This is a genomic window from Paraburkholderia sp. 2C, from assembly GCF_054589215.1.
In genome coordinates, this window is sequence record NZ_BAAILL010000015.1 from 47,636 (window position 1) to 103,547 (window position 55,912).

General features: G+C 63.4%; 56 protein-coding genes and 1 tRNA gene (1 of these 57 only partly in view). 40 read left to right on the forward strand and 17 right to left on the reverse strand.

Going from position 1 to position 55,912, the window contains the following annotated elements:
• The 7 genes from ACYPXD_RS03495 to ACYPXD_RS03525 all read left to right on the forward strand — a co-directional run.
• Positions 1-247, forward strand: a 247-nt coding sequence (locus tag ACYPXD_RS03495; RefSeq protein ID WP_459707500.1) for a winged helix-turn-helix domain-containing protein, incomplete at its 5' end; no start/stop codon positions are given.
• A 148-nt stretch (positions 248-395) separates the two neighbouring features.
• On the forward strand, positions 396-716 hold the full coding sequence (gene sugE, locus ACYPXD_RS03500) for a quaternary ammonium compound efflux SMR transporter SugE (RefSeq protein WP_459707503.1): 321 nt from the start codon (positions 396-398) through the stop codon (positions 714-716).
• Between the two features lie 346 nt (positions 717-1,062).
• Positions 1,063-1,674, forward strand: a complete 612-nt coding sequence (locus tag ACYPXD_RS03505) for a DUF4126 domain-containing protein (RefSeq protein WP_459707505.1) — start codon at positions 1,063-1,065, stop codon at positions 1,672-1,674.
• 107 nt (positions 1,675-1,781) lie between these two features.
• Positions 1,782-4,271, forward strand: coding sequence for an ABC transporter permease (locus ACYPXD_RS03510; RefSeq protein WP_459707644.1), 2,490 nt, complete (start codon positions 1,782-1,784; stop codon positions 4,269-4,271).
• A 45-nt stretch (positions 4,272-4,316) separates the two neighbouring features.
• Positions 4,317-4,727 (forward strand): group II truncated hemoglobin, encoded by a 411-nt coding sequence (locus ACYPXD_RS03515; protein ID WP_459707507.1) that lies wholly within the window; start codon positions 4,317-4,319, stop codon positions 4,725-4,727.
• Positions 4,728-4,810: 83 nt separating this feature from the next.
• Positions 4,811-5,542: an alanyl-tRNA editing protein gene (locus ACYPXD_RS03520; RefSeq protein WP_459707509.1), complete on the forward strand. Its 732-nt coding sequence runs from the start codon at positions 4,811-4,813 to the stop codon at positions 5,540-5,542.
• Positions 5,539-6,177 (forward strand): DUF924 family protein, encoded by a 639-nt coding sequence (locus ACYPXD_RS03525; RefSeq protein ID WP_459707512.1) that lies wholly within the window; start codon positions 5,539-5,541, stop codon positions 6,175-6,177. The genes ACYPXD_RS03520 and ACYPXD_RS03525 overlap by 4 nt, the downstream gene beginning before the upstream one ends.
• Positions 6,178-6,245: 68 nt before the next feature.
• Here the strand turns inward: ACYPXD_RS03525 and ACYPXD_RS03530 are convergent, their stop codons facing one another.
• From ACYPXD_RS03530 to ACYPXD_RS03575, 10 genes are all read right to left on the reverse strand, one after another.
• A complete protein-coding gene (locus tag ACYPXD_RS03530; RefSeq protein ID WP_459707514.1) occupies positions 6,246-6,992 on the reverse strand; it encodes an SDR family oxidoreductase in 747 nt (248 codons plus the stop codon).
• Between the two features lie 69 nt (positions 6,993-7,061).
• A complete protein-coding gene (locus tag ACYPXD_RS03535; RefSeq protein ID WP_459707517.1) occupies positions 7,062-7,646 on the reverse strand; it encodes an LOG family protein in 585 nt (194 codons plus the stop codon).
• 39 nt (positions 7,647-7,685) lie between these two features.
• Positions 7,686-8,492, reverse strand: a complete 807-nt coding sequence (locus ACYPXD_RS03540; protein ID WP_459707519.1) for a TetR/AcrR family transcriptional regulator — start codon at positions 8,490-8,492, stop codon at positions 7,686-7,688.
• Positions 8,493-8,756: 264 nt separating this feature from the next.
• Positions 8,757-9,542 (reverse strand): diacylglycerol kinase, encoded by a 786-nt coding sequence (locus ACYPXD_RS03545; RefSeq protein ID WP_459707522.1) that lies wholly within the window; start codon positions 9,540-9,542, stop codon positions 8,757-8,759.
• Between the two features lie 34 nt (positions 9,543-9,576).
• Positions 9,577-10,611 carry a glycosyltransferase family 4 protein gene (locus ACYPXD_RS03550; protein ID WP_459707525.1) on the reverse strand — a complete coding sequence of 345 codons (1,035 nt, stop codon included), beginning with the start codon at positions 10,609-10,611 and terminating at the stop codon, positions 9,577-9,579.
• Between the two features lie 140 nt (positions 10,612-10,751).
• Positions 10,752-11,693, reverse strand: coding sequence for a UDP-2,3-diacylglucosamine diphosphatase (locus ACYPXD_RS03555; RefSeq protein ID WP_459707527.1), 942 nt, complete (start codon positions 11,691-11,693; stop codon positions 10,752-10,754).
• 230 nt (positions 11,694-11,923) lie between these two features.
• A complete protein-coding gene (locus ACYPXD_RS03560) occupies positions 11,924-12,439 on the reverse strand; it encodes an RDD family protein (RefSeq protein ID WP_459707530.1) in 516 nt (171 codons plus the stop codon).
• A 338-nt stretch (positions 12,440-12,777) separates the two neighbouring features.
• The gene (locus ACYPXD_RS03565; RefSeq protein ID WP_459707532.1) at positions 12,778-13,599 is read right to left on the reverse strand and encodes a DUF3106 domain-containing protein; all 822 of its coding nucleotides are present in this window, start codon (positions 13,597-13,599) and stop codon (positions 12,778-12,780) included.
• 18 nt (positions 13,600-13,617) lie between these two features.
• The gene (locus ACYPXD_RS03570) at positions 13,618-14,043 is read right to left on the reverse strand and encodes a DUF3619 family protein (RefSeq protein ID WP_459707535.1); all 426 of its coding nucleotides are present in this window, start codon (positions 14,041-14,043) and stop codon (positions 13,618-13,620) included.
• Positions 14,040-14,603, reverse strand: coding sequence for an RNA polymerase sigma factor (locus tag ACYPXD_RS03575; RefSeq protein ID WP_459707538.1), 564 nt, complete (start codon positions 14,601-14,603; stop codon positions 14,040-14,042). Before ACYPXD_RS03575 ends, ACYPXD_RS03570 begins: the two co-directional genes overlap by 4 nt.
• A gap of 464 nt (positions 14,604-15,067) precedes the next feature.
• Between ACYPXD_RS03575 and ACYPXD_RS03580 the strand changes: the two genes are divergently transcribed.
• From ACYPXD_RS03580 to ACYPXD_RS03605, 6 genes are all read left to right on the forward strand, one after another.
• Positions 15,068-16,831, forward strand: a complete 1,764-nt coding sequence (locus ACYPXD_RS03580; RefSeq protein ID WP_459707646.1) for an acetolactate synthase 3 catalytic subunit — start codon at positions 15,068-15,070, stop codon at positions 16,829-16,831.
• Between the two features lie 125 nt (positions 16,832-16,956).
• The gene (ilvN, locus tag ACYPXD_RS03585; protein ID WP_075157614.1) at positions 16,957-17,448 is read left to right on the forward strand and encodes an acetolactate synthase small subunit; all 492 of its coding nucleotides are present in this window, start codon (positions 16,957-16,959) and stop codon (positions 17,446-17,448) included.
• 96 nt (positions 17,449-17,544) lie between these two features.
• The gene (ilvC, locus tag ACYPXD_RS03590) at positions 17,545-18,561 is read left to right on the forward strand and encodes a ketol-acid reductoisomerase (protein WP_459707541.1); all 1,017 of its coding nucleotides are present in this window, start codon (positions 17,545-17,547) and stop codon (positions 18,559-18,561) included.
• 185 nt (positions 18,562-18,746) lie between these two features.
• Positions 18,747-19,385: a phosphatidylserine decarboxylase gene (locus tag ACYPXD_RS03595; protein WP_459707544.1), complete on the forward strand. Its 639-nt coding sequence runs from the start codon at positions 18,747-18,749 to the stop codon at positions 19,383-19,385.
• 20 nt (positions 19,386-19,405) lie between these two features.
• Positions 19,406-20,287, forward strand: coding sequence for a CDP-diacylglycerol--serine O-phosphatidyltransferase (gene pssA / locus ACYPXD_RS03600; protein ID WP_459707546.1), 882 nt, complete (start codon positions 19,406-19,408; stop codon positions 20,285-20,287).
• 367 nt (positions 20,288-20,654) lie between these two features.
• Positions 20,655-22,199: a 2-isopropylmalate synthase gene (locus ACYPXD_RS03605; RefSeq protein ID WP_459707548.1), complete on the forward strand. Its 1,545-nt coding sequence runs from the start codon at positions 20,655-20,657 to the stop codon at positions 22,197-22,199.
• Between the two features lie 128 nt (positions 22,200-22,327).
• Here ACYPXD_RS03605 and ACYPXD_RS03610 read toward each other — a convergent pair whose 3' ends face one another.
• A complete protein-coding gene (locus tag ACYPXD_RS03610; protein ID WP_459707550.1) occupies positions 22,328-22,873 on the reverse strand; it encodes a hypothetical protein in 546 nt (181 codons plus the stop codon).
• 342 nt (positions 22,874-23,215) lie between these two features.
• Between ACYPXD_RS03610 and rpsO the strand changes: the two genes are divergently transcribed.
• The 26 genes from rpsO to ACYPXD_RS03740 all read left to right on the forward strand — a co-directional run bounded on the left by rpsO (position 23,216) and on the right by ACYPXD_RS03740 (position 48,713).
• The gene (rpsO, locus tag ACYPXD_RS03615; protein WP_075157608.1) at positions 23,216-23,485 is read left to right on the forward strand and encodes a 30S ribosomal protein S15; all 270 of its coding nucleotides are present in this window, start codon (positions 23,216-23,218) and stop codon (positions 23,483-23,485) included.
• 317 nt (positions 23,486-23,802) lie between these two features.
• Entirely contained in the window at positions 23,803-25,947 is a 2,145-nt protein-coding gene (pnp, locus tag ACYPXD_RS03620; protein WP_459707554.1) for a polyribonucleotide nucleotidyltransferase, read from the forward strand.
• A 130-nt stretch (positions 25,948-26,077) separates the two neighbouring features.
• On the forward strand, positions 26,078-27,094 hold the full coding sequence (locus tag ACYPXD_RS03625; protein ID WP_459707556.1) for an NAD(P)H-quinone oxidoreductase: 1,017 nt from the start codon (positions 26,078-26,080) through the stop codon (positions 27,092-27,094).
• A gap of 247 nt (positions 27,095-27,341) precedes the next feature.
• Entirely contained in the window at positions 27,342-28,124 is a 783-nt protein-coding gene (gene tpiA, locus ACYPXD_RS03630; RefSeq protein WP_459707558.1) for a triose-phosphate isomerase, read from the forward strand.
• 63 nt (positions 28,125-28,187) lie between these two features.
• Positions 28,188-28,613, forward strand: a complete 426-nt coding sequence (secG, locus tag ACYPXD_RS03635) for a preprotein translocase subunit SecG (RefSeq protein WP_459707560.1) — start codon at positions 28,188-28,190, stop codon at positions 28,611-28,613.
• Positions 28,614-28,725: 112 nt separating this feature from the next.
• Positions 28,726-28,810 (forward strand) — tRNA-Leu (locus ACYPXD_RS03640).
• A 178-nt stretch (positions 28,811-28,988) separates the two neighbouring features.
• Complete coding sequence (locus tag ACYPXD_RS03645) at positions 28,989-29,348, forward strand: NADH-quinone oxidoreductase subunit A (protein ID WP_075157603.1); 360 nt, start codon at positions 28,989-28,991, stop codon at positions 29,346-29,348.
• Between the two features lie 61 nt (positions 29,349-29,409).
• Positions 29,410-29,889, forward strand: a complete 480-nt coding sequence (locus tag ACYPXD_RS03650) for a NuoB/complex I 20 kDa subunit family protein (RefSeq protein ID WP_006052903.1) — start codon at positions 29,410-29,412, stop codon at positions 29,887-29,889.
• A gap of 21 nt (positions 29,890-29,910) precedes the next feature.
• Complete coding sequence (locus ACYPXD_RS03655) at positions 29,911-30,513, forward strand: NADH-quinone oxidoreductase subunit C (protein WP_459707565.1); 603 nt, start codon at positions 29,911-29,913, stop codon at positions 30,511-30,513.
• Positions 30,514-30,522: 9 nt separating this feature from the next.
• A complete protein-coding gene (locus ACYPXD_RS03660; RefSeq protein WP_459707567.1) occupies positions 30,523-31,776 on the forward strand; it encodes an NADH-quinone oxidoreductase subunit D in 1,254 nt (417 codons plus the stop codon).
• Positions 31,777-31,922: 146 nt separating this feature from the next.
• Positions 31,923-32,408, forward strand: a complete 486-nt coding sequence (gene nuoE, locus ACYPXD_RS03665; RefSeq protein WP_459707569.1) for an NADH-quinone oxidoreductase subunit NuoE — start codon at positions 31,923-31,925, stop codon at positions 32,406-32,408.
• Positions 32,405-33,733 (forward strand): NADH-quinone oxidoreductase subunit NuoF, encoded by a 1,329-nt coding sequence (gene nuoF, locus ACYPXD_RS03670; protein WP_459707571.1) that lies wholly within the window; start codon positions 32,405-32,407, stop codon positions 33,731-33,733. The genes nuoE and nuoF overlap by 4 nt, the downstream gene beginning before the upstream one ends.
• Positions 33,734-33,842: 109 nt before the next feature.
• Positions 33,843-36,185 carry an NADH-quinone oxidoreductase subunit NuoG gene (gene nuoG, locus ACYPXD_RS03675; protein WP_459707574.1) on the forward strand — a complete coding sequence of 781 codons (2,343 nt, stop codon included), beginning with the start codon at positions 33,843-33,845 and terminating at the stop codon, positions 36,183-36,185.
• Entirely contained in the window at positions 36,186-37,250 is a 1,065-nt protein-coding gene (gene nuoH, locus ACYPXD_RS03680) for an NADH-quinone oxidoreductase subunit NuoH (RefSeq protein WP_459707576.1), read from the forward strand.
• Positions 37,251-37,265: 15 nt separating this feature from the next.
• Positions 37,266-37,754: an NADH-quinone oxidoreductase subunit NuoI gene (gene nuoI / locus ACYPXD_RS03685; RefSeq protein WP_459707578.1), complete on the forward strand. Its 489-nt coding sequence runs from the start codon at positions 37,266-37,268 to the stop codon at positions 37,752-37,754.
• A gap of 197 nt (positions 37,755-37,951) precedes the next feature.
• Complete coding sequence (locus ACYPXD_RS03690; RefSeq protein WP_459707580.1) at positions 37,952-38,674, forward strand: NADH-quinone oxidoreductase subunit J; 723 nt, start codon at positions 37,952-37,954, stop codon at positions 38,672-38,674.
• Positions 38,675-38,694: 20 nt separating this feature from the next.
• Complete coding sequence (gene nuoK / locus ACYPXD_RS03695; RefSeq protein WP_013339863.1) at positions 38,695-39,000, forward strand: NADH-quinone oxidoreductase subunit NuoK; 306 nt, start codon at positions 38,695-38,697, stop codon at positions 38,998-39,000.
• Positions 39,001-39,031: 31 nt separating this feature from the next.
• Positions 39,032-41,098, forward strand: a complete 2,067-nt coding sequence (gene nuoL / locus ACYPXD_RS03700) for an NADH-quinone oxidoreductase subunit L (RefSeq protein WP_459707583.1) — start codon at positions 39,032-39,034, stop codon at positions 41,096-41,098.
• An 18-nt stretch (positions 41,099-41,116) separates the two neighbouring features.
• The gene (locus ACYPXD_RS03705; protein ID WP_459707585.1) at positions 41,117-42,607 is read left to right on the forward strand and encodes an NADH-quinone oxidoreductase subunit M; all 1,491 of its coding nucleotides are present in this window, start codon (positions 41,117-41,119) and stop codon (positions 42,605-42,607) included.
• Positions 42,608-42,632: 25 nt separating this feature from the next.
• Positions 42,633-44,105, forward strand: coding sequence for an NADH-quinone oxidoreductase subunit NuoN (gene nuoN, locus ACYPXD_RS03710; RefSeq protein ID WP_459707587.1), 1,473 nt, complete (start codon positions 42,633-42,635; stop codon positions 44,103-44,105).
• Positions 44,106-44,108: 3 nt separating this feature from the next.
• Positions 44,109-44,405 carry a DUF2818 family protein gene (locus tag ACYPXD_RS03715; protein WP_459707590.1) on the forward strand — a complete coding sequence of 99 codons (297 nt, stop codon included), beginning with the start codon at positions 44,109-44,111 and terminating at the stop codon, positions 44,403-44,405.
• A gap of 39 nt (positions 44,406-44,444) precedes the next feature.
• Positions 44,445-45,059 carry an NUDIX domain-containing protein gene (locus tag ACYPXD_RS03720; RefSeq protein ID WP_459707592.1) on the forward strand — a complete coding sequence of 205 codons (615 nt, stop codon included), beginning with the start codon at positions 44,445-44,447 and terminating at the stop codon, positions 45,057-45,059.
• 255 nt (positions 45,060-45,314) lie between these two features.
• The gene (locus tag ACYPXD_RS03725; RefSeq protein ID WP_459707594.1) at positions 45,315-45,755 is read left to right on the forward strand and encodes a DUF1178 family protein; all 441 of its coding nucleotides are present in this window, start codon (positions 45,315-45,317) and stop codon (positions 45,753-45,755) included.
• A gap of 64 nt (positions 45,756-45,819) precedes the next feature.
• Positions 45,820-47,016: an acyl-CoA dehydrogenase family protein gene (locus ACYPXD_RS03730; RefSeq protein ID WP_459707597.1), complete on the forward strand. Its 1,197-nt coding sequence runs from the start codon at positions 45,820-45,822 to the stop codon at positions 47,014-47,016.
• Between the two features lie 10 nt (positions 47,017-47,026).
• Positions 47,027-48,214: an acyl-CoA dehydrogenase family protein gene (locus ACYPXD_RS03735; RefSeq protein ID WP_459707599.1), complete on the forward strand. Its 1,188-nt coding sequence runs from the start codon at positions 47,027-47,029 to the stop codon at positions 48,212-48,214.
• 40 nt (positions 48,215-48,254) lie between these two features.
• On the forward strand, positions 48,255-48,713 hold the full coding sequence (locus ACYPXD_RS03740; protein WP_459707602.1) for a MaoC family dehydratase: 459 nt from the start codon (positions 48,255-48,257) through the stop codon (positions 48,711-48,713).
• Positions 48,714-48,734: 21 nt separating this feature from the next.
• Here the strand turns inward: ACYPXD_RS03740 and ACYPXD_RS03745 are convergent, their stop codons facing one another.
• The 5 genes from ACYPXD_RS03745 to ACYPXD_RS03765 form a co-directional block, all read right to left on the reverse strand.
• Complete coding sequence (locus ACYPXD_RS03745; RefSeq protein WP_459707605.1) at positions 48,735-49,985, reverse strand: acyl-CoA dehydrogenase family protein; 1,251 nt, start codon at positions 49,983-49,985, stop codon at positions 48,735-48,737.
• Positions 49,986-50,031: 46 nt separating this feature from the next.
• Positions 50,032-51,138: a phosphotransferase gene (locus tag ACYPXD_RS03750; protein WP_459707608.1), complete on the reverse strand. Its 1,107-nt coding sequence runs from the start codon at positions 51,136-51,138 to the stop codon at positions 50,032-50,034.
• Positions 51,139-51,281: 143 nt separating this feature from the next.
• Positions 51,282-52,001 (reverse strand): histidine phosphatase family protein, encoded by a 720-nt coding sequence (locus ACYPXD_RS03755; RefSeq protein ID WP_459707611.1) that lies wholly within the window; start codon positions 51,999-52,001, stop codon positions 51,282-51,284.
• Positions 52,002-52,027: 26 nt separating this feature from the next.
• A complete protein-coding gene (locus ACYPXD_RS03760; protein WP_459707613.1) occupies positions 52,028-52,816 on the reverse strand; it encodes an oxepin-CoA hydrolase, alternative type in 789 nt (262 codons plus the stop codon).
• Positions 52,813-54,339: a 3-hydroxyacyl-CoA dehydrogenase gene (locus ACYPXD_RS03765; RefSeq protein ID WP_459707648.1), complete on the reverse strand. Its 1,527-nt coding sequence runs from the start codon at positions 54,337-54,339 to the stop codon at positions 52,813-52,815. Before ACYPXD_RS03765 ends, ACYPXD_RS03760 begins: the two co-directional genes overlap by 4 nt.
• 265 nt (positions 54,340-54,604) lie before the next feature.
• Here ACYPXD_RS03765 and ACYPXD_RS03770 point away from each other — a divergent pair, with 265 nt between their 5' ends.
• Positions 54,605-55,255 (forward strand): glutathione S-transferase family protein, encoded by a 651-nt coding sequence (locus ACYPXD_RS03770; RefSeq protein ID WP_459707616.1) that lies wholly within the window; start codon positions 54,605-54,607, stop codon positions 55,253-55,255.
• A 24-nt stretch (positions 55,256-55,279) separates the two neighbouring features.
• Here ACYPXD_RS03770 and ACYPXD_RS03775 read toward each other — a convergent pair whose 3' ends face one another.
• Positions 55,280-55,912, reverse strand: the 3' portion of a protein-coding gene (locus ACYPXD_RS03775; RefSeq protein ID WP_459707618.1) for a pyridoxal phosphate-dependent aminotransferase. 540 nt of this gene lie beyond the right edge of the window; only the last 633 of its 1,173 coding nucleotides appear in the window; its start codon lies beyond the right edge, outside the window; its stop codon occupies positions 55,280-55,282.

The window sequence follows — 55,912 nt, forward strand, 5'->3', positions numbered from 1 at the left end:
CGGCGAGCTCGTGCACCTGACCCCGATCGAGTACCGGCTGCTCGCGACGCTCGTGCGGCATGCCGGGCGGGTGCTCACGCACCGCCAGCTGCTGCGCGACGTCTGGGGGCCGTCGCATGTCGAGAGCCATCACTATCTGCGCATTTACATGGCGCATCTGCGGCAAAAGCTCGAGCGCGATCCGGCGCAGCCCGAACATATCGTCACGGAGACCGGCGTTGGCTACCGGCTGGTCGGGGTCGCTTAAGCAACGCGCGGGCGGACCCACTATATCGATTCGCCAATGCAAATCCGTTTCATCAGTTGCCGTTTGATATAATTGCGAAGTCGTAAGGACGGCCTTGCGCGCTCGGAATCAACGGGGACGGCCCCATCCAACCTGTGGGAGCGTCCTTATGTCCTGGTTTCTTCTGTTTATTGCCGGCCTGCTCGAAGTCGCCTGGGCGGCGGGCCTTAAATCTTCTGATGGTTTTACGCGGCTGTGGCCGTCGGTGTGGACCGTCGTCACCGCGCTCGGCAGCTTCGTGCTGCTCGCGCTCGCCATGCGGCAACTGCCGCTCGGCACCGCGTATGCCGTCTGGACCGGCATCGGCGCGGTCGGTGCGTTTGTGTTCGGCATCGTCATGATGGGTGAGGCCGTGACGCTGCCGCGTATTGCCAGCGCGCTTCTGATCGTCGTCGGATTGATCGGGCTCAAGCTGTCGTCGGGGCACTGAGTGGCACCCGGAATGGGCGCCAAGGGCTGACCGAGCGCCCGGTCAGCGCGCCTCGCGGGCGACTCGGTTGCCCTCGCAACCAATCTGTTTCGGCCTTCCTGGCACCCGAAATTCCTTAAATCCGCCGCGCATAGTCCGCTTTTCGCCACAGCACTTGTGCCTTTCAATCGGCGGATTCCGAAATGACGTGGCTATAATGAACCCAATTCCAACCTGAACTCGTACCGCGCGGCGTGGCGCCGCGCGGACTCGGCGGCAACGGCTGGGCGGGGCGCACGGGCGTGCCTCGCGTCAGAGGCCGCGAGGAGTACGAGGCGTGCACCGTGCGCGTCTCTGGAGGCGCGCCATGCTTGAACCCCTTTCGCTTGCAGCGGGCCTGTCATGGGGCAGCGGGCTGCGCCTCTATCTGACCGTGCTGATCGCGGGCCTGCTCGCGCGCTTCGGTGTGATCCATCTTCCCGACACGCTCTCCGCGCTCAGTTCGTCATGGGTGATCGGCGTTGCCGCGGCGCTGACGATCGCGGAATTCCTCGCCGACAAGATTCCCGCATTCGATTCGCTGTGGGATGCGATACACACGTTCATCCGTATTCCGGCCGGCGCCGTGCTCGCGGCCGGCGCGCTCGGCCATGCCGATCCGGCACTGTTGACCGTTGCCGCGCTTGCCGGCGGCACGCTCGCCGGCACCGCGCACCTGACGAAGGCCGGCACGCGCGCGCTGATCAACCTGTCGCCTGAGCCGGTGTCGAACGTCGTCACGTCGACGGCCGAGGAAGGCATGGTGTTCGGCGGCCTGCTGCTCGCGCTGTTCGCGCCGGTTATCTTTCTTGTGCTGCTGGTGGGCTTCCTCGTCGTCGTGAGCTGGGTGCTGCCGCGGCTGTGGCGCGGTGTGCAGGGCGGGTTCCGCGGCATGGCGACGCATATGGTGACGCGTCTTGCGCGGAGCCGGCACGATTGAGCGCGCCGGCCCGTGAAGCCAGCCACCCCGTAGCGACGCCCGGGCGCTCGCTGCCGGTGCCGCGCCGGCGCGTCGCGACGGGCGACCTGCTGCGGCAGGCGGCGCTGATGACGGCGCGCGACTGGCGCGCCGGCGAGCTGACCATGCTGCTGCTCGCACTGGTGCTCGCGGTGGCCGCGTTGACGAGCGTCGGCTTTCTCGCCGACCGGCTGCACCAGGGGCTCGAGCGCGACGCACGCCGGATGATTGGCGCCGACTTTATCGTGCGTGCCGACCATCCGGTCAATCCGCAATTCGCCGCACAGGCGAAGTCGCTCGGTCTCGAGACCGCGACCACGGCGATTTTCCCGAGCATGATCAACTCGACGGCCGCGAAACCGCTGTCGCGGCTGGCCGCGATCAAGGCGGTGTCGCCCGGCTATCCGCTGCGCGGCGCGCTGCGCATCGCGCCGCGGCCGGGTGCGCCGGACGAGCCGGCCCGCTCGATTCCGCCGCCCGGCACCGTCTGGGTCGACGAGCAACTGCTCGATGCGCTGAAGGTGCACGTCGGCGATACCGTGAAAGTCGGCGGACGCGACTTCAGGATCGGCGCGCTGATCACGAAGGAGCTCGATCGCGGCTTCGCCTTCGTCAATTTCTCGCCACGGCTCATGATGAACGACGCCGACGTGCCGTCGACGGGGCTCGTCACCTACGGCAGCCGCGTCACATACCGGCTGCTTGTGGCAGGCAGCGACCAGACGGTCGAGACCTATGCGAAATGGGCTCACGAACGCGTCGACGGCGGCAAGATGCGCGGCGTCGCGCTCGAATCGCTGCAGGACGGTCAGCCGCAGGTGCGCCAGACGCTCGATCGCGCGCGCCACTTTCTCACGCTCGTGTCGCTGCTGACCGCGCTGCTCGCGGCGGTCGCGATCGCCATGGCCGCGCATCGCTATATGCGCCGTCATCTCGACAGCTGCGCGGCGATGCGCTGCCTCGGCGTCAGTCAGCGCACGCTGCGCGCGCTGTTCGTCATCGAATTCGCCGGGCTCGGCATGATCGGCGGGCTGGTTGGCGTCGCGCTCGGTTTTGTCGGGCACTTCGTGCTGCTGCGCTGGCTCGGCGGTCTGATCGGCGTGGCGCTGCCGTATCCGGGCGCATGGCCGGCGTTCGAGGGCATTGCGGCGGGACTGGTGTTGCTGCTCGGCTTCGCGCTGCCGCCGCTGTTGCCGCTGACGCGCGTGCCGCCGGTGCGCGTGCTGCGCCGGGAATGGGGCGAAGCGGGCCGCACCGCATGGGCCGCGTATGCGTTGGGCGTCGCGCTGTTCGCGGGGTTGCTCGTGCTCGCGGCCGGCGAGCTGAAGCTCGGCGGGATCGTCGCGGGCGGCTTCGCGGGCGGGCTGCTGGCCTTTATCTGCCTCGCGCGCGCGGCGCTATGGGGCGCGGCGCGCATCGTGCGCAGCGAGCGTTTCGCCGTCGGCGTCGGCTGGCGCTACGCGCTCGCGTCGCTCGAGCGGCGCGCAAATGCGAGCGCGCTGCAGATCACCGCGCTCGCGATCGGCCTGATGTGCCTGTTGCTGATCGCGATGACGCGCGACGACCTCGTTGCGGGCTGGCGCAAATCGACGCCGCCCGACGCGCCGAACGAATTCATCATCGATATCCAGCCCGATCAGCGCGAGCCGGTCACGCAGTACCTCGCGAAGCACGGTTTCGCCCATGTCGACCTGTCGCCGATGGTGCGCGGCCGGCTCACCGCGATCAACGGCAAACCGGTGAACCCCGACGCGTACAAGGGCGACGATGCGCGGCGCCTCGTCGATCGCGAGTTCAACCTGTCGTACACGACGCAACTGCCCGACGACAACCGTATCGAGGCCGGTCAGTGGTACGGCAACACCGATAAACCGGAAATCTCGATCGAGCAGGGTCTGGCGAAGCTGATCGACGTGAAGCCGGGCGATACGCTGCGTTTCGACGTGACGGGCCTGTCGGTCGAGGCGCCGGTGACGAGCACCCGCAAGCTCGACTGGGGCTCGTTCAAGGTGAACTTCTTCGTGCTGATGCCGCCGGCCGCGCTGAAGGATTTCCCGGCGACGTTCATCACGAGCTTTCATGTGCCGCCCGAGCAGCGTTCGGCGATCGACGGCCTCATTGCGCTCTACCCGAACCTGACCGCGATCGACACCGGGCCGATTCTGGCGCAGGTGCAGGCGGTGATGGAGCAGGTCATCGACGCGGTGCAGTTCCTGTTCCTGTTTACGCTCGTGGCGGGCGTGCTGGTACTGTACGCGGCGCTGGCGGGCACGCGCGACGAGCGCATGCGAGAATCGGCGCTGCTGCGCGCGCTCGGCGCGTCGCACCGGCAGGTGCGCGCGGTGCAGATCGCCGAATTTGTCGCGGTGGGTGCGCTATCGGGTCTGATGGCGGCCATCGGCGCACAGGTGGTCGGCTCGCTGCTCGCCACGCGCGTGTTCGACTTCTATCTCGAGTTCGACCCGTGGCTGTTGCCGGCCGGCATCGCGGCCGGCATTGCATGCGCGGGCCTGGGCGGGTGGCTGAGCCTGCGGCACGTGCTGATGCGTCCGGCGCTGCAGTCGCTGCGCGATGCGTGAAACGCGGCGCACTTCTTCGTTTGCAATGAACTGCTTTTTCCTCGTATGACCGACTCCAATGACACGACGCTCGCGCAACCGACCGCGTTCGAACTCGTAGGCGGCGAAGCGCGCGTGCGCGAACTCGTCGACCGCTTTTACGACCTGATGGACCTTGAGCCCGATTTCGCGGGCATCCGCGCGCTGCATCCGCCGACGCTCGACGGCTCGCGCGACAAGTTTTTCTGGTTCCTGTGCGGCTGGCTCGGCGGCCCGAGCCACTATGAAGACCGCTTCGGCCATCCGCGGCTGCGCGCGCGGCATCTGCCGTTCGCGATCGCGTCGAGCGAGCGCGATCAGTGGCTGCGCTGCATGGCGTGGGCGATGCAGGACGTGGGCTTATCCGAAGCGCTGCGCGAACGGCTGCTGCATTCGTTCTTCGATACGGCGGACTGGATGCGTAACCGGCCGGGTTGAACGCGCGCGTTTGTGCCGCCTGCGCGTGCTTTGGGCACCGAACGTCCGCGCAAACCGAATAACGATATCAAGGAGATCTCCCCATGACGACGCGCGCCCTTTTTCGCGAAGACGCGTATCTGAGCGCTTGCGACGCGACCATCACCGTCGTCGACGAGCACGGCATTCATCTCGACCAGACCGTGTTCTATCCGCTCGGCGGCGGCCAGGCCGGCGACGCCGGCGCGCTCGTGCTCGCGGATGGCACGCGCATCGATATCGCCGACACGCGCAAGGCGAAGTTCGAAGGCGCGACGCCCGACGATGCGGTGCACGTGCCGGCGCCGGGCCAAGAAGGGCTGCTTGCCCGTCTGGCCGCCGGCGAGCGCGTGCGCGCCGAAATCGATTGGGCGCGCCGCTACCGGCATATGCGGCTCCATACCGCGAGCCATCTGATGTGCGCGGTGCTGCCGTATGCGGTCGACGGCTGCAGCATCACGACCGACTACGCACGCCTCGACTTCGCGACGGTCGAGCCGATCGAGCGCGAGCATGTCGAAGCGCGGCTCGCCGAACTTGTCGGCGGCGCGCACGGCGTCGCGACCGAATGGATCACCGACGACGAAATGGCCGCGCGGCCCGAACTCGTGCGCACGATGAGCGTGAAGCCACCGGTGGGGCTCGGACGCGTGCGTCTGCTGCGCATCGAAGGCGTCGATCTGCAGCCGTGCGGCGGCACGCACGTGCGCAATACGCAGGAGATCGGCGCACTACGCATCGCGAAGCTCGAGAAGAAAAGCGCGCGCACGCGCCGGCTGGTGCTGGAACTCGTGTGAGCGAGCGCTCGAACCGGGCCGACGCGTACGCGCCGGAAGCCGACTATGCGGCGCTGGACACGCGCTCGCGCGAGGTGCTCGACTGCTGGTTCGGCGTGCCCGGTTCAAGCGAATACGGTACGGATCGCAAGTGCTGGTTCAAACGCAGCGCCGCGTTCGACGCGACGCTGCGCGTACGCTTCGGGCCACTGATCGACGCGGCGCTCGCGCACGAGCTCGATGCATGGCTGGTTACGCCGCTAGGGTCGCTTGCGCTCGTCATCGTGCTCGATCAGTTCACGCGTAATTGCTATCGGCATTCGGCGCGCATGGTCGACGGCGATGCGCAGGCCATCGGTATTGCGCGGCGCATGGTCGAAGAGGGCCGCGATGTCGTGCTGCCGACGGTCTACCATCGCGCGTTTGCGTATATTCCATTCGAGCACGACGAAACGATGGAAGGCCAGCGCGAAAGCGTGCGGCTTTACGAAGCACTCGCAGCGCACGGGCTCGACCCGTCGTACGCGCGTTCAGCGATGCGGCATGCGAAGGTCATCGAGCGCTTCGGGCGCTTTCCGCATCGCAATGCGGTGCTGGGCCGCCCATCGACGGAAGAAGAAATCGCGTTTCTGCGCGAGCGGGGCTCGCGCTTCTGAGCGGTCGAGCGGCCAAGCGGCCGAGCCGCTGAACACCTGGCTGACGGCCGCTTTACCGGCCTCGACCCTCACCGTCCCCCTGTCACATCGATCACCGCGCCTGTCACGTACGAAGACGCATCGCTCAATAGCCATACGATTGTTTCCGCCACTTCCTCGGCGCTGCCCGCCCGGCCCAGCGGCGTTTGCGCGCCCAGCACCGCGGCGCGGTCCGGGCGGCCGCCGCTTGCGTGAATCTCGGTGTCGATAAGGCCGGGGCGCACCGCGTTGACGCGCACGCCGTGCGGGCCGACTTCCTTGGAGAGGCCGATGGTCAGCGTATCGATCGCGGCCTTCGAGCCCGCGTAGTCGACATACTCGTTCGGCGATCCGAGCCGCGCCGCCGCGGACGACAGATTGACGATCGCGCCCCCGTCGCCGCCGCGGTCCTTTGCCATGCGCCGCACCGCCTCGCGCGCGCAGAGATAGGCGCCGTACACGTTGATGTCGAAGATGCGCTTCATGCGCGCGGCGTCCATCTCGGCGAGCGGCATGCCGGGTGCGACGATGCCCGCGTTATTGACGAAGCCGTCCAGCCGCCCGAACACGCGCATGCATTCGTCGAATATCGCGATCACGGCGGATTCGTCGGCGACGTTGCCGGGCAGCAGATGCGCGCGTCCGCCCGCGCTGTCGACCAGCGCGGCGGTTTCGCGTGCGGCCGCTTCGTTGCTCGAATAGTTGATGCCGACGGACCAGCCGAGCGCGGCGGCGAGCCGCGCGGTCGCGCGGCCGATGCCGCGGCTCGCTCCCGTGATCAGAACGACTTTCGTCATGATTGCCTCATCGGTTGGCGGAAGAGAAGCAGGAGGAAGAACCGCGCGCGCATGCGCACGAAGTGCGCGTTAAACCTTGTCGCGGTGCTGCGACCACTTGTAATCCACGAGCGGCCGATAGCGTTGCAGCCTGCCGATCAGCCCGACGGGATCGCTATCGATCTGCAGCGTCTCGAAGTAGGTCCGCTGCATGAAACCTTCGCGCACCGTGTGCTCGAGCATCGCGATCAGCGGGTCGTAGAAGCGCGCGATATTGAGCACGCCGACGGGCTTGCGGTGATAGCCGAGCTGCGCCCACGTATAGACCTCGAACAGCTCTTCGAGCGTACCGGCGCCGCCTGGCAATGCGACGAACGCGTCGGAGAGATCCGCCATCATCTTCTTGCGCTCGTGCATATCGGACACGACATGCAGTTCGGTGAGGCCGTGGTGGCCGATTTCCTTGTCGACGAGCAGTTCCGGAATGACGCCGACCGCGCGGCCGCCGGCTGCCATGACCGAGTCGGCGATCATGCCCATCAGGCCGACCTTGCCGCCGCCATATACGAGCGCGAGATTCGCGTCGACGAGGGCGCGGCCGAACGCGCGTGCTGCTTCCGCATAAACAGGGTTGGCTCCATTCGAGGAGCCGCAATAGACACAGACTGCTTTCATCAGGTGGACTTCCTGCTTGGTGATGTGTGCGCGATGCGCTTAAGGTTTGACCGTGCTGCGTTCGGTCGCGACCTCCGTGGCTGACCTGGCAGTTGCTTTGGCAGATCCGTTGCAAGAAGCGCTGACGGAAGTAGCCGCCGCAGTTGCCAGTGCCGTCTCGCGCGGCGGCAGATAGTCGTAGAACTCGCGCTTCGGCAGCTTACCCGACACGAGATCGTCGAACAGCTGACGCGAGCGGCCGCGCAGATACGGCGCCATCACCGACACGATCTGCACGCTGACCTGATGCAGATCCGCGCGAATCGATTCCGGGTCGTTGTATTTGCGCGGATTCATCACGAACTGATACGAGAGCCAGTAGGTGCCGATCACACCGATGTTGGTCGTGATGACGCGCAGTTCGTCGGGCGTCGCGACCATCTCGCCATCTTCGACGAGCTGCTCGCAGAACTGGCTCGCAAAGCGCACCTTGTGACTGATGATCTGCTTGAAGTGCATTTCAAGCATGCGGTTGCGCGCGAGCAGATCGTTGAGGTCGCGATAGAGAAAGCGGTAGCGCCACGTGAATTCAACCATGTACTGCAGATACGACCACATCTCGTCGATCGTCACACGATGGTCGTCGGGCAGGCGCAAGCGCTTTTCGATCTCCTGCTCGAACTGGCCGAAGATGCTGTTGATGATGTCGTCTTTGTTGCGGAAGTGGTAGTACAGATTGCCGGGGCTGATTTCCATCTCTTCGGCGATCGTCGTGGTCGTGACGTTCGGCTCGCCGATTTCGTTGAAGAGCTTCAACGACAGTTCGAGGATCCGCTCGCGTGTGCGGCGGGGAGGTTTGGCTTCCATGTCGTCGTGCCCTCTGTGAATGGCCGGGCCGATACGAAAAGCCGCATGCGACTGCGGCGCGTCCGCCCGGTGTAATCGTATTGCTCAGCGCGAGCTGAGATTATTTGAGGATTATAAACCGACCGTTCGAATTCCCGACCGGGCGGTCAGGGTTTTACCCGAGACGAACGTGGTGGCGACGCGACGCGTCCGGCGATGCATCGCGCGTTCGGAGAAAGCAGGAGCGCGTGGTTCTGAAGCGCAGCGGCCGCGCAGTGGCCGCCTTCAATGAAACAGCATGCCGACCCACCGCACGATGAGCGGGCCGACGATCAGCGCCCACGTCATCACACACATGAAGAGCGCGACCATCACGGCTGCGCTGCCGAGGTCTTTCGCGCGCCGCGACAGTTCGTGACGCTCGAGCGAGATGCGGTCGATCGCGGCCTCGACGCTCGAATTGAGCAGCTCGACGATCAGCACGAGCAGCACCGAACCGAGCAGCAGCACACGCGACACGGGATCGACCGGCACCACGAGACCGCACGGCAGGAGAATCGCCGCGAGCGTCAGCTCCTGACGGAACGCGCTTTCCTCGCGAATCGCGACGCGAAAGCCGGCAAGCGAATTTTTCATCGCATGCCATGCGCGCGTCACGCCGCGATTGCCCTTGTACGGATTGAAAGGCAAGGGCGCGAGCGGATCGTCCGGACCGAGCGGTTCGTGTGCATCGGCGGGATCGCGGCGCGTGGACGACTCGGAATGCATTGCTGGCTTCCTCGGCGTGGTCGGGTGCCCAGCATAGCGCATGCTCGCCGGGTCGGCCGCTGGGGTAGGCCTGATGCTCGCGGTATCGTCGAACCTGCGTGCGGCGGTTCCGTTCTGCGACGGTTCGCGATGCGCGGTGCCGTGGTCGCTCCTGTCGCCCCCGTCGCGAGGGTTGGGCCCGCCGCTCTCCTTGCCGCCGTGTTCGTGGATGTCGGCGAATGGATCGTCGCCGGCGCTATACGCTTCGTCATCATGCTGCGCGCGTTGCGCGGCGCGCAGCATCTCCGGGTGTCTGGCTCGCATGGAAGGTAACCGGTTGGCTCGTGTGAGCCGCGTGTTACGCGGCGGCGCTTTCTTCGCGCGGATAGGCGTTGCGCGGCAGCGGTTTCAGATGCGCGGCGAATTGCTCGGACGCCGCCGCCCACGAGAAACGCTCGGCCCAGGCGCGCGCGTGGTTGCGGTCGATCTTCAGCGCATCGAGGCACGCTTCGCGCAAGTCTTCGTTCATCGCGCCCGCGCCGCCGTCGCCGAGCACGTCGATCGGGCCCGTCACCGGGTAGGCGGCGACCGGCGTGCCGCAGGCGAGCGCTTCGAGCAGTACGAGACCGAACGTGTCGGTGCGGCTCGGGAACACGAATACGTCGGCGGCCGCGTAGACCTTCGCGAGTTCGGGCTGCGACAGCACGCCGAGATAATTCACTTCCGGATAGCGCGACTTCAGTTCGGCGAGCGCCGGTCCTTCACCGGCGACCCACTTCGAGCCCGGCAGATCGATCTTCAGGAAAGCCTCGACGTTCTTCTCGACGGCGACGCGGCCCACGTACAGAAATATCGGCCGCGCCGTATTGAGCACCTTCGAGTCCATCTGATGGAAGATGTCGAGATCGACGCCGCGTGTCCACAGCACGACATTCGTGAAGCCGAATTTTTCGAGGTCCGTCTTCACGACCGGCGTCGGCGCCATCACCGCGAGCGATGCCTTGTGGAACCAGTGCAGGAAGCGATAGGTCCACGCGAGCGGAATGCCGAAGCGCGCCTGCACGTACTCGGGAAAGCGCGTGTGATAAGCAGTGGTGAACGGCAGCTTGTGCCTGATCGCATAAGCGCGCGCGGCGAGGCCGAGCGGGCCTTCGGTCGCGATATGCAGCGCGTCGGGCGCGAATTCGTCGATGCGCCGGTGCAGATGGCGCTTCGGAAACAGCGACAGGCGAATCTCAGGATAGGTCGGGCACGGAATCGTCTTGAACTCCAGCGGCGTCAGCATGTCGATGCGATGGCCGAGCGCGGTCAGTTCGCGCGTCGTGTTCTTCAGCGTACGGACGACGCCATTGACCTGCGGCTCCCATGCATCGGTGACGATCATGATCTTCATCGGTGTGGCCCTTGTCGAAAGAAGTGGGACAGACGGGGAAACGAGGGAGCATGGCTCTCGCGCTGTCTGCCCGTCGTGTGTATCTGGCAGACACGGGGCAAACTCGGGCAAGCGCGGCGCGAGAGCCATGCTTCCGCGCACTACGCGGTCGCGCGGGCCTTCTGCGCGGACACCGGCGGTGCGCGCATCACGGTCCAGTAGACCACCTTCAGTTCACCTTCATAGGTCTCGACGAGCGCGGAGAGACTTTCGACCCAGTCGCCGTCGTTGCAATACAGCACGCCGTCGATTTCGCGAATCTCGGCCTTGTGAATATGGCCGCAGACCACGCCGTCGCAGCCGCGGCGGCGCGCTTCGTCGGTCATCACGCGCTCGAACGACGAGATGAAGTTCACGGCGTTTTTCACCTGATGCTTCAGATACTGCGACAGCGACCAGTACTGGAAGCCGAGCCTGCTGCGGATGCGGTTGAACCAGCGGTTCAGCACGAGAATCAGCGTGTACAGCGTGTCGCCGAGGTAGGCGAGCCATTTCGCATGCTGGATCACGCCGTCGAACAGGTCGCCGTGCACGATCCACAGGCGCTGACCCGCAAGCGTCGTATGGAACGCTTCGCCGCGCACGTGGATGTCGCCGAATGCGAGATCGCAGAACTGGCGCGCGGCTTCGTCGTGGTTGCCGGGCACGTAGACGACCTGCGTGCCTTTACGCGCCTTGCGCAGGATTTTCTGCACCACGTCGTTATGCGCCTGCGGCCAGTACCAGCCCTTTTTCAACTGCCACCCGTCGATGATGTCGCCGACGAGGTACAGGTACTCCGACTCGTTATGCCGGAGGAAATCGAGTAGGTAGGATGCCTGACAACCGTTCGATCCAAGGTGAATATCCGAGAGCCAGATGGTCCGGTAGCGATGCACTTCGTCGGGACTGTCGTCGTGCGGCGAGTCGCTGGTGGAGGGAGGGGCGGGTATCGGAGACAGCGGAATCGAGGCGGCGGAGGGGGCGTTGGGTCCGAAGCCGACAGGGTCGACGCTCGGGCCAGTCTGGCGGAACAGGGAAGTCGCGGACGTTTTTGGGTCCATGGCTCACGCGTCGAGTTGCAGTACCCGCATTCCACAATTGCCGGATGACGGAGCCGTGACATTCACGAGAATTTCTTTTTACGCAGGGCGGTGTGTGGTGCGCGCGAGACAGGTGAGGCGCTCACCGTTGCGGTCACACCGTTGCAATGTATCGAGTGTCGCGAAAGCCCCACGTCGGTGCGCGCGCCGCCGCCCGGCGGAACGCGGTGAGCGGGAGCCGTCGTCAGCGCTCAGCGCGTGACCGCAACGATGCGCGTGCCGGCCAGCCGGTCGTGCGGGAACTGCCGATCGGTAAAGAGGCGCGCGCTGGCGGCCCAGGCGACAAACCAGAGGCCGGTGATGGCAAGCGTATGCGGCACCGTGAGGCCGAAGAGCGGATGCAGCGCGAGCGGCGGCAAAAACCAGAGCCACGCGAGCACATAGCGCGCAAGCGCGCGAGACCACGACAGCGGCGCGCCGTCTTTCGCGCGCACGACGCGCAGCCGCCATGTTTTCATCGGCAGCGTCTGTCCGCCGTGCGTCCAGCACCAGACGAAATACACGCCGACCACAATGCCGATCCACGCCGCCAGCCAGTCGCGATGTTCGAGCCCGCTGCGCTGCTGTGTGAGCGTGCTGAACAGGTAGCCCGCGATGAACACGATGCCGAACAGGATCACGCCTTCGTAGACGAGCGTCGCGAGCCGGCGGCGGATGCTGGGTGCGGATGCGGGCGACAGTGGCGACGCTTCGGCGTCCGCTTTCACTGGCGACGCCGTGGTCGTCCGCGTCTGCGGACCGGCCGTCGGCGCTGTCGGCGGCAAGTCGGCCGAAGTGAGGGCAGGGTGCGGAGCGGAAGCGGATGGTTTCATCGAATCGAGTCGAGTCGTCGCGCGCGAGAGAAGGGTCGCGGCCGGCGGCAGACGCCACGTCACCGCGCAAGCGGCCAGCGGCGGCGGTCGAAGACAACGGCCAGCACCAGCCGCGAGCATCACGGAAAAGCCGTGCAGCGTGAATCAGGGAAAGACCCAGAGAGGGAAAGATACCTGAAGGCGTTCGCTCCGGTGCGCGCGAGACGCGCGTTCGATGTACGATCGCCGGCCGCTTACGACCCGTGAAACGCAGCCGGTGCGTCGGCCGGCGAAACAGGCGTCGGTGTGGCGGGCACGAAGCTCGCGGCGGACGGAATCGCAGGCATGCCCGGCTGCGACGCGGCGACGGCCGCCGATGCCAGCGCGGCCGGCGCGCCGCTATTGCCCGGCCCGCCCGACACACCCGAAGCGCCGGGCGACGGTTTGCCGGCCGCGCCGCTCGCCGGGCGTTCCTTGCCGTTGACGAGCCGGTTGATGTCCTTGAGTTCGCTCTTGCCCGAAGGCGGTGCGCTGACGACGGTCGGCCGCCGCTTGTGCTCGCTGGCCGCGAGCCGTTCCTTCTGCTCTTCCGGCAGCAGCTGATATGCCTTCCACGCGTTCTGGCGCGTCTCGCGCGAGAGTCCCTTCGAGATCTGATAGTTTTCGCGCGCGATGCGGCGCTGCTCGGGCGTCATCTTGACCCATTCGGCCATCTGTTCATGCAGGCGCTTTTGCGCCTCGGCCGACATCTTTGGATAGCGCGCCGCAATCTTCAGCCATTTGCGCTTGCGCTCGTCGCTAAAGGAGTCCCACTGCGCGGCGAACGGCGCGAGCGCAATGCGCTCGGCGTTCGTGAGCCGCGCCCATGCGAGCGGGCTGTTGTTCTGCAAGCCGGGAATCTCGACCGCAAGCGCCGGCGCGACGGGCTTCGATGCGGCCGGCGTCGCGCTGGCGGGCGTACCGGCCGCGGTATGCGCGGGCGTCGGCGGATGAAAGCGCGGATAGGTGGCGGCGAACGCAACCACCGCGGCGATCACACATCCCGAGACAACGGCAAGGCCGCGCTTGTAATTCACCCGTCGACTCTCCCCGTCCTACCGCGCATGCGACAGATACGCGTTGAAACCGTGATCGAGGTAGGCGGAAAGCGGAAGATCGTCGCTCAGCATCGCGGCGTCGATATCGGCGAGTTCCGCGGTGCGTTGCTGATCTTCCCAGTACGCGATCGCCACAAGGCTCACGACGAGCGCGGCGATCGGCCAGGCGAGCGCGAAGCGGCGCAATTTCGAGCCGCGGCGCGGCGCCGGGCCGGTGGCGAGCGTCACGCCGGCCGGACCCGGCACGAGCACCGGCACGAAAGCCGGCGCGCGCACGGCCTCCGGCTTCTTGCGGGCGAGCGCGGTGCGGCGCGCCGCGGCGAGCCGGTCGACGGTGGCGGGTGGGATGCGCGCGGCGCTTTCGTCGAGCGCGCGGCGCACCTGCCACGCGAACTCGATTTCTTTATCGTGAGCGAGGCTCATAGCGTGATTCCTTTGGCCTTGAGCGCCTGAGCCAGCGTATGAGTGGCTCGCGAACAGTGGGTCTTCACACTGCCCTCGGAGCAGCCCATCGCGGCGGCAGTCTCGGCGACATCCATATCTTCCCAGTAACGCATCAGAAACGCCTCCCGTTGACGTGCCGGCAACCGTTGGATTTCGTCGTCGATCAACTGCAGAATCTGCTCGCGCGCGAGGCGCTCCTCGCCGCTTTCCGCGCCGGGTGAGCCTTCCTGCGCATCGATGGTCTCGAGCGGGTCGAATTCGTCGTCGTCCGGGCCGGCGAGCGACGAAAAGAGGCTGACCCACGTATTGCGTACCTTCTGACGACGGAAATAGTCGTGCGTCGCATTCTGGAGAATACGCTGAAACAAAAGCGGAAGCTCAGCCGGGGGACGGTCGCCGTATTTTTCGGCGAGCTTGATCATGGCGTCCTGCACGATGTCGAGTGCAGCGTCGTCGTCCCGCACGGCGTAAACCGTCTGCTTGAACGCGCGCCTTTCGACGCCCGCCAGAAAATCGGCGAGTTCTTTGTCTGATGCCATCCGTGCTGAGTGGGCGAAGCGGGCGTGTGCGCTGGAAACGGTGAGAAAAAGCGGCCGGGAAACCCTGCGGGCGGCGGCCGAAAAATGTCGTAAAACTCGCGGATGCTAACAAAAATCGGCGACGGCCGGGAGAAATCGGGCAAATGGATCGCAAACGTTTGGGAAAACGCGCGGCAAACGGTCCGTAAAAATGGTCAGGAAAACGCAGGGAAAACGCAAGCGAAGCAGGGGTGAAATCACGGGGATGAACGTAATGCCTGATGCATCCCCCGCACGGAAATATTTTCTTGACCGAAGCGCTGCTTAACGATATTGTCGCTGGTTCGCAATATAACGTGACTAGTCTCATTTGAGGCGGGCCCAAGAAGTCCGCCGGTCAAACTGGACGCGCCGCTTGAACCCGAGCCACAAGCCCGGCAGAGAGCACCCGATCAATTTTTTGCCGAAAATTCGAAAGGTGAATGATGAATATGCCCAGCGCGGAATTCTCCACGTCGGATACCACTCCCCATCCCGAAGCTGACTCGATCGGCGCCACCGTGCTCATGCGCGCGCTGGCCGACGAAAATGTCGAGTTTGTCTGGGGCTATCCTGGCGGCTCGGTACTCTACATCTACGACGAGCTTTACAAGCAGGACAAGTTTCAGCACGTGCTCGTGCGTCACGAGCAGGCCGCGGTCCATGCGGCCGACGCGTATGCGCGCTCGACCGGCAACGTCGGCGTCTGCCTCGTGACCTCGGGCCCCGGCGTCACCAACGCGGTGACCGGCATCGCCACCGCGTACATGGATTCGATCCCGATGGTGATCATCACCGGCCAGGTGCCCACCGCGGCAATCGGCCAGGATGCGTTCCAGGAGTGCGATACGGTCGGCATCACGCGGCCCTGCGTGAAGCACAACTTCCTCGTGAAGGACGTGCGCGATCTCGCCGCCACCGTCAAGAAAGCGTTCTTTATCGCGCGGACCGGCCGGCCCGGTCCGGTGCTGATCGATATTCCGAAAGACGTGTCGAAAGCGCCGTGCCACTACGAGCCGATCAAGACCGTCGCGTTGCGCTCGTATAACCCGGTCACCAAAGGCCATTCCGGCCAGATCCGCAAGGCGGTGTCGCTGCTGTTGTCGGCGAAGCGCCCGTACATCTATACCGGCGGCGGCATCATCCTCGCCGACGCGGCGCGCGAGCTGAACCAGTTCGTCGATCTGCTCGGCTACCCGGTCACGAATACGCTGATGGGTCTCGGCGGCTACCGCGCGAGCGACAAAAAATTCCTCGGCATGCTCGGCATGCACGGTACGTACGAAGCGAACATGGCGATGCAGCATTGCGACGTGCTGATCGCGATCGGCGCGCGCTTCGACGACCGCGTGATCGGCGATCCGGAGCACTTCGCGTCGCGGCCGCGCAAGATCGTTCATATCGATATCGATCCGTCCTCCATCAGCAAGCGCGTGAAGGTCGACATTCCGATCGTCGGCGATGTGAAGGAAGTGCTGAAGGAGCTGATCGAGCAGCTGCAATCAGCCGATCATGGCCCGGATACCGAAGCGCTTGCCGCGTGGTGGAAGGACATCGAAGACTGGCGCTCGAAGGACTGCCTCAAGTACGACCGCAAGAGCGAAATCATCAAGCCGCAATATGTGGTCGAGAAGCTCTGGGAGCTGACCGACGGCAACGCGTTCGTCTGCTCGGACGTCGGCCAGCACCAGATGTGGGCCGCGCAGTTCTACCGCTTCAACAAGCCGCGCCGCTGGATCAACTCGGGCGGCCTCGGCACGATGGGCTTCGGCCTGCCGGCCGCGATGGGCGTGAAGATCGCGCATCCGGACGACGAGGTGGTGTGTATCACGGGCGAAGGCTCGATCCAGATGTGTATCCAGGAACTGTCGACGTGCAAGCAGTACGACACGCCGGTCAAGATCATTTCGCTCAATAACCGCTATCTGGGCATGGTGCGCCAGTGGCAGCAGATCGAATACAGCAAGCGCTATTCGCATTCGTACATGGATGCGCTGCCCGATTTCGTGAAGCTCGCCGAAGCGTATGGCCATGTCGGCATGCGCATCGAGAAAACGTCGGACGTGGAAGGCGCGTTGAAGGAAGCGCTGCGCCTGAAGGACCGCACGGTATTTCTCGACTTCCAGACCGATCCGACCGAAAACGTCTGGCCGATGGTACAGGCCGGCAAGGGCATCACCGAGATGCTGCTCGGTTCGGAAGATCTATAACGGCGCCGGCTGATTGTCACTGAGCGTCGGCTTCGCCGTGCGCGCCTTCACGAAAGGCGCAACGCAGGCGAAGCGGCGCGGCCGGTGCGGATAAATCGATATTTGGCTATCTGGAAGAAGCGATCATGAGACACATCATTTCCGTGCTGCTCGAAAACGAACCGGGCGCGTTATCGCGCGTCGTCGGGCTCTTTTCAGCGCGCGGCTACAACATCGAAACCTTGACGGTGGCGCCGACCGAAGACCGTTCGCTGTCGCGCATGACCATCGTTTCCATTGGCTCGGACGACGTGATCGAGCAGATCACGAAGCATCTGAACCGCCTGATCGAGGTGGTGAAAGTGGTCGACCTGACCGAGGGCGCCCACATCGAGCGCGAGCTGATGCTGATCAAGGTACGCGCGGTCGGCAAGGAGCGTGAAGAGATGAAGCGGATGTCGGATATTTTCCGCGGCCGCATCATCGACGTCACCGAAAAGACTTACACGATCGAACTGACGGGCGCGAGCGACAAGCTCGACGCGTTTATCGAAGGAATCGATGCAACGGCGATTCTCGAAACGGTCCGCACGGGCGGTTCGGGCATCGGACGCGGCGAGCGTATTCTGAAGGTTTGACGACGCCATCGATCAGGGCCGGGCGCGCCATCCGCGAGTTCGGCCAGCCAGCAAAACGCAACATTTGAATTTACCGTTTATCGCCAAGGAACAGACATGAAAGTTTTCTACGACAAGGACGCCGACCTCTCCCTCATCAAAGGCAAGCAGGTCACGATCATTGGCTATGGCTCGCAGGGCCATGCGCACGCTTTGAACCTGAAGGAAAGCGGCGTGAAGGTGACCGTCGGTCTGCGCAAGGGCGGCGCTTCGTGGAGCAAGGCTGAGAACGCGGGCCTGACCGTGAAGGAAGTGGCCGAGGCGGTGAAGGGCGCCGACGTCGTCATGATGCTGCTGCCCGACGAGCAGATCGCCGAGGTGTACAAGAGCGAAGTGCACGCCAATGCGAAGCAGGGCGCGGCGCTCGCGTTCGCGCACGGTTTCAACGTGCACTACGGCCAGGTGATTCCGCGTGCGGACCTCGACGTGATCATGATCGCGCCGAAAGCGCCGGGTCACACGGTGCGCAGCACGTACTCGCAAGGCGGCGGCGTGCCGCATCTGATCGCGGTTGCGCAGGATAAATCGGGCGCGGCGCGCGATATCGCGCTGTCGTACGCGGCGGCGAACGGCGGCGGCCGTGCCGGCATCATCGAAACGAACTTCCGCGAAGAAACCGAAACCGACCTGTTCGGCGAACAGGCCGTGCTGTGCGGTGGTACGGTCGATCTGATCAAGGCCGGTTTCGAGACGCTGGTCGAAGCGGGCTACGCGCCGGAAATGGCCTATTTCGAGTGCCTGCATGAACTGAAGCTGATCGTCGACCTGATCTACGAAGGCGGCATCGCGAACATGAACTACTCGATCTCGAACAACGCCGAGTACGGCGAGTACGTGACGGGCCCGCGCATCATCACGGAAGAGACGAAGAAGGTGATGAAGGAAGTGCTGAAGGACATCCAGACGGGCGAGTACGCGAAGAGCTTCATCATCGAAAACCGCGCCGGTGCGCCGACGCTGCAATCGCGCCGCCGTCTGACGGCCGATCACCAGATCGAGCAGGTCGGTGCGAAGCTGCGCGCGATGATGCCGTGGATCGCCAGGAACAAGCTCGTCGACCAGTCGAAGAACTAAGCGGGCTGCGGGGATGACTCCCCGCGGGTTTTCCCTCGGGTTCGCCCGGGAGGTGTCCCGGGTTGGTGCCGCCCGCCACGTTCGGCGCCGTGACCGTGCTGCGCCGTACCCCAAAGCCGTCCAGCGTGCTGAACCCTGGGCGGCTTTTGCTATCCTACGGTTTTACAAAAACACTGAAGCCATCCATGAATTACCCTCACCCGATCATCGCACGCGAAGGCTGGCCGTTTATTGGAATTGCCGTCGTCGTCGCGCTGTTGGTCCATGCCTTCCTCGGGTTCGGCATTGCGTGGCTGTTCTGGCTGCTCGTCATCTTCGTCGTTCAATTCTTCCGCGATCCGGCAAGACCCATTCCGGCGCAGCCCAACGCGGTGCTGTGCCCCGCCGACGGACGCATCGTCGCCGTCGAGACCGCGCATGACCCGTATGCGAAGCGCGAGGCGCTGAAGATCAGCGTGTTCATGAATGTGTTCAACGTGCACTCGCAACGCTCGCCGGTCGACGGGGCGATTTCGAAGGTCGAATACTTTCCGGGCTCGTATCTGAATGCGGCCGTCGATAAAGCGTCGCTCGAAAACGAGCGCAATGCGATCGTCATCGAAACGGCGAGCGGCGCGACGGTGACATCGGTGCAGATCGCCGGGCTGATCGCGCGGCGCATTCTTTGCTACGTCCGTGCGGGAGAGCCGCTTACGCGAGGTCAGCGCTACGGCTTTATCCGCTTCGGTTCGCGCGTCGACGTCTATCTGCCGATGGGCAGCCGTCCGCGTGTGACGATTGGCGAGAAGGTGTCCGCCTCGTCGACCATTCTGGCCGAACTATAAAGCGGCTCACGGAGACTCCGATGGCCCTGAAACCGCGTCGACCACGCAGCAGCGCCGCGCCGCAACCGCGGCCGATCAGACCGTTTCGCCGCAACAAGCCGGCGGGCGAGCCCGGGCCGGTCGTCATCGACAGCCGGCGCGCCGCGCGTCAGCAGTTCCTGCGCAAGCGCGGCATTTACCTGCTACCGAATGCGTTTACCACCGCGGCGCTCTTCTGCGGCTTCTTCGCGGTCGTGCAGGCCATGAACGTGCGCTTCGAAGTCGCGGCAATCGCGATCTTCGTCGCGATGGTGCTCGACGGGATGGACGGACGCGTGGCGCGTATCACCCATACGCAAAGCGCGTTCGGCGAGCAGTTCGATAGCCTGTCCGATATGGTGTCGTTCGGCGTCGCGCCGGCGCTGGTGATGTACGAATGGGTGCTGAAAGACCTCGGCCGCTGGGGCTGGCTCGCGGCGTTCGTCTACTGCTCGGGCGCGGCGCTGCGCCTTGCGCGCTTCAACACGAATATCGGCGTCGTCGACAAGCGCTTCTTCCAGGGCATGCCGAGTCCGGCCGCCGCGGCGCTGATCGCGGGCTTCGTGTGGCTCGCGACCGATAACCGTGTGCCGCTCAAGCTCGGCTGGCTGCCGTGGGTCGCGTTCGCGCTGACGATCTACGCGGGCGTGACGATGGTGTCGAACGCGCCGTTCTATAGCGGCAAAGCGCTCGATATCCGGCATCGCGTGCCGTTCGCGGCGACGCTTCTGGTCGTGATGCTGTTCGTGCTCGTGTCGTCCGATCCGCCGCTGATGCTGTTCGGGCTGTTCGTGCTGTACGGGCTGTCCGGCTATGTGTTCTGGGGATATCAGACGCTGCGCGGCCGCGCTAATCCGGCGCGCTCTTCGCAGCGGCAGCCGTAGCGGTCGACTCAGCCGGCTCCTATGTCATGGATGATGACCGACGCGTCACGCGCCGGTCATTTCCGACGGCTTCGGTCCGGCTGCTTTTCAGGGGCAAGGCGAAAGTGCAACGCAATCGCGCCGGTAGTTTTCGTGAATTGCGCGAATCGTTGAATCTCGCTATAGTCGCTGCCATGGCATTTTCCAAGTTCCCCTTCCTGACTCTGCAAGCCGGCGCGCTACTACGCTCGCTAGCTTCGGCGCGCCTGTCGCGCTGACCGTTTTCGCCTCCCGTCTGCCTCGTCTCTTGTTAGCGTCGCCAGCCGGTGGCGCAAACACCCGTATTCCCTTTTCGATTTGAATTGACCGAATCCCCAGGAGACCCGAGATGGCAGACAAGCTGATCATTTTCGACACGACGTTGCGTGACGGCGAGCAGTCGCCCGGCGCGTCGATGACGAAGGAAGAGAAAATCCGTATCGCGAAGCAACTCGAGCGGATGAAGGTGGATGTGATCGAGGCCGGCTTCGCGGCAAGCTCGAACGGCGACTTCGAGGCGATCCATACGATCGCCTCGACCGTCAAGGACAGCACGGTCTGCTCGCTTGCCCGCGCGAACGACAAAGACATCCAGCGCGCGGCCGATGCGCTGAAGCCCGCCGATCATTTCCGCATCCATACGTTTATCGCGACGTCGCCGCTGCACATGGAAAAGAAGCTGCGGATGACGCCGGAGCAGGTGTTCGAGCAGGCGAAGCTCGCGGTGCGCTTTGCGCGCAAATTCACGAACGACGTCGAGTTCTCGCCCGAAGACGGCAGCCGCTCGGATCTGGATTTCCTGTGCCGCGTGCTCGAGGCGGTGATCGCCGAAGGCGCGACGACCATCAATATCGCCGATACGGTCGGCTACGGCGTGCCGGAGCTTTACGGCAATCTCGTGAAGACGCTGCGCGATCGCATTCCGAACTCGGACAAGGCCGTGTTTTCCGTGCACTGCCATAACGACCTCGGCATGGCCGTCGCCAATTCGCTGGCCGGCGTGCAGATCGGCGGCGCGCGTCAGGTCGAATGCACGATCAATGGTCTCGGCGAGCGCGCGGGTAATACATCGCTCGAAGAAATCGTAATGGCGGTGAAGACGCGCAAGGATTATTTCAGCCTCGACGTCGGCCTCGATACGACGCAGATCGTGCCGACCTCGAAGCTCGTGTCGCAAATCACCGGTTTTGTCGTGCAGCCGAACAAGGCGGTGGTCGGCGCGAACGCCTTTGCACACGCGTCGGGCATTCACCAGGATGGCGTCCTGAAGGCCCGCGACACCTACGAGATCATGCGCGCGGAAGATGTGGGCTGGACCGCGAACAAGATCGTGCTCGGCAAGCTGTCGGGCCGCAACGCGTTCAAGCAGCGTCTGCAGGAACTGGGCATTGCGCTCGACAGCGAAGCCGAACTCAATACCGCGTTCTCGCGCTTCAAGGAACTCGCCGACCGCAAGGCCGAGATTTTCGACGAGGACATCATCGCGATCGTGACCGAGGAATCGGCCGAAGCGCAGGAGAAGGAGCACTACAAGTTCGTGTCGCTCTCGCAGCGCTCTGAAACGGGCGAGCAGCCGCATGCGCGGATCGTGTTCTCGGTCGAAGGCCAGGAAGTGACCGCGGAAGCACGCGGCAACGGTCCGGTGGACGCGACGATGAACGCTATCGAAAGCGAAGTCGGCAGCGGCGCGGAGTTCCTGCTGTATTCGGTAAACGCGATCACGACCGGCACGCAGGCGCAGGGCGAAGTGACCGTGCGGCTGTCGAAGGCCGGGCGCGTGGTGAACGGCGTCGGCACGGATCCGGATATCGTCGCCGCGTCGGCGAAGGCTTATATCGCGGCGCTGAACCGGTTGTACACGGGCGTGGACAAGCTCAATCCGCAGCGTTCGTAAGTGAAAGCGCCGGGCGCCCGGCGGCAGAAAACGAAACCCCGTGCGGGCTCTTGGGCCCGCACGGGGTTTTTCATGTCGGCGGCGCATGCGGCGCAGCGCAAGCCGCCGCGCGACAACGTCGCTCAGACTTAGAAGAAACCGCGGCGATCCGGGTCGTGCAGCGGGTCCGGCGTCTTCTGCGTGAGTCGCAGAATACCCTGGTCGTCGAAGTAGAAGCTGTACAGCATGTACCAGACGTTGTCCTCGTAATACCGGTAGGTCCAGACCTCGCGCTTCATCAGCGGAAAATACGAGGTTTCCTCGGGGCGGCCGAAGTTGACGAGCACGTCGGCGCGCGTCCATTTGCCGATTTCCGCGCGATAGAACTCGTTTGGCTGCAGCACCTGGCGCACGCTGACAATCTTCCCGTTCGCGTCGATGTCGGCGGCGGTCGTGTATTCGCCCATCGGTTGGGTCGGCCACATGAGACGCTTGCCGCCGTTGGGCAGATCGTAGACTTCGCGCGGCGGCCCGAGGCGCGAGAGCACCGTCGACTGGTCGGCGCCCGTCTGATAGCCCTGCCAGGGTTGCGCGCAACCCGTCAGCGCGAGTACGCCGACGCAGGCCACCAGCATGCGCCGCTGGCGCATGCGCTGCGCAATCGCTGCGTATGCGGTTGAAAGGCGATTGAACATGAATGTCTCCGGATGCGTTTTCACGATAATTCCTATCGTGGAGAGCCATCATTTTGACATGCGATGCGGCGAAAGATTTTCAAACCGCATAGCAATTCAGCGAGGCAAGAGCGCGTTTTGCGGCGCATCAGGGCACGCCCTGTCCGAAAGGACGGGATTCTCCGGGCATTCGGGCTGTGCTACAATACGCGCTTCGTTGCGAAACGTAGGCTACTTGGTTTATCCGTGTTGTTGGACTGATGAACCTCCGGTAGTCGCTCGTAGCGTAGAATTCAGCGGTTTCGCTGTAACCCACGGCACGGCCTTTCTTCCGTGACCGCCTGTTGAATCAAAGGAAATCAAATGACTGTTGCTGAAATCAAAAAGTCCGACGTCGTCGCGCAATTCGCTCGCGGCGCTAACGACACCGGCTCTCCCGAAGTGCAGGTCGCATTGCTCACCTCGCGCATCAACGAACTGACCGCTCACTTCAAAGCCCACACGAAAGACCATCACAGCCGCCGCGGTCTGCTGCGCATGGTGAGCCGCCGTCGCAAGCTGCTCGACTACCTGAAGGGCAAGGACGCCGATCGTTATCGTTCGCTGATCGAGAAGCTGGGTCTGCGTAAGTAAGCGGGTCGCTCTTTTCAGCAAAGTGCCTGTGTCAGTTTCGCTGATGCAGGCATTTTGTTTTTGAACGGTGCGCAAACGGGCAGTTTTATCAATCGAAAATCCGCGCGCAGTCCGTTCCAATAGCAAGCAATACCAAGCAGCAGCAATAGCAAGAGCAACCGGGCTTCAGGGAAGGGCGCTGTGTCATTCCAGCGGTTCGCGCACGCGGCGCGGCTCTCTGGAATGGCATAACACTCCTCTTCCCCTGCGGCGCCGGTTCAAGCGTAGTCGTCGCGCATTGGCGCGTGCGGCATGACGAAAAGATCAATGGAGGACAAATGTCTATGTTTAACAAGATCGTCAAGGAATTTAAGTGGGGGCAGCATACGGTTCGCCTCGAGACGGGCGAAATCGCCCGCCAGGCGGGCGGTGCCGTGCTCGTTGACGTCGAAGATACGGTCGTGCTCGCCACCGTCGTCGGTGCGAAGACCGCCAAGCCGGGCCAGGATTTCTTTCCGCTGACGGTTGACTACATCGAGAAGACCTATTCGGCCGGCAAGATTCCGGGCGGCTTTTTCCGCCGCGAAGGCCGTCCGTCGGAAGGCGAAACGCTGATCTCGCGCCTGATCGACCGCCCGCTGCGTCCGCTTTTCCCGGAAGGCTTCTATAACGAAGTCCAGGTTGTCATCCATGTGATGTCGATCAACCCGGAAGTGCCGGCCGACATCCCCGCGCTGATCGGCGCATCGGCGGCGCTCGCGATATCGGGCCTGCCGTTCAACGGCCCGGTCGGCGCAGCGCGCGTCGCGTACATCAACAACGAATACGTGCTGAACCCGACGCGCTCGCAGATCAAGGAATCGCGTCTGGACCTCGTCGTCGCCGGTACCGAGCGTGCGGTGCTGATGGTCGAATCGGAAGCCGACCAGCTGCCCGAAGACGTGATGCTCGGCGCGGTCGTGTTCGGCCACGAGCAGATGCAAACGGCGATCGACGCGATCCACGAACTCGTGCGCGAAGGCGGCAAGCCCGAATGGGACTGGCAGCCGGCGCCGAAGAACGAGGCGCTGATCGCGCGCGTCAACGAAATCGCCTACAACGAACTGCTTTCCGCTTATCAAACGCGCGACAAGCAGGCGCGTTCGACGAAGCTGAAGGAAGTCTACGCAGCGACGTCCGCGAAGCTCGAGGAAGAAGCCGCTGCAACGGGTGGCGTCGCGGCAGATAAAGCGACGGTCGGCAATGTGCTGTTCGACATCGAAGCGAAGATCGTCCGTTCGCAGATCCTGAACGGCGAGCCGCGTATCGACGGCCGCGACACGCGCACGGTGCGCCCGATCGAAATCCGCACGGGTGTCCTGCCGCGCACGCACGGCTCGGCGCTCTTCACGCGCGGTGAAACGCAGGCGCTCGTCGTCGCGACGCTCGGCACGAAGGGCGATGAGCAGATCATCGACGCGCTCGAAGGAGAGTACCGCGACCGCTTCATGCTCCACTACAACATGCCGCCGTTCGCGACCGGCGAAACCGGCCGTGTCGGTTCGCCGAAGCGCCGCGAAATCGGCCACGGGCGTCTCGCCAAGCGCGCCCTCGTGGCGTGCCTGCCGAGCGCCGATGAGTTCGGCTATTCGATTCGTGTCGTGTCGGAAATCACCGAGTCGAACGGTTCGTCGTCGATGGCGTCGGTGTGCGGCGGCTGCCTTGCGCTGATGGACGCCGGCGTGCCGATGAAGGCGCACGTCGCGGGCATCGCGATGGGCCTGATCCTCGAAGGCAACAAGTTCGCGGTGTTGACCGACATCCTCGGCGACGAAGATCACCTCGGCGACATGGACTTCAAGGTGGCCGGTACGGCCGATGGCGTGACCGCGCTGCAGATGGACATCAAGATCCAGGGCATCACGAAGGAAATCATGCAGGTCGCGCTGGCTCAGGCGAAGGAAGGCCGCATGCACATCCTCGGCAAGATGACCTCGGCCGTGTCCGGCGCGAACACGCAATTGTCGGAGTTCGCACCGCGCATGATCACGATCAAGATCAACCCGGAAAAGATCCGCGACGTGATCGGCAAGGGCGGCTCGGTGATCCGCGCGCTGACCGAAGAAACGGGCACGACCATCGACATCTCCGACGACGGTGTCGTGACGATCGCGAGCACGAGCGCGGAAGGCATGGCCGAAGCGAAGAAGCGCATCGAGAACATCACGATGGAAGTCGAAGTGGGCCAGGTCTATGAAGGCACCGTGCTCAAGCTGCTCGACTTCGGCGCGATCGTGAATATTCTGCCGGGCAAGGACGGTCTGCTGCATATCTCCGAGATCGCGAACGAGCGCATCAAGGACATCAACGACTATCTGAAGGAAGGCCAGCAGGTGAAGGTCAAGGTCATCCAGACGGATGAGAAGGGCCGCGTGCGGCTGTCCGCGAAGGCGCTGCTGAACGACGGCGCCGCGACGCAACCCGAATCGACGCCGCAGCAGTAAGCGCGGCTCGAACAAACGGCCGGCAGCGTGAATGCGCGCCGGCCGTTTTTCATGTAGGGTGGATTGCATTGCGAACCCGCAGTTGCTCCCGCAGTTTTCAGCGCAATCCCCACCTTTGGAGACGACAGCGATGAAAGCGATCGAAATTACCGAGTTTGGCGCGCCGGAAGTGTTGAAGCTGGCCGAGCGTCCGATGCCGGAAGCGAAAGCGGGTGAAGTGCTGGTCAAGGTGTCGGCGTCCGGCGTGAATCGGCCCGATGTGTTTCAGCGCAAGGGTTCGTATGCGCCGCCGCCCGGCGCATCGGATCTGCCGGGGCTCGAGGTGGCGGGCGAAATCGTCGGCGGCGCGCTCGACGCGAAGCACAATCCGTTCGGCCTCAAGATGGGCGATCGCGTGTGCGGGCTGCTTGCAGGCGGCGGCTATGCGGAGTTTGCCGCGGTGCCGCTCGCGCAGTGTTTGCCGGTGCCGAAAGGGTTCACTGACATCGAAGCGGCATCGCTGCCGGAAACATTTTTCACGGTCTGGAGCAACGTATTCGACCGCGCGCAGCTCGGCAAGGGCGAGGGCGGTCCGAACGAGACGTTTCTCGTGCAAGGCGGTTCGAGCGGCATCGGCGTGACGGCCATCCAGATCGCTCATGCACTCGGTTTTCGCGTATTCGCGACCGCGGGTTCCGACGAGAAATGCCGCGCGTGCGAAGCGCTCGGCGCTGAACGCGCGATCAACTACAAGACGGAAGACTTCGTCGAAGTCGTGAAATCGCTGACCAACGATCGCGGCGTCGACGTGATTCTCGACATGGTCGCGGGCAGCTATATCGCGCGCGAACTCAAGGCGCTCGCCGATGGCGGCCGGGTCGCGATCATCGCGCTATTGGGCGGCGCGAAGGCGGAAGTGAACCTGAGCGACGTGATGCGCCGCCGGCTCACCATCACGGGTTCGACGCTGCGTCCGCGGCCGGTCGAATTCAAGGCGAAAATCGCCGCGCAGCTCAAGGAGCGTGTGTGGCCGCATCTCGAAGACGGGTCCATCAAACCGGTCGTGCATCGCGTGTTTCCGGCCAGCGAGGCCGCGCAGGCTCACGAGCTGATGGAAAGCAGCACGCACGTCGGCAAGATCGTATTGAATTGGGGCGCGGACGCCTGATCGACCGGCGCGGCGCGGTGGCGTGCGCGGGCATCATGCCGGTTACGGCAAGGCTTGTGCGGCGAATTTGCCCTGCCGATTTTCTCCGCGTTTGACCCGTCTGCGCCGCGCAAAGTAAAATCGCATGTTTTGCGCGTGCAGCGGCGGGTTGGTTGCAGTCAGAGAGGCAAAGTGGTTCAAGGAACCGGGGCGAACGACGAAGCGGAGTTCGTCCACCATTGATGACATCAGGGCAACGGGCAAGACGATGGCGAAACAGCGAGCGAAACTGGTAGTCGGCAACTGGAAGATGCACGGTCGTCTTGCCGACAACAAGGTGTTGTTGCAGGCGGTGTCGCAAGGCGCGGGCAGCTTGCCGGAAGAGGTGGGCGTTGGCGTTTGCGTGCCGTGTCCGTATCTCTCGCAGGCGCAGGTGCTGCTCAAGGGCAGCCGTGTCGCGTGGGGTGTGCAAGATGTCTCCGCGCATGAGCAGGGCGCGTTCACCGGCGAAGTCGCGGCGGAAATGGCGGTAGAGTTCGGTGCGTCATATGCGATTGTCGGTCACTCGGAACGGCGCGCGTACCATCTCGAAAGCGCGGAGCTCGTCGCGACCAAAACGCTGCGTGCACTCGAAGCGGGGTTGACGCCGATCGTCTGTGTCGGCGAAACGCTCGAGCAGCGCGAAGCGGGTGAAACGGAAAGCGTCATCGGCATGCAGATCGATGCGGTGCTTGCGAAACTGTCGTCCGATCAGCTGTTGCGCATCGTGGTCGCTTACGAGCCGGTCTGGGCAATCGGAACCGGCAAGAGCGCGACGGCTGGGCAGGCGCAAGCGGTGCATGCTTTTCTGCGTGCGCGTCTTGCGGCGAAAAGCGAAGCGGCAGCGGCCGGCATAGCGCTGTTGTATGGCGGCAGTGTGAAACCGGAAAACGCGGAACAACTGTTCCGCCAGCAGGACATCGATGGCGGCCTGATTGGCGGCGCATCGCTGAAACATATCGATTTCCTCGCGATCTGCCAGGCGGCCGTCGCGGCGAACAAGATGCGGTAGGTTGATTGTTGCGCGCAGCGTGTTTTTACGTTGCGCCTTTAAATAAAGACTCGGGTGAGTGTCATGCTGTATTTCAAAACATTGATCATCGTCGTGCAGTTGCTGTCGGCGCTCGGCATTATCGGCCTCGTGCTGTTGCAGCATGGCAAGGGCGCGGATATGGGCGCGGCGTTCGGTAGCGGCGCATCGGGCAGCCTTTTCGGTGCGACCGGTTCGGCGAACTTCCTGTCGCGTTCGACCGCCGTGCTCGCCGCGATCTTCTTTGTCACGACGCTTACGCTGACTTACCTCGGTGCTTATCACGCGAAGCCTTCGGCAGGTGTCCTTGGTACTGCGGCAACGACGAGCGCGCCTGCTGTCACGCCTGCATCCGGGTCCGCATCGGCTGCTGCGCCTGCGTCGGTTTCCGCGGCAACGAATGCAGTTGCGTCGGGTGCTTCGGCTGCTGCGCCTGGGGCGCCGGCGCCGGGCCAGGATGTGCCGAAATAAATTTTCGTTTAGCCTGCTTTTGTGCGTTGAACAAACTGTTTAAACCAGTTACAATTCAAGTCTTGAAGCGATTCGCGGCTTTTATAAGTTGATTTCCCGGATTGCAGACAGTGCCGACGTGGTGAAATTGGTAGACACGCTATCTTGAGGGGGTAGTGGCGAAAGCTGTGCGAGTTCGAGTCTCGCCGTCGGCACCAATGTTATCTAGACGTTATCCTAATGCCAGCCGCTTGCTTCGCTTCGGCTGGCATTTTCACTTCTAGTGAGCTGCTTGCCATACGCTTACAACAGCAAGCAGGCCGAAGTGATTCGCGTCGGGGGAGGGGTCTGCTCCCGGCATCTGGTGGCATTGGAACCAACCGATTGAGGATAGTCTTGAACCTCGCAGCCTATTTCCCCGTATTGCTGTTCCTCCTCGTGGGTACCGGTTTAGGCGTAGCACTGGTCAGTATCGGCAAGATCCTCGGTCCCAGCCGGCCCGACAGCGAAAAGAACGCGCCGTACGAATGCGGCTTCGAAGCGTTCGAAGATGCGCGCATGAAGTTCGACGTGCGCTACTACCTCGTCGCCATCCTGTTCATCATTTTCGATCTTGAAACCGCGTTCCTGTTTCCGTGGGGCGTTGCGCTGCGCGATATCGGCTGGCCGGGCTTCATTTCGATGATGATTTTTCTGCTCGAATTCCTGCTGGGCTTCGCCTATATCTGGAAGAAAGGCGGACTCGACTGGGAATGACGGGTCCAATCGCCGGTTTCAGGGCGGCCTACGCTAGCTGCCCGTCTGGAGTGGAACGCAAATGAGTATCGAAGGGGTCTTGAAGGAAGGGTTTGTCACCACGACGGCCGACAAACTGATCAACTGGACGCGCACCGGCTCGCTGTGGCCGATGACGTTCGGTCTCGCGTGTTGTGCAGTCGAGATGATGCATGCGGGCGCGGCCCGCTACGACCTCGATCGTTTCGGCGTCGTGTTTCGTCCGAGTCCGCGTCAGTCGGATGTGATGATCGTCGCCGGCACGCTGTGCAACAAGATGGCACCCGCGCTGCGCAAGGTGTACGACCAGATGGCCGAACCGCGCTGGGTGATTTCGATGGGCTCGTGCGCGAACGGTGGCGGTTACTACCACTACTCGTACTCGGTCGTGCGGGGCTGCGATCGCATCGTACCGGTCGACGTCTACGTGCCGGGCTGTCCGCCGACGGCCGAGGCGCTCGTCTACGGCGTGATCCAGTTGCAAGCAAAGATCCGCCGCACCAACACCATCGCCCGTCAATAAAGGCCTAAGCCTCCCCACAATATGGCAAGCAAACTCGAGACCCTCAAAGCGAATCTCGAGGCGGCCTTTGGCGGCCGCCTGTCGAGCATCACGGAATCGGTCGGTGAACTGACGATTGTCGTGAAGGCGAGCGAATACCTTGACGTGGCAAAGCATCTGCGCGACGACGCATCGCTCAAGTTCGAACAGCTGATCGATCTGTGCGGCGTCGACTATCAAACGTACGGCGACGGCGCTTACGAAGGCCCGCGTTTTGCCGCGGTGCTGCACCTGCTCTCCATTGCGAACAACTGGCGCGTACGCGTGCGCGTGTTCGCGCCCGACGACGATCTGCCGATCGTTCCGTCGATCGTCGATGTGTGGAACTCGGCGAACTGGTACGAGCGCGAAGCGTTCGATCTGTACGGCATCGTCTTCGAGGGTCACCCGGACCTGCGCCGCATTCTGACCGACTACGGTTTTATCGGCCATCCGTTCCGCAAGGATTTCCCTGTCTCCGGTTACGTCGAAATGCGATACGACCCGGAAGAAAAGCGCGTCGTCTATCAGCCGGTGACGATCGAGCCGCGTGAAATCACGCCGCGCGTGATCCGCGAGGATCACTATGGCGGTCTGAAACATTAAGAGAACGCCATGGCAGAGATCAAAAACTACACGCTCAACTTCGGCCCGCAGCACCCGGCAGCGCACGGCGTGCTGCGTCTCGTGCTCGAGCTCGACGGCGAAGTGATCCAGCGCGCCGATCCGCACATCGGCCTTCTGCACCGGGCGACCGAAAAGCTCGCCGAAAGCAAGACGTTTATCCAGTCCGTGCCGTACATGGACCGTCTCGACTACGTGTCGATGATGGTGAACGAACACGGTTATGTGCTTGCAATCGAAAAGCTGCTCGGCATCGATGTGCCGATTCGCGCGAAGTACATCCGCGTACTGTTCGACGAAGTGACGCGCGTGCTGAACCACCTGATGTGGATCGGCGCGCACGCGCTCGACGTTGGCGCGATGGCCGTGTTTCTGTATGCGTTCCGCGAGCGCGAAGACCTGATGGACGTGTACGAGGCGGTGTCGGGCGCGCGTATGCATGCTGCGTACTATCGTCCGGGCGGTGTCTATCGCGATCTGCCCGACGCAATGCCGCAATACAAGGCGTCGAAAATCCGCAATGCGAAGGCGCTTTCGAAAATGAACGAAAGCCGCCAGGGTTCGCTGCTCGACTTCATCGAAGATTTTTTCAACCGGTTCCCGAAGTGTGTCGACGAGTACGAAACGCTGCTCACCGACAACCGGATCTGGAAGCAGCGTCTCGTGGGCATCGGCGTCGTGAGCCCCGAGCGCGCGCTGCAACTCGGTCTGACCGGCGCGATGCTGCGCGGTTCGGGCATCGAGTGGGACCTGCGCAAGAAGCAGCCTTACGAGGTGTACGATCAACTGGATTTCGACATCCCGGTTGGCGTGAATGGCGACTGCTACGATCGCTACCTCGTGCGCGTCGAAGAAATGCGTCAATCCACGCGGATCGCCAAACAATGTATTGATTGGCTTCGCAAGAATCCCGGCCCCGTGATGGTCGACAATCACAAGGTTGCGCCGCCGTCGCGTGTCGGGATGAAGTCGAACATGGAAGAGCTGATCCACCACTTCAAGCTCTTTACCGAAGGCTTCCATGTGCCTGAAGGCGAATCGTATGCGGCAGTCGAGCATCCGAAGGGCGAGTTCGGCATCTATCTGATTTCGGATGGCGCGAACAAGCCTTATCGCCTGAAGATTCGCGCGCCGGGCTACGCCCATCTGTCCGCGCTCGACGAAATGGCGCGCGGCCACATGATCGCCGATGCGGTCACGATCATCGGCACGCAGGACATCGTGTTCGGCGAAGTGGATCGCTAACGCGTTTTCATCGCCGCCCGCCCGCAGTAGAAGGCTGTACCAGCGCGGCGCGAGGCAAGGGGCAAGCAAGGAACGCCGGGTCTGTCGCATCATGCAGTGAGCGACAGGTTTTCGTTCGGTAGGAATTGAAAGAGTCGTGTCTGAAAATGATCTCAGCTGAAGGCCTGAAAGAAATCGATCGTGCGCTCACGAAGTACCCCGCCGATCAGAAACAATCCGCCGTGATGGCGGCGCTGGCCGTTGCGCAAGACGAACATGGCTGGCTGTCGCCCGATCTGATGCAGTACGTCGCCGACTATCTCGGCATGCCGGCCGTTGCCGTGCAGGAAGTCGCGACGTTCTACACGATGTTCGAAACGTCGAAGATCGGCAAGCATAAGATCACGCTCTGCACGAACCTGCCGTGTCAGCTCGGCCCGGACGGCGGCTCGGAAAGCGCCGCTGAATATCTGAAGCAGAAGCTCGGTATCGACTTCGGTGAAACCACCGCGGACGGCAAGTTCACGCTCAAAGAGGGTGAGTGCATGGGCGCGTGCGGCGACGCACCGGTGATGCTCGTGAACAACCATCGTATGTGCAGCTTCATGAGCCGCGAGAAGATCGACCAGCTGCTCGAGGAACTTTCGAAATGACGTCTTTACACGATCGTCACATCAAGCCGCTGATTCTCGCCGGTCTGAACGGCGAAAACTGGCATCTCGAAGATTACGTCGCGCGTGGCGGTTACAAGCAGTTGCGCCGCATCCTGGAAGAAAAAATCCCGCCGGAGCAGGTGATTGCCGATGTAAAGGCATCGGGTCTGCGGGGCCGCGGCGGTGCCGGGTTTCCGACGGGCCTGAAGTGGAGCTTCATGCCGCGCCAGTTTCCGGGGCAGAAGTATCTCGTCTGCAACTCGGACGAAGGCGAGCCGGGCACGTTCAAGGACCGCGACATCCTGCGCTGGAATCCGCATGCCCTGATCGAAGGCATGGCGATCGGCGCGTATGCGATGGGCATCACGGCCGGCTACAACTATATCCACGGCGAAATCTTCGCCGAGTATCTGCGCTTCGAAGAAGCGCTCGAGGAAGCACGCCGCGCAGGCTTCCTCGGCGACAACATCATGGGCTCGGGCTTTTCGTTCCAGCTGCATGCGCACCACGGTTACGGCGCGTATATCTGCGGCGAGGAAACGGCGCTGCTCGAGTCGCTCGAAGGCAAAAAGGGTCAGCCGCGCTTCAAGCCGCCGTTCCCGGCGAGCTTCGGCGTCTACGGCAAGCCCACTACGATCAACAACACCGAAACCTTCGCCGCGGTGCCGTTCCTGCTCGAAGTCGGCCCCCAGGCGTATCTGGAGATCGGCAAGCCGAACAACGGCGGCACGAAGATCTTCTCGGTGTCGGGCGATGTCGAGCGTCCGGGCAACTACGAAGTGCCGCTCGGCACGCCGTTCGCGACGCTGATGGAGCTGGCCGGCGGCATGCGCGGCGGCAAGAAGATCAAGGCCGTGATCCCGGGCGGCTCGTCGGCACCGGTTATTCCGGGCGACATCATGATGCAAACCGACATGGATTACGATTCGATCGCGAAAGCCGGATCGATGCTCGGTTCGGGCGCGGTGATCGTGATGGACGAGACGCGCTGCATGGTGCGCTCGCTGTTGCGCCTGTCGTACTTCTACTACGAAGAATCGTGCGGCCAGTGCACGCCGTGCCGCGAAGGCACCGGCTGGCTCTACCGCGTCGTGCATCGTATCGAGCACGGTCTGGGCCGCAAGGAAGATCTCGATCTGCTGAACTCGGTTGCCGAAAACATCATGGGCCGCACGATCTGTGCGCTCGGCGATGCGGCGGCGATGCCGGTGCGCGGGATGCTGAAGCACTACTGGGACGAGTTCGAATATCACGTCGCCAACAAGCGCTGCCTCGTCGGCGGTCATGCGGGGGCGGCGGCGGTGTCGGAAACGGTCGCTGCATAAAAGAAGCAGAACGTCGAATGCAGATTCATCGCGCGGCGAGCCTCGTGTGCCTCGCGCGATGAACGGGGCGAACGATTGAGCGGTATCAGGTTAAGGACGATTGACCATCATGGTTGAACTCGAAATAGACGGCAAAACGGTCGAGGTACCTGAAGGCAGCATGGTGATCCAGGCTGCGCATAAGGTCGACACATACGTGCCGCATTTCTGCTATCACAAGAAGCTGTCGATCGCGGCGAATTGCCGGATGTGCCTCGTCGACGTCGAGAAAATGCCGAAGGCGGTCCCCGCCTGCGCGACGCCGGTGTCGCAGGGCATGGTCGTGCGTACCAAATCCGAGAAGGCCATCAAGGGCCAGCAATCGGTGATGGAATTCCTGCTGATCAACCATCCGCTCGATTGCCCGATCTGCGATCAGGGCGGCGAATGCCAGCTGCAGGATCTCGCGGTCGGTTACGGCAAGTCGTCGTCGCGCTATAGCGAAGAGAAGCGTGTCGTGTTCCACAAGAACGTGGGACCGCTGATCTCGATGGAAGAGATGACGCGCTGCATTCACTGCACGCGCTGCGTGCGCTTCGGCCAGGAAGTGGCCGGCGTGATGGAGCTCGGCATGCTGAACCGCGGCGAGCATTCCGAAATCACGACCTTTGTCGGCAAGACCGTCGACTCGGAGCTGTCGGGCAACATGATCGACCTGTGCCCGGTCGGCGCGCTCACGAGCAAGCCGTTCCGCTACAGCGCGCGGACGTGGGAACTGTCGCGCCGCAAGTCGGTGAGCCCGCACGATTCCGTCGGCGCGAACCTCGTCGTGCAGGTCAAGAACAACCGCGTGATGCGCGTGCTGCCGTTCGAGAACGAAGCGATTAACGAATGCTGGATCTCGGACAAAGACCGCTTCTCGTACGAGGCGCTCAATAGCGAAGAGCGCCTGACCAGGCCGATGGTGAAGCAAGGCGGTCAGTGGGTCGAAACCGACTGGCAGACGGCGCTCGAATATGTCGTCAAGGGTTTCAACGGCATCAAGGCCGACCACGGCGCGAACGCGATCGCCGCGCTCGGCAGCGCGCACAGCACCGTCGAAGAACTGTTCCTGCTCAAACAGCTCGCGCAGGCAGTCGGCACACCGAACATCGATTTCCGTCTGCGTCAGGCCGATTTCTCGGCGCCGGTGAGCGGCACGCCGTGGCTCGGCGTGAAAATCGCCGATCTGTCGCTGGTGGATTCGGCCTTCGTCGTCGGCACGTCGTCGCTGCGTCGTGATCATCCGCTCTTCGCCGCGCGTCTGCGCCAGGCATCGAAGGGCGGCGCAAAGCTCACGCTGCTGCAGGCATCGAGCGACAACTCGCTGATTCCGAAGGCGCAAGTTATCGCGGCCGCGCCGTCGGCATGGCTCGATGAGCTGGCCGGCATCGCGGCGGCAGTCTCGGAAGCGCGCGGCGTCGCGCTGCCGGAAGCGTTCGCAGGCATGCAGGCATCGGATGCGGCAAAGAAGGTCGCCGCGTCGCTCGCGGCAGGCGAAAAGCGTGTCGTGCTGATCGGCAACGCGGCGGTCCAGCATCCGGAATTTGCGCGCATCCATGCGGCGGCACAGTGGATTGCCGATGCAACGGGCGCCACGCTCGGCTTCCTGACGGAAGCGGCGAACACGGTCGGCGCCCACCTCGTCGGCGCACTGCCGGGCAACGGCGGCCTGAACGCACGCGAAGCGTTCGAGCAGCCGCGCAAGGGCTACGTGCTGATGAACGTCGAGCCGGAATTCGACACGGCCAACCCGGCGCAAGCGCTTGCCGCGTTGAGCCAGGCGGAGATGGTCGTCGTGATGTCGCCGTTCAGAACGGGCGCCGACTATGCCGACGTGCTGCTGCCGATCGCGCCGTTCACGGAAACGGCCGGCACGTTCGTCAACGCGGAAGGCACGGTACAGAGCTTTAACGGCGTCGTGCGGCCGCTCGGCGATGCGCGTCCCGCATGGAAGGTGTTGCGTGTGCTCGGCAGCCTGCTCGGCGCGTCGGGCTTCGAATACGACACGGCCGAAGAAGTGCGCGCCGCCGCGCTCGGCGATGCGGATCTCACGCCGCGTCTGTCGAACAAAGCCGCATCGACGGTTGCCCGCAGCAATGGCAGTGCGGCCAAGGCCGCGAACGGTTCGTTCGAGCGCATCGCCGATGTGCCGATCTACCACGCGGATCCGCTCGTGCGCCGTGCCGGCTCGCTGCATCTGACGCAAGCCGCGCGCAACGCGAATTCGATCGGTCTGCCGGCTGGGCTCTTCGACAAGCTGGGTCTGAAAGACGGCGACGCAGTGCGCGTACGCCAGGGGGAGCGTTCGGTGCAGGTGCCGGCCGTGCGCGATGCGAATCTTGCGGAGACGGTGGTCCGCGTGTCGGCGGCCACGCCTGCCGGCGCGGCGCTGGGGAGCCTCTTCGGCGAACTGCTGGTGGAGAAGGCGTAAATGACCTTGTTCGATACGATCAACGCGGGCGGCAGCGAGATTCTCGGCGTCGCGTGGCCGACGGTGTGGGCGCTGGTGCGCATCATCGTGGTGGCCGTCGCGATTCTGCTGTGCGTCGCGTACCTGATCCTCTGGGAGCGCAAACTGATCGGCTGGATGCACGTGCGTCTCGGCCCGAACCGCGTCGGCCCCGGCGGCTCGCTGCAGCCGATCGCCGACGTGCTCAAGCTGTTGCTGAAGGAAGTGATCCAGCCGACCCAGGCAAGCCGCTGGATCTACCTGATCGCGCCGGTCATGGTGGTGGTGCCGGCCTTCGCGATCTGGGCGGTGATTCCGTTCCAGGCGGGCGCGGTGCTCGGCGACATCAATGCGGGTCTGCTGTATGCGATCGCGATCTCGTCGATCGGCGTCTACGGCGTGATTCTTGCCGGTTGGGCATCGAACTCGAAGTACGCGTTTCTCGGCGCGATGCGCGCGGCCGCGCAGATGGTGTCGTACGAAATCTCGATGGGCTTCGCGCTCGTCGTCGTGCTGATGACGGCCGGCAGCCTGAACCTGTCGGACATCGTCAATTCGCAAACGCGCGGCATCTTCGCGAGCTTCGGCGTCAACTTCCTGTCGTGGAACTGGCTGCCGCTGTTGCCGATGTTCGTCGTCTACTTCGTGTCGGGCATTGCCGAAACGAACCGCCACCCGTTCGACGTGGTGGAAGGGGAGTCGGAAATCGTCGCGGGCCACATGATCGATTACTCGGGGATGGCGTTCGCGCTGTTCTTCCTCGCCGAGTACATCAACATGATCGTGATCTCGGCGCTCGCCTCGATCCTGTTCCTCGGCGGCTGGGACGCACCGTTCGGCTTCCTGTCGTTCATTCCGGGCATCTTCTGGCTCGTCCTCAAGGTGTTTTTCCTGTTGTCGGTATTCATCTGGGTGCGTGCCACGTTTCCGCGTTACCGCTACGACCAGATCATGCGTCTCGGCTGGAAGGTGTTCATTCCGGTGACGGTGGTGTGGCTGGTGGTGGTCGGATTCTGGATCATGTCGCCGTTGAATATCTGGAAATAAAGGGCGGATGTCCCCATGACCGCATTTCAAAATTTCTTCAAGACCTTCTTCCTGACGGAGCTGCTCAAGGGCCTCGCGCTGACCGGACGTTATACGTTCCAGCGCAAGATCACCGTGCAGTTCCCGGAAGAAAAGACGCCGATTTCGCCGCGCTTTCGCGGTCTGCACGCGCTGCGCCGTTATGAGAACGGCGAAGAGCGCTGCATCGCATGCAAGCTGTGCGAAGCGGTGTGCCCGGCGCTGGCCATCACGATCGAGTCGGAAACGCGCGCGGACAATACGCGCCGCACGACGCGCTACGACATCGACCTGACCAAATGCATCTTCTGCGGGTTCTGCGAGGAGAGCTGCCCCGTCGATTCGATCGTCGAAACGCATATTCTCGAATATCACGGCGAAAAGCGCGGCGACCTGTACTTCACGAAAGACATGCTGCTGGCCGTCGGCGACCGCTACGAAGCGGAAATCGCGGCGAGCAAGGCAGCGGACGCACCGTATCGTTGATCCAGGAAGTTGCATTGCTGTAGTACGAAGTCGCGTCGGCCGCCCCGGAAATGGCGGCGCGGTGCGCAGCCCCTTGAGTGCCGCCAGCGTGATTCGCGCGCGTCTCGTGCAGGATGAACGTCGCGTAAAATGCGCGCGCGTGCTGCGGCAAACCGAGGGATCCTGCCTGACGATGGCCTAACGATGAACCGGTAATCATGGAATTCACGACCGTACTGTTCTACATCTTCGCGCTGCTCCTGACGGTGTCGGGGCTGAAGGTGATCACTGCGCGCAACCCGGTGGCGGCCGCGCTTTTCCTCGTGCTCGCGTTCTTCAATGCCGCCGCGATCTGGATGCTGCTGCAGGCCGAGTTCCTCGGCATCCTGCTGGTGCTTGTGTACGTCGGCGCGGTGATGGTGCTGTTCCTGTTCGTCGTGATGATGCTGGACATCAATCTCGACGTGCTGCGCAAAGACTTCAAACGCTTCGTGCCGATGGCGACGATCGTCGGCGCGATCATCGTGATCGAGACCGCGCTGATCTTGTGGCATGGCTACGGCGCGACGGTGCAGCCGGTGCGCGATACGACGGCGGCCGCGGTGGCCGGAGCAGGCGGCGCGGCGGGCTGGTCGAACACGCGCCTGATCGGCAAGGTCATCTACACCGATTACATCTTCGCGTTCGAAGTGGCCGGCCTCGTGCTGCTCGTCGCAATCATCGCGGCCATCGCGCTGACCACGCGTCACCAGAAAGACAGCAAGCGCCAGCGCGTCTCCGATCAGGTGGCGGTGCGCCGTCAGGACCGCGTGCGCATCGTGAAGATGAAGCCGGAAGTCGCGCCGGCCCCGGAACCCACGGAGCCGGCAACGGCAGCGACGGCAGCCGCGACCGCAGCCGGTGCGGCGACCGGTGCCCCGGCCCCCGCGGGCAAAGCCTGAGCGAAGAGGAGAGAAAAAACATGTTGACCCTGGCTCATTACCTCGTGCTCGGCGCGATCCTCTTTGCGATCAGCGTCGTCGGCATTTTCCTGAACCGCCGCAACGTGATCATCATCCTGATGGCGATCGAACTGATGCTGCTGGCGGTGAACACCAATTTCGTCGCGTTCTCGCACTATCTCGGCGACGTGCATGGCCAGATCTTCGTGTTCTTCGTGCTGACGGTGGCCGCGGCCGAAGCGGCGATCGGCCTCGCGATTCTGGTGACTCTGTTCCGTAGCCTCGACACGATCAACGTCGAGGACCTCGATCAGCTTAAAGGTTGATTTCAGCGAAATTCATTTCAGGTAAGCGGTTATGTCAACGACACTCAATGAAAACCTGCTGCTGGCCATCCCGCTCGCGTCGCTCGCGGGTTCGCTGATCGCGGGCCTCTTCGGCAAGACGGTCGGGCGTGCAGGCGCTCACACGGTAACCATCCTCGGGGTTGGGATCTCGTTCGTTCTATCCGTCATCGTGTTTCTCGACGTGCAGAACGGCGGGAGCTTCAACGCGACGATCTACGAATGGATGACGATCGGCAAGCTGAAGTTCGAGGTCGGTTTCCTCGTCGACTCGCTGACCGCGATGATGATGGTCGTCGTGACCTTCGTCTCGCTGATGGTGCACATCTACACAATCGGCTACATGGCAGGGGAGGACGGCTACCAGCGCTTCTTCTCGTACATCTCGCTGTTCACGTTCTCGATGCTGATGCTCGTGATGAGCAACAACTTCCTGCAGTTGTTCTTCGGCTGGGAAGCGGTGGGTCTCGTGTCGTACCTGCTGATCGGCTTCTACTACACGCGGCCGAGCGCGATCTACGCGAACCTGAAGGCGTTCCTCGTGAACCGCGTCGGCGACTTCGGCTTCCTGCTCGGCATCGGCCTGCTGCTCGCCTACGCCGGTTCGATGAACTACGCCGACGTGTTCGCGAAAAACCACGAGCTCGCCGCACTGACGTTCCCGGGCACCGACTGGGGCTTGCTGACCACCGCGTGTATCTGCCTGTTCATCGGCGCGATGGGTAAGTCCGCGCAGTTCCCGCTGCACGTGTGGCTGCCCGATTCGATGGAAGGCCCGACGCCGATTTCCGCGCTGATCCACGCGGCTACGATGGTGACGGCCGGCATCTTCATGGTCGCGCGCATGTCGCCGCTGTTCGAGCTGTCGGACAGCGCGCTGTCGTTCATCATGGTGATCGGCGCGATTACCGCGCTCTTCATGGGCTTCCTCGGCGTCGTGCAGATGGACATCAAGCGCGTCGTCGCCTATTCCACGCTGTCGCAGCTTGGCTACATGACGGTGGCGCTCGGCGCGTCGGCGTACCCGGTTGCCGTGTTCCACCTGATGACGCACGCGTTCTTCAAGGCGCTGCTGTTTCTCGGCGCCGGTTCGGTGATCATCGGCATGCACCACGATCAGGACATGCGCAACATGGGCGGCCTGTGGAAGTACATGCCGATCACGTGGATCACCTCGCTGATCGGCTCGCTCGCGCTGATCGGCACGCCGTTCTTCGCCGGCTTCTATTCGAAAGATTCGATCATCGATGCGGCGCGCCTGTCGCATCTGCCGGGTTCGGGCTTCGCGTACTTCGCGGTGACGGCGAGCGTGTTCGTCACGGCGCTGTACTCGTTCCGCATGTACTTCATGGTGTTCCACGGCGAAGAGCGCTTCCGCGGTCCGAAGCATCCCGAGTCGCCGATGGCGCTCGAGGCGGCGGCGCACGCGCATGACGAGCACGGCCACGACGCGCATGACGATCACGGTCATCATGGCCCGCACGTGCCGCACGAAACGCCGTGGGTCGTCTGGGTGCCGCTCGTGCTGCTCGCGATTCCGTCGGTCATCATCGGCGCAATTGCCATCAAGCCGATGCTGTACGGCGGTTTCTTCGATCACGGCGTCGCGTTCGACAAGGTCATCTACATCGCCCAGAACCATCCGGCACTGCAGGAAATGGCCGAAGAGTTCCACGGCTGGTTCGAGATGGGCATTCACTCGTTCGGCGGTCTGCCGGTGTGGCTGTCGCTCGCGGGCGTGGTCGTCGCGTGGTTCCTGTACCTGAAGCGTCCGGAGCTGCCGGCGAAGATCCGCCAGACGTTCTCGCCGATCTACACGCTGCTCGACAACAAGTACTACATGGACAAGATCAACGAAGTCGTCTTCGCGCGCGGCGCGGTGGCCATCGGCCGCGGCCTGTGGAAGGAAGGCGACGTCGTCGTGATCGACGGTATCGTCAACGGCAGCGCGCGCTTTGTCGGCTGGTTCGCGAGTGTGATCCGCTTCCTGCAGTCCGGTTATATCTATCACTACGCGTTTGCGATGATCATCGGCATGTTGGGCCTCCTGACGTTGTTCGTTACGCTCGGCGGCAAATAAACAACGCGAGGAGACACCATGTACAACTATCCGATTCTCTCCATCGCGATCTGGATGCCGATCGTGTTCGGCCTGATCGTGCTCGCGGTCGGCAACGATCGCAACCCGGCGCCCGCGCGCTGGATTGCGCTGGTCGGCTCGATCCTGAGCTTTATCGTCACGATTCCGCTGATGACGGATTTCGATCCCGATACGGCGAAGCTGCAGTTCGTCGAGCAGGCGAACTGGATCGAGCGCTTCAACATCACGTATCACCTCGGCGTCGACGGCATCTCGATGTGGTTCGTCGTGCTGACCGCGCTGATCACGGTGATCGTCGTGGTCGCCGCGTGGGAAGTGATCACGAAGAACGTCGGACAGTATCTGGCGGCGTTCCTGATCCTGTCGGGCATCATGGTCGGCGTGTTCTCGGCCGCCGACGGCATGCTGTTCTACGTATTCTTCGAAGCGACGCTGATCCCGATGTACATCATCATCGGTGTGTGGGGCGGGGCGAACCGCGTATACGCGGCGTTCAAGTTCTTCCTCTACACGCTGATGGGTTCGCTGCTGATGCTGGTCGGCCTCATCTATCTGTACACGCAGACGGGCACGTTCGATCTCGCCGCATGGCATGCGGTGCAACTGCCGATGACGCCGCAGGTGCTGCTATTCATTGCCTTCTTCCTCGCGTTCGCGGTGAAGGTGCCGATGTGGCCCGTGCACACGTGGTTGCCCGATGCGCACGTGGAAGCGCCGACGGGCGGCTCGGTCGTGCTGGCGGCGATCATGCTGAAGCTCGGCGCGTACGGCTTCCTGCGCTTCTCGCTGCCGATCGCGCCGGACGCGAGCCACTTTCTCGCGCCGGTCGTCATCACGCTGTCGCTGATCGCGGTGATCTACATCGGTCTGGTCGCGTTGGTGCAGGCCGACATGAAGAAGCTCGTCGCGTACTCGTCGATCGCGCACATGGGCTTCGTCACGCTCGGCTTCTTTATTTTCAACCAGATGGGCGTGGAAGGCGCGATCGTGCAGATGATCTCGCACGGCTTCGTGTCGGGCGCGATGTTCCTTTGCATCGGCGTGCTGTACGACCGCATGCATACGCGCCAGATTGCGGATTACGGCGGCGTCGTCAACACCATGCCGAAGTTCGCCGCGTTCGTGATGCTGTTCGCGATGGCCAACTGCGGCCTGCCGGGCACCTCCGGTTTCGTCGGCGAGTTCATGGTGATCCTGGCCGCGGTCCAGTACAACTTCTGGATTGCGTTCGGCGCCGCGTTCACGCTGATTCTCGGCGCCGCGTACACGCTCTGGATGTACAAGCGCGTGTATTTCGGCGCGATCGGCAACGACCACGTGAAGAAGCTGATCGACATCAACGGCCGCGAGTTCTTCATGCTGATCGTGCTTGCCGCGCTGACGCTGTTCATGGGCCTGTACCCGAAGCCTTTCTCTTCAGTGATGCATGCGTCCGTGGAGAATCTCCTTACCCACGTATCGCAGTCGAAGCTGCCGCTGTCCCAGTAGTGCAGAGCGGAGGAACTAGAAAATCATGCAAAACGCCCCTTTGAGTGCTCTGCTACCCGACGCGCTGGTGATGGCCGCGGTTGTCGTCGCGTGGCTCAACGATACGTTCGTCGGCCAGGCCGGCCGGCGCACGACGTACCTGATCGCGCTGTTCTCGACGCTTGTCGCCGGCATCTGGTTCGCGACGCTCGCACTCGACCCGGTGCAGCACTACTACTTCACGCGCATGTATATCGTCGATCCGTTCGCGAGCGTGATGAAGGCAGTGGTCACGCTTGGCTATACGGTCTCGATCATCTACTCGCGCAAGTACCTCGAAGATCGCAACCTGTTCCGCGGCGATTTCTACCTGCTCGGCATGTTCTCGCTGCTCGGGCAGCTGATCATGATTTCGGGCAACAACTTCCTGACGCTGTATCTGGGCCTCGAACTGATGTCGCTGTCGTTGTACGCGGTGATCGCGCTGCGCCGCGATGCGTCGCAGTCGAACGAAGCGGCGATGAAGTACTACGTGCTGGGCGCGCTCGCATCGGGCTTCCTGCTGTACGGCATCTCGATGATCTACGGCGCGACCGGTTCGCTCGAGCTGAACGAAGTGCTGAAGGCCGTCGCATCGGGCCGCATCAACGATGTCGTGCTGCTGTTCGGCGTGATCTTTATCGTCGCCGGCATCGCCTTCAAGATGGGCGCGGTGCCGTTCCATATGTGGGTGCCCGACGTGTACCAGGGCGCACCGACCGCGATGACGCTGATCGTCGGCGGCGGCCCGAAGGTCGCGGCCTTCGCGTGGGGCCTGCGCTTCCTCGTGATGGGCCTGCTGCCGCTCGCGGTCGACTGGCAGGAAATGCTCGTCATTCTCGCGGCGCTGTCGCTGATCGTCGGCAATATCACCGGTATCGTGCAGCGTAACGTGAAGCGGATGCTCGCGTACTCGGCGATCTCGAACATGGGCTTCGTGCTGCTGGGCCTGCTGGCCGGCGTGGTCGACGGCAAGACGACCGCCGCGGCCAGCGCGTACGGTTCGGCGATGTTTTACAGCATCGTCTACCTCGTGACGACGCTCGGCTCGTTCGGCGTCGTGATGCTGCTCGGCCGCAAGGATTTCGAAGCGGACACGCTCGACGACTTCAAGGGCCTCAATCAGCGCAACCCGGTGTACGCGTTCGTGATGATGGTGATGATGTTCTCGCTCGCCGGCATCCCGCCGACGGTCGGTTTCTACTCGAAGCTGGCGGTGCTCGAAGCGACGATGAACGCCGGCCTCACGTGGCTGGCGGTGCTCGCGGTGATTACGTCGCTGTTCGGCGCGTTCTACTACCTGCGTATCGTCAAGCTCATGTACTTCGACGAGCCGCAGGACACGAACGTGATCGCCGCCGATTCGAGCAAGCGTCTGCTGCTCGCGCTGAACGGCATCGCGGTGGTCGTACTCGGTATCGTGCCGGGCCCGCTGATGACGGTCTGCCTGCAGGCTATCTCGCACACGTTGCCGCTTTAATCGATGTCGGCAGCGGGGTGGTTTATCGTGCTGTTGGCGCTGGTCGGCGCCAACCTGCCGTTCGCGAATCAGCGTCTCTTCGCGGTCGTGCCGATGAAGGCCGCGAAGAAAAGCGCGTGGATCCGAATCGGCGAAATGATCGTGTTGTATTTCGTGGTCGGCGCGTTCGGCTTCATGCTCGAAGCGCGCGCCGGCAACCGTTTCGAGCAGGGCTGGCAATTTTACGCAATTACTTTCAGCCTGTTCGTCGTATTCTCGTTTCCTGGTTTCGCGTTTCAATATCTCGTCAAACGGCGCTGACGGTTCCAGCCGCGGCGCCTGGTCTTCCAGAGGTCGCATATGGCTGAACCTACCGGGCATCCGGAACAGCATCATTTGGAACATCACGCCGCGCTGAACGAAACGCGCCTGTCGAGCAAACAGGTGTACAAGGGGCCGTTCATGACGGTCAACCTCGACGTGGTGCGCCTGCCCGATGGCAAGGAAGCGACGCGCGAATACGTCGTGCATGCGGGCGCCGTGATGGTCATCCCCTTGCTCGACGACGGCCGCGTGCTGCTGGAGCGGCAATATCGCTATGCAACCGGCAAGGTGATGATCGAATACCCGGCCGGCAAGCTCGATCCGAACGAGGACGAACTCACGTGCGCGAAGCGCGAACTCGAAGAAGAAACGGGCTATACGGCGCGTGAATACATTTACCTCACGCGCATCCATCCGATCATTTCCTACTCGACCGAATTTATCGACATCTACCTCGCGCGCGGTCTGATGGCGGGCGAGCAGAATCTCGATGAAGGCGAATTCATCGAGACCTTCACCGCAACGGTGCCCGAGGTGTCGGAGTGGATCCGCAGCGGCGAGTTGAGCGACGTGAAGACGATTATCGGCACGTTCTGGCTGGAGAAGTTCCTGTCCGGCACGTGGCCTGTTCCGGCGCCCGTCGAAGGCTGAACCAGGCTGGAAGGCCGAGACAGGAACGGAGGAGGTGCGGCGCCCGGCCGCGCATCGCATCGCTGCGCTCGCGTCCGGGCGCGACGTCCGGCGAAAAGATGCGGTGCAAGCGCAGCCCTCGGCTCACGCGGGAGTACCATTGTGCCTTCCGGGACGATCCCCACATACGCTTGCCGGCATCGGCAAAGACGTTTTAGAACGATCGTTCATAAACCACTTTTTTGCGCTACACTCGTACGCAAGCCCTGATTCCAGATGAAGGTCCTCGATTTACAGTGTCCGCACGGCCATCGGTTCGAAGGCTGGTTCGCCTCCGCTGAAGACTTCGAAGCACAGGCGGCCAGGCATCTTGTCGAATGCCCGATTTGCGGTGCCAGGGAAGTGAGCCGTTTGCCGTCCGCGCCGCGCCTGAATCTATCGGGCGCAAGCGCAGCACAACCGGCCGCCGCGGCCCATGGATCGCCCGCTCAGGAGTGGCAGGCGCACGCCATGCGCGCGCTGCGCGAGGTGCTGGAAAAAACTGAGAACGTGGGCGACCGCTTCGCCGAGGAAGCGCGGCGCATTCACTACAACGAAGCGCCCGCGCGCAATATTCGCGGTGTCACGACACCCGAAGATGCGAAAGCGCTCGTCGAAGAAGGTATCGACGTGATGCCGCTGCCGATTCCCGCCGCGCTGAAAGAGCCGCTGCAATAAAGTACGCGGTGTCCCGGTGGCCAGGCGTTAAACACGGAACGGCCGCGCCAGGGAGAATCCGCGCATGGATCTGAACTACACGCCCGCCGAAAACGGTTTTCGCGCCGATATTCGCGCGTGGCTCGGGGCGAATCTGCCGCGCGCCCTCGCCGATAAGGTTCTCCAGCACAAACGTCTGAATCGCGACGACTACGCGAGCTGGCACAAGCTGATCGGCGCGCGCGGCTGGTCCGCGCCCGCGTGGCCGGCCGAATATGGCGGTCCCGGCTGGAATGCGACCCAACGCCATATCTGGGACGAGGAATGCGCGCGCATCGGCGCGCCGCTCGTGCTGCCGTTCGGCGTATCGATGGTTGCGCCGGTGCTGATGAAATACGGCAGCGACGCCCAGAAGCGGCACTATCTCCCCCGCATTCTCGATGGCACCGACTGGTGGTGTCAGGGCTACTCGGAGCCTGGCGCCGGTTCGGATCTCGCATCGCTGCGCACGCGCGCCGAGCGTCGTGGCGACCACTACGTGGTGAACGGCCAGAAAACCTGGACCACGCTCGGCCAGCACGCGGACATGATGTTCTGCCTTGTGCGTACCGATAGCGACGCGAAGAAGCAGGAGGGCATCTCGTTCCTGCTGATCGATATGAAGAGCCCCGGCATCACGGTGCGGCCGATCATCACGCTCGACGAAGAACACGAAGTCAACGAAGTCTTTTTCGAAGACGTCGAAGTGCCGCTCGAGAATCTCGTCGGCGAAGAAAATCGCGGATGGACTTATGCGAAGTATCTGCTGGGCCACGAGCGCACCGGCATTGCGCGCGTGGCCAGCTCGAAGCGCGAGCTGGTATTCCTGAAGCGCCTTGCGCTCGCGCAGAAGAAAAACGGCAAGCCGCTATTGCATGACCCCGTGTTCGCCGCGAAGGTTGCGAGCCTCGAGGTCGATCTGATGGCGCTCGAAGTCACGGTGCTGCGCGTCGTCGCCAACGAAACGCAGGGGCGCGGTCCGGGCCCGGAGGCATCGCTGCTCAAGATCAAAGGCACGGAGATCCAGCAAGGCCTGACCGAACTGATGTTCGAAGCGATCGGGCCGCTGGCCGCGCCGTTCGACGTGCCGTTCCTCGAAGGCCGGCGCCCCCACAGCATCGCGGGCGACGACGATGCCGCGCCGCTTGCCGCGTACTACTTCAACTACCGCAAGACGTCGATTTACGGCGGCTCGAACGAGATCCAGAAGAACATCATCGCGCAGATGATGCTCGGACTTTGAGGAGCGGCGCATGGACTTCACGTTCAACGACGAACAGCAGCAGCTCGCGAACGCGCTGCGCCGGTATCTGGACAAGGAATATGGGTTCGCTGCGCGCCGCGCGATCATCGAATCGGACGCGGGTGTGTCGGACACGCATTGGGCCGGCTTCGCCGGGCTCGGGTTGACTGCGTTGCCGGTGCCCGAAGCGCACGGCGGATTTAGCGGCAACGCCGTCGATATGTTGGTCGTGATGCAGGAGTTGGGCCGTGCGCTCGCGGTCGAGCCGTACTGGGCGACCATGGCAGGCGTCGAGGCGCTGCGGCTTGCCGGCGGCGACGGTGGCGCCGCGGCAGACGACCACGCGCTGCTCGAAAAGATCGCGCAAGGCGAACTCAAACTCGCGGTTGCGTTTCACGAGCCGGATGCGCGCTACGATCTGTTTGCGGTCGATACGAAGGCCACGCGGCAAGGCGACCAAACCCTGCTCGACGGCATGAAGTCGGTCGTACAGCACGGCGCGCAGGCCGATCATTGGATCGTGCCCGCACGCAACGATGCCGGCGAAATCGCGTTGTTCATCGTTGCCCGCGATGCGGCAGGCGTCGACGTCACCGATTATCGGACCATCGATGGCCAGCGCGCCGCCACGCTCAGATTCGCGCAAACGCCTGCGCGTCGGCTTGGCTCCGGCGGCGCTCAGAGCACCGCATACGCCGGCGCGGCGACGCTCGAACGCATCGCCGACTACGCCACCGTCCTGCTATGCGCGGAAGCGCTCGGCGCACTCGATGCGCTGAACCATGCAACCGTCGAATACACCAGAACGCGCCAGCAGTTCGGCATGCCGATCGCGCGCTTCCAGGCGCTGCAGCATCGGATGGTCGATATGATGATTCACACCGAACAGGCGCGCTCGCTCACCTATCTGGCGGCGGTCCGCTATGCAACGAGCGTCGATGACGACGAACGGCGCCGCGCCGTATCCGCAGCGAAGGCGCGTATCGGCCAGACCGCGCGCTTTGTCGGCCAGCAGGCGATCCAGTTGCACGGCGGCATGGGCATGACGAACGAAGTGATGGCAGCCCATCTGTTCAAGCGTCTTTCGATCATCGAAACGACGCTCGGCGACGTCGACCATCACCTCGCGCGGTTCGCCGCGCTGCCGGGTTTCGCCGCTGTCGATGCGGTCGATGCGGTCGATCGAGAACCTGATTGATCGCTGCAGGCCTACTCCAGTTCACACACATGAGGGAGACATGGGGATCAGCTACGAAGACTTCGAAGTGAACAGGACATACGAGATCGGCGAGCACACCTTCACGCGCGACGAGATTGTCGCGTTTGCGAAGCAGTTCGATCCGCAGCCGTTTCATGTCGACGAAGCAGCCGCGGCCGCGTCGCCGTTCGGCGCGCTGATTGCAAGCGGCTGGCATACGTGCTCCGTGATGATGGGCCTGCTCGTGCGCAACGCGCTGGCCGGCTCGACGTCGATGGGCTCGCCCGGCATCGATGACATCCGGTGGCTCAAGCCTGTGCGCGCCGGCGACACGCTCCGCATGACGTCGACAGTGCTCGACAAGCGCGTGTCGTCGAGCAAGCCCGACCGCGGCATCGTGACGACGCAATGGAGCGGCATCAATCAGCACGGCGAGACGGTGATTACCGTCCACGTCAAAGGCATCTACGGCTTGCGGCATCCGGCACCGGCCGCATGACGGCCGACGCCGATACCGCGCCTATCGGTTCAAACCCGCGCCCGCACCGGCTGCCGCTTCCGTGTATTTCACGAACTCGAGCTTCGCGATCGCGTTGCGATGCACTTCGTCGGGACCATCGGCGAAACGCAGCCAGCGTGCGATCGTATAGGCATAAGCGAGCGGAAAGTCGTCGCTCATGCCGGCCCCGCCGTGTGCCTGAATCGCCCAGTCGATGACCTGACAGGCCATATTCGGTGCGACGACCTTGATCATCGCGATCTCGCCGCGCGCGCCCTTGTTGCCGACCGTGTCCATCATGTAGGCGGTTTTCAGCGTCAGCAGACGCGCCTGCTCGATCAGGCAGCGCGCTTCGGCGATGCGTTCCTGCGTGACCGTCTGCGCGGCGATCGGTTTGCCGAATGCGACGCGCTGCAGCACACGCTTCGACATCAGTTCGAGTGCGCGCTCCGCCAGACCGATGAGCCGCATGCAGTGGTGAATGCGGCCCGGCCCGAGCCGTCCCTGCGCGATCTCGAAGCCGCGTCCCTCGCCGAGCAGCAGATTCGACGCCGGCACGCGCACGTGATCGAGCGTGATCTCCATATGGCCGTGCGGCGCATCGTCGTAGCCGAATACCGTCAGCGGCCGATGCACGGTAATGCCGGTCGCGTCCGACGGTACGAGGATCATCGACTGCTGCTGATGGCGCGGCGCCTCGGGGTCGGTCTTGCCCATCACGATAAAGAGCTTGCAGCGCGGGTCGCCTGCGCCCGACGACCACCATTTGTGTCCGTTGATGACATAGCTGTCGCCATCGCGCGTGATGCGTGTCTGGATGTTCGTTGCATCCGACGAGGCGACCTCCGGCTCCGTCATCAGAAATGCCGAACGGATCTGTCCTTGCAGCAGCGGCTCGAGCCATTCGCGCCTGTTCTCTTCGCTACCGTAACGCTCGAGCGTTTCCATATTGCCGGTGTCGGGCGCATTGCAGTTGAACACCTCGGGCGCCCACGGCACGCGGCCCATGATCTCGCATAGCGGCGCATATTCGAGGTTCGTGAGTCCCGCGCCGCGCTGCGAAGCGGGCAAAAAGAGGTTCCACAGGCCCGCCTCGCGCGCCCGCTGCTTCAGTGTTTCGATGAGTTCGGTCGGCACCCACGCGTTGCCGTTCTGCCGGTTCTGCGCGATCTCGGCAGCGAACGTGCGCTCGTTCGGATAGATATGCTCGTCGAAGAAGGCGAGCAGTTTTTCGCGCAGCGCCTGCACTTTCGGGGTGTAATCGAAATTCATGTTCGCCTCTTTAGTGGCCCACCTGGTGACCCATCCAGTTGCACGGTTAGCGCACCTTTTGCGCGTAACGCCATGCGAGCTCAGCCATCGGCCGCGCGCGACGGCCGGCATCGAGCGCCTGCGCGCTGGCCGCCGTGCCGTCGGCGACGCGCTTCATGATTCCCTGCAGAATCGCGGCGATCCGGAACATGTTGTACGCAAGGTAGACGTTCCAGTCGCCTTGAATCTCGAAGCCGGTGCGCGCGCAATAGCGGTCCACGTACGCGGCTTCGTCGGGAATGCCGAGCGCGGACCAGTCGAGGCCCGCGATGCCGCGAAACTGCGCGGGATCGACATGCCACGCCATGCAGTGGTACGCGAAGTCGGCGAGCGGATCGCCGAGCGTCGACAACTCCCAATCGAGTACCGCTAGCACGCGCGGTTCCCGCGCATCGAAGATCAGATTGTCGAGCCGGTAATCGCCATGCACGATCGACACGTGCGCCGCGCTTTCGTTTGGAATATGGCGCGGCAGCCAGTCGATCAGCCGTTGCATCGCCTCGATCGGCTCGGTTTCCGACGCAAGATATTGCTTGCTCCAGCGGCCGATTTGCCGCGCGAAGTAGTTGCCCGGCTTGCCGTAGTCGACCAGTCCGACGCGTGCCGCATCGACGCTATGGAGCGCGGCGATTACACGGTTCATCTCGTCGTAGATGGCGGCGCGCTGTTCGCCTGTCATGCCGGGCAGCGACGGATCCCACAGCACGCGGCCGTCGATAAACGCCATCACATAGAACGCGCGGCCGATCACGCTTTCGTCTTCGCATAGCGCGAGCATCTGCGCGACCGGCACCTCGGAGGCGCGCAACGCATGCATGACGCGGTATTCGCGTTCGATCGCGTGCGCCGACGGCAGCAGCTTCGCCGCCGGGCCCGGTTTCGCGCGCATCACGTATGCGCGCGACGGCGTGATCAGCTTGAAGGTCGGGTTCGACTGGCCGCCGGCAAACTGCTCGATCGTGAGCGGTCCTTCGAAGCCGTCGACATGCGCGGCAAGCCATGCGGTGAGTGCGTTGGCGTCGACGCGCTGCTGGTCGTTCATCGGGCGTGTGCCGATGAACGCGGAATAGTCGGTGCTGCCGGGCGCCGCGTTGGGCGTCGTGGTGTGCGGCATTGTCTCCTCCAGGCGGGTCAGCCGGGGTGTGCGCTTTTTGCGTCTTGCTCCGGTTCGATGCCGCGCTTGCTCCGGGTGAGCGCTTCGGCGTTGCTCCGTCGCTTATCCGGCATTGTGCGGCACCGTCGTCTCAGTCGGATGCGTTAACCCGGTTTCTTGTACTGGCTGAACTGCGCGTACAGCATTTCCATCGTCGTATTGCGGATGTCGCGGTGCAGCGGCGACGGCGGTGAGTGATTGATCAGACGCAGCACCCAGTCGCGCGGCGCGTCGCCGACGTCGAGTGCATTGATGCAGCCCGTCGCCTGCGAGAGATGCCCGTAAAACGTGCGGCCGCCCGCGGAAATCGCATGCGACAGGATCGCGCGGTTGACGCCGCCGTGCAGCACGAGCAGCACGCAATCCCATGACCTGTCGTCGCGCAGCGCGCCGAGCGCGGGCAGGACCCGATCGAACAGCGCGCCGATCGTTTCGCCGCCGAGAAACTGCGTGCCCTCGGGGACGATTCCATCGAAGATGCCGAGAAACGCCGCTTCGATATCGGTGTCCGGAATACCGCCGAGTTTGCCGCCGCGGATTTCGAGCCACGCGGGCTCGATCTCGATGTCGATCGGCTGGCGCGTTTCGTCGAGCACGCGTTGAGCCGTTTCGACGGTGCGCGGCAAGCCGCTGGCAATCACGCGGTCGAAGCGGATCTGCTGTTCGGCGAAGGCGCGCCCCGCGGCGCTGGCCTGCTCGCGGCCGTTCGCGTTGAGCGGTACGGTGTCCGGGTCGATCATGCGGCCCGAGTCGTCGAAGTAGGTGACGTCGCCATGCCGCATCAGGTAAATGCGGCGGCGCTTCGGCAATTGATATTGAGGCATGGTGTCGAGCGCTAAAGCCCGCCGCGTTATTTGTAAAGGGGCGCGCGTTTTTCGAGGAACGCGCTGATGCCTTCGAGTGCATCGCGATGGTGGAGCGATGCAACGAAGCTGTCGCGCTCGGTGGCCAGATGCGCGTCGAGCGGCTGTGTGCCTGCCGTGCCGATCAGCGCCTTGATGCGCGTGGTTGCATTCGGCGACAGCCTGGCGAGTTCGTCGGCCCATGCAAGCGCCGCATCGCGCACCGCGCCGGGTTTCGCGAGCCGGTTCACCACCCCCAGTTCGTGCAGACGCGCCGCGCCGATCGGTTTGCCCTCGAGCAGCACTTCGGTCGCCACCTGACGCGGCAAGGCGCGCGTGAGAAACCACGAACCGCCGCCGTCGGGCGTGAGGCCGACGCGCGCATACGACATCACGAATTTCGCATCGTCGGCTGCGACGATGAGGTCGCATGCGAGCGCGAGCGAAAAGCCCGCGCCGGCCGCCGTGCCTTCAACGGCCGCGATGACCGGTTTGGTCGATGCCTGCAGCGTCGCGATCCACTCGCCGAGCAGATCGATATTGCGCGCCTGCACGGACGGATCCTTCGCGCGGTTTTCCAGCAGCCGGTTCAGGTTGCCGCCCGCGCAGAAGAACTGATCGGCGCCGGTCAGCACGATCGCGCGCACCGATGCGTCGCGTTCGGCCGTTTCGATCGCTTCGATGCCGGCCGCGTACATATCCGGATGCAGCGCGTTGCGCGCGCCGGGGTTCGACAGTGTCAGCACGAGCGTCGTTTCGCTTTCGGCGGGGCGCGCGGCGAGCAGTTCGGCGGTCATTGCGGTGGCTCCATGGAGTGCGGTGTATCGGTATCGGCGGCGTCGGGTTGCGTCAGCGACAGGCCGAGCTGCGCGCGGCGCGCGAGCCACGGCGAAGGCCGGTAGCGCGGGTCGCCGAGCACACGGTACATGTTGTGCAAAATCGTCAGGATGGTTTGCGCGCCGAGCGCATCGCCGAGCGCAAGCGGGCCGCGCGGATAGCCGAGGCCGAGCATGACGGCGAGGTCGATGTCCTGCGGCGTCGCGATTCGCCGCTGGGCGATATCGCAGCCGATATTGACGATCGTCGCGACGACGCGTTGCGCGACGAAGCCCGCCGAATCGCGGATTACGGTGACGGGCACGCCATCGGCGGCAAAGAGCGCGTGCGCGCCGTCGCGTGCGGCGCGCGTCGTGGCGGGCGTGGTCATCAGCGTGCGGCGCGGCGTGCCGGCGGACGGAAACAGCGGGAACAGCGCATCGACGGCGACCACGCGCGTCGCATCGAGTTGTTCGTCGAGCGCGGCCGTCGTTGCATCGAGTCCGAAGGGCGTGACGACGATCAGCGAACCGGCGGCCGGCGTCGCGCCCGTGTCGAGCGGGACGCCGGCTTGCTCGACGAGCGCCTGCACCGCATCGTGCGCCTGCGCGTGCCGCTTGCTGATCCAGACATGCTGCGGCAAGGCGGCCGTCGGCGCGGGCGGTTCCTGCGGCACCTGCTGCTTGCCGTCCACATAGCGATAAAACCCTTCGCCCGCCTTGCGTCCGATCAATCCGCCCGCGAGGCGCGTAGCGGTAATCGGCGACGGCGTAAAGCGCGGCTCTTCGTAGAACTGGTGATAGATCGATTCCATCACCGGATGCGATACGTCGAGCGCCGTCAGGTCGAGCAACTCGAACGGCCCGAGCCGGAAGCCGGCCTGCTCGCGCATGATGCGATCGATGTCGACGAAGCTCGCGACGCCTTCGTCGGCGATGCGCAAGCCTTCGGTATTCATGCCGCGTCCCGCATGATTGACGATAAAGCCGGGCATATCTTTCGCGCGCACGGGCGTGTGGCCCATGCGGCGCGCGAGATCCATCAGCGCGTCACCGGCTGCCGGATCGCTGCGCAGACCGTCGATCACTTCGACGACCTTCATCAGCGGCACCGGATTGAAGAAGTGATAGCCGGCCACGCGCGACGGATCGTTGCAGCCCGCGGCGATCGCGGTGATCGATAGCGACGACGTATTCGACGCCAGTACACAGCGGCCGCCGACGATCGACTCGAGCTCGCGAAACAGCGCGCGCTTGGCGTCGAGCTTTTCGACGATGGCTTCAATGACGAGATCGCAGTCGGCAAATTCCGCGAGCGCTTGCGCGCCCGATACCTTGGCGAGCGCAGCACGCGCGGCGATATCGTCGAGCTTGCCTTTTGCGGTCAGTTTCGCGAATGTATCGGCAAGGTAGTCGCGCGCCGCCGTCACCGCAGACGCGTTGGTATCGAACAGGCGCACGTTGAGCCCGGCGAGCGCGGCGATTTGCGCGATGCCGCGGCCCATCGCGCCGGCGCCGACGACGCCGATGGTCTCGATGCCGTTATGGCCATTGCGACCATTGCGACCGTCGTGACCGTTCTCGCGGGGGAGGGGAGTCATTGCGTCGTTTGTCTCCATGGTTCCCTTAAAATAGCACGGCCGTACCCGGCGATGGCGGTTTCAGAACGCTTCAGCGTCGCGCGACGACATATCGGGCGTGACGCAGTGGATATCGCGACGCAGGCAGTTTCGATGCCTGACGATAAATGACGATAAAGGGAGACATCGAATGATCAGGCTATGCGGTTTCTCGCTGTCCAACTATTACAACAAAGTCAAATTTGCGCTACTCGAACACGAGATCCCTTTTATCGAAGAGACGGTGCTTGCGAGTCAGGACGACGATGCGATGCTCGCACACTCGCCGCTCGGCAAGGTGCCGTTCGTCATCACGGAACACGGCAGCCTCTGCGAATCGCAGGCGATTATCGAGTACCTCGCCGCGTGCTATCCGGAGAAGGCGATTTTCTCGCGCGATCCTTGGGAAGCGGCGAAAGAGCGCGAGATGATGCTGTTCGTCGACGTGCATCTCGAACTGACCGCGCGCAATCTGTACAAGCAGGCGTTTTTCGGCGGCACGGTCACCGATGCGACGAAAGGGCGCGTTGAGAAGCTGCTGACGCGTTATATCGGCGGGTTCAAGCGTCTGGCGCAGTTCGGACCGTATCTGCGCGGCGATCGATTCAGCGTGGCCGATTTCAGCGGCTTCGTGCATCTGCCGCTCGTCGGTCTCGCGACGCGGCAAGTGTATGGCCGCGACTTTCTCGTCGATGCGGGTATCGACTGGAAAAGCTATTGGAACGCCATCAATGTACGCCCGGCCGCCGGGCGCGTGACGGCCGATCGCAAGGCGTATATGGACGCGACGCGCAAAACATAACGCGTGCGTGTCGCGTCTGCCGTATCAGAGACGCGCGAGGCGTTCGAGCGCCGTGGCGAGCGTCTCTTCCTTCTTCGCAAAGCAGAAGCGCACGACGCCCGATTCATGCGGCTCGTGATAGAACGCCGAAACCGGAATTGCCGCGACACCGATTTCACGCGTCAGCCACTGCGCGAATTCGGCTTCGGGCAGATCGCTGATCGCCGAATAATCGACGCACTGGAAATAGGTGCCCGTGCACGGCAGCAGGCGGAAACGCGAATTCGCGAGGCCCGCGCGGAAATAGTCGCGTTTGTGCTGATAGAACGCGGGCAGGTCGAGGTACGGCGCCGGGTCCTGCATATAGTGCGCGAGGCCCAGCTGCATCGGCGTATTCACGGTGAACACGTTGAACTGGTGAACCTTGCGGAACTCGGCTGTCAGCGCCGCCGGCGCCGCGACATAGCCGACCTTCCAGCCTGTTACGTGATAGGTCTTGCCAAAGCTCGACACGACGAAGCTGCGTTGCGCAAGCTCCGGATAGCGCGCGACGCTTTCGTGCGGCGCGCCGTCGTACACCATGTGCTCGTAGACTTCGTCGGATACGACTAATACGTTGGTGCCGCGCACGATCGCTTCGAGCTTGCGCATATCGTCGGCGCGCCAGACGGTGCCGGT

Excerpts from the sequence above, each read along its gene's own strand:
- ACYPXD_RS03515 (WP_459707507.1), top strand. The coding sequence starts at position 4,317 with ATGACCGACTCCAATGACACGACGCTCGCGCAACCGACCGCGTTCGAA.
- ACYPXD_RS03730 (WP_459707597.1), top strand. The coding sequence starts at position 45,820 with ATGGATCTGAACTACACGCCCGCCGAAAACGGTTTTCGCGCCGATATT.
- rpsO (WP_075157608.1), top strand. The coding sequence starts at position 23,216 with ATGACTGTTGCTGAAATCAAAAAGTCCGACGTCGTCGCGCAATTCGCT.
- ACYPXD_RS03540 (WP_459707519.1), bottom strand. The coding sequence starts at position 8,492 with ATGGAAGCCAAACCTCCCCGCCGCACACGCGAGCGGATCCTCGAACTG.
- ACYPXD_RS03545 (WP_459707522.1), bottom strand. The coding sequence starts at position 9,542 with ATGCGAGCCAGACACCCGGAGATGCTGCGCGCCGCGCAACGCGCGCAG.
- ACYPXD_RS03505 (WP_459707505.1), top strand. The coding sequence starts at position 1,063 with ATGCTTGAACCCCTTTCGCTTGCAGCGGGCCTGTCATGGGGCAGCGGG.
- sugE (WP_459707503.1), top strand. The coding sequence starts at position 396 with ATGTCCTGGTTTCTTCTGTTTATTGCCGGCCTGCTCGAAGTCGCCTGG.
- nuoG (WP_459707574.1), top strand. The coding sequence starts at position 33,843 with ATGGTTGAACTCGAAATAGACGGCAAAACGGTCGAGGTACCTGAAGGC.
- nuoL (WP_459707583.1), top strand. The coding sequence starts at position 39,032 with ATGTCAACGACACTCAATGAAAACCTGCTGCTGGCCATCCCGCTCGCG.
- ACYPXD_RS03725 (WP_459707594.1), top strand. The coding sequence starts at position 45,315 with ATGAAGGTCCTCGATTTACAGTGTCCGCACGGCCATCGGTTCGAAGGC.
- ACYPXD_RS03760 (WP_459707613.1), bottom strand. The coding sequence starts at position 52,816 with ATGACCGCCGAACTGCTCGCCGCGCGCCCCGCCGAAAGCGAAACGACG.
- ACYPXD_RS03745 (WP_459707605.1), bottom strand. The coding sequence starts at position 49,985 with ATGAATTTCGATTACACCCCGAAAGTGCAGGCGCTGCGCGAAAAACTG.
- ACYPXD_RS03660 (WP_459707567.1), top strand. The coding sequence starts at position 30,523 with ATGGCAGAGATCAAAAACTACACGCTCAACTTCGGCCCGCAGCACCCG.
- ACYPXD_RS03655 (WP_459707565.1), top strand. The coding sequence starts at position 29,911 with ATGGCAAGCAAACTCGAGACCCTCAAAGCGAATCTCGAGGCGGCCTTT.
- ACYPXD_RS03750 (WP_459707608.1), bottom strand. The coding sequence starts at position 51,138 with ATGCCGCACACCACGACGCCCAACGCGGCGCCCGGCAGCACCGACTAT.
- ACYPXD_RS03705 (WP_459707585.1), top strand. The coding sequence starts at position 41,117 with ATGTACAACTATCCGATTCTCTCCATCGCGATCTGGATGCCGATCGTG.
- ACYPXD_RS03650 (WP_006052903.1), top strand. The coding sequence starts at position 29,410 with ATGAGTATCGAAGGGGTCTTGAAGGAAGGGTTTGTCACCACGACGGCC.
- nuoN (WP_459707587.1), top strand. The coding sequence starts at position 42,633 with ATGCAAAACGCCCCTTTGAGTGCTCTGCTACCCGACGCGCTGGTGATG.
- ACYPXD_RS03770 (WP_459707616.1), top strand. The coding sequence starts at position 54,605 with ATGATCAGGCTATGCGGTTTCTCGCTGTCCAACTATTACAACAAAGTC.
- ACYPXD_RS03555 (WP_459707527.1), bottom strand. The coding sequence starts at position 11,693 with ATGGACCCAAAAACGTCCGCGACTTCCCTGTTCCGCCAGACTGGCCCG.
- nuoK (WP_013339863.1), top strand. The coding sequence starts at position 38,695 with ATGTTGACCCTGGCTCATTACCTCGTGCTCGGCGCGATCCTCTTTGCG.
- pnp (WP_459707554.1), top strand. The coding sequence starts at position 23,803 with ATGTCTATGTTTAACAAGATCGTCAAGGAATTTAAGTGGGGGCAGCAT.
- ACYPXD_RS03580 (WP_459707646.1), top strand. The coding sequence starts at position 15,068 with ATGAATATGCCCAGCGCGGAATTCTCCACGTCGGATACCACTCCCCAT.
- secG (WP_459707560.1), top strand. The coding sequence starts at position 28,188 with ATGCTGTATTTCAAAACATTGATCATCGTCGTGCAGTTGCTGTCGGCG.
- ACYPXD_RS03535 (WP_459707517.1), bottom strand. The coding sequence starts at position 7,646 with ATGAAAGCAGTCTGTGTCTATTGCGGCTCCTCGAATGGAGCCAACCCT.
- ACYPXD_RS03715 (WP_459707590.1), top strand. The coding sequence starts at position 44,109 with ATGTCGGCAGCGGGGTGGTTTATCGTGCTGTTGGCGCTGGTCGGCGCC.
- ilvN (WP_075157614.1), top strand. The coding sequence starts at position 16,957 with ATGAGACACATCATTTCCGTGCTGCTCGAAAACGAACCGGGCGCGTTA.
- ACYPXD_RS03690 (WP_459707580.1), top strand. The coding sequence starts at position 37,952 with ATGGAATTCACGACCGTACTGTTCTACATCTTCGCGCTGCTCCTGACG.
- ilvC (WP_459707541.1), top strand. The coding sequence starts at position 17,545 with ATGAAAGTTTTCTACGACAAGGACGCCGACCTCTCCCTCATCAAAGGC.
- ACYPXD_RS03610 (WP_459707550.1), bottom strand. The coding sequence starts at position 22,873 with ATGTTCAATCGCCTTTCAACCGCATACGCAGCGATTGCGCAGCGCATG.
- ACYPXD_RS03570 (WP_459707535.1), bottom strand. The coding sequence starts at position 14,043 with ATGAGCCTCGCTCACGATAAAGAAATCGAGTTCGCGTGGCAGGTGCGC.
- ACYPXD_RS03755 (WP_459707611.1), bottom strand. The coding sequence starts at position 52,001 with ATGCCTCAATATCAATTGCCGAAGCGCCGCCGCATTTACCTGATGCGG.
- nuoH (WP_459707576.1), top strand. The coding sequence starts at position 36,186 with ATGACCTTGTTCGATACGATCAACGCGGGCGGCAGCGAGATTCTCGGC.
- ACYPXD_RS03720 (WP_459707592.1), top strand. The coding sequence starts at position 44,445 with ATGGCTGAACCTACCGGGCATCCGGAACAGCATCATTTGGAACATCAC.
- tpiA (WP_459707558.1), top strand. The coding sequence starts at position 27,342 with ATGGCGAAACAGCGAGCGAAACTGGTAGTCGGCAACTGGAAGATGCAC.
- ACYPXD_RS03625 (WP_459707556.1), top strand. The coding sequence starts at position 26,078 with ATGAAAGCGATCGAAATTACCGAGTTTGGCGCGCCGGAAGTGTTGAAG.
- ACYPXD_RS03550 (WP_459707525.1), bottom strand. The coding sequence starts at position 10,611 with ATGAAGATCATGATCGTCACCGATGCATGGGAGCCGCAGGTCAATGGC.
- ACYPXD_RS03740 (WP_459707602.1), top strand. The coding sequence starts at position 48,255 with ATGGGGATCAGCTACGAAGACTTCGAAGTGAACAGGACATACGAGATC.
- ACYPXD_RS03735 (WP_459707599.1), top strand. The coding sequence starts at position 47,027 with ATGGACTTCACGTTCAACGACGAACAGCAGCAGCTCGCGAACGCGCTG.
- ACYPXD_RS03530 (WP_459707514.1), bottom strand. The coding sequence starts at position 6,992 with ATGACGAAAGTCGTTCTGATCACGGGAGCGAGCCGCGGCATCGGCCGC.
- ACYPXD_RS03575 (WP_459707538.1), bottom strand. The coding sequence starts at position 14,603 with ATGGCATCAGACAAAGAACTCGCCGATTTTCTGGCGGGCGTCGAAAGG.
- ACYPXD_RS03520 (WP_459707509.1), top strand. The coding sequence starts at position 4,811 with ATGACGACGCGCGCCCTTTTTCGCGAAGACGCGTATCTGAGCGCTTGC.
- nuoI (WP_459707578.1), top strand. The coding sequence starts at position 37,266 with ATGACCGCATTTCAAAATTTCTTCAAGACCTTCTTCCTGACGGAGCTG.
- ACYPXD_RS03605 (WP_459707548.1), top strand. The coding sequence starts at position 20,655 with ATGGCAGACAAGCTGATCATTTTCGACACGACGTTGCGTGACGGCGAG.
- ACYPXD_RS03510 (WP_459707644.1), top strand. The coding sequence starts at position 1,782 with ATGACGGCGCGCGACTGGCGCGCCGGCGAGCTGACCATGCTGCTGCTC.
- ACYPXD_RS03595 (WP_459707544.1), top strand. The coding sequence starts at position 18,747 with ATGAATTACCCTCACCCGATCATCGCACGCGAAGGCTGGCCGTTTATT.
- nuoF (WP_459707571.1), top strand. The coding sequence starts at position 32,405 with ATGACGTCTTTACACGATCGTCACATCAAGCCGCTGATTCTCGCCGGT.
- pssA (WP_459707546.1), top strand. The coding sequence starts at position 19,406 with ATGGCCCTGAAACCGCGTCGACCACGCAGCAGCGCCGCGCCGCAACCG.
- nuoE (WP_459707569.1), top strand. The coding sequence starts at position 31,923 with ATGATCTCAGCTGAAGGCCTGAAAGAAATCGATCGTGCGCTCACGAAG.
- ACYPXD_RS03765 (WP_459707648.1), bottom strand. The coding sequence starts at position 54,339 with ATGGGCCGCGGCATCGCGCAAATCGCCGCGCTCGCCGGGCTCAACGTG.